Here is a 57,671-nt window from a genome sequence, read left to right on the forward strand (position 1 = left end):
CCCTGTTGCACCGGACCGCGCCCGGGGCCGGCTCCCGTGTCGAACTGGCGACGCTGATCGCCGCCAACCTGGCCGCGACACTGCTGCGGTTCCTGCTCTTCCGGGCGTGGGTGTTCCCCGCCCGCGTCACCCGCCGCCGTACGACAGGACCCACCGCCTCATGACCACCGCCCCGGCCCCCCCCTTGCCGATCCGCGCCCCCCGCGACGGCGGCGCGCCGGAAGTCCCCCTGCCCGGCCCGGACCTGCGGCAGCGTCTGCGGCGCGCCGCCGCGCACCACGGGCCGGTGCTGGCCACCTACGGGGTCCTGAAACTGGCCGGCTTCGCCGTCTTCATGTTCCTGCTGGACTCCGCGGGCGACTTCCGGAAGAAGAACCCGCGATTCGGCGGCGGTGAGCACGTCTGGGACGTGCTGGGCAGCTGGGACGGCTGGTGGTACCAGCAGGTTGCCCTGCACGGCTACGACCCCGCCCTGGAGCCGGTCCCCGGCGCCACCGGCCTGATCACCCTCCAGGGCAACTCGGCGGCGTTCTTCCCGCTGTACCCGGCGCTGATGCGTCTGGTGTCCGAGTGCACCGGCCTCGGCCCGTACGGCGCCGGCATCACCGTCTCGGTCCTGGCGTCCTTCGTGGCGGCGCTCGGCGTCTACGCCGTCACCGACCGCTCGCCGGCCGCAGACCCGGGCTGGCAGCCGTCGGGCTGTGGGCGGTGTGGCCCGGCTCCGGCGCGGAGTGGTCGGTGTACTCCGAGTCCGTCTACACCGCCCTGGCCGCCTGGGCCTGTTACGCCGTCATGACCCGCCGCTGGCTGACCGCCGGGGTGCTGACCTTCACGGCCGGGCTCTGCCGCCCCACCGCCGCCACGCTGATCGCCGCCCTGGCGGTCGCCGCGCTGCTCGCCCTGTACCGCCGCCAGGACGGCGTCGCACGCCCGCTGCTGGCGGTGGCGATCTCACCCCTGGGGCTGGCCGGCTACCTCGCCTGGGTCGGCTACCGCATGGGCGACTGGAACGGCTACTCCGAGCTGCAGGACGGCGTCTGGGCCCACACGTTCGACTACGGCAAGCACACCTTCAACGTGCTGTCGGGCGTGGCGGTGGGCCGCTTCGACTACCTCTTCGCCATGCCCTACGAGGACATCATCGGGGTCGGCGTGGCGCTGACGGTGCCGGTGCTGACCGTCCTGCTGCTCCAGCTGCGCCCACCGGCCGTGCTGGTCGTCTACACGGTGCTGTCCTACCTGTTGGTGATGGGCACCCAGCAGTACTTCGGCAACGTCTCGCGCTACCTGCTCCCCCTCTTCCCGCTCTTCGTCCCGGTCGCCGTCGGTCTGCGCCGTCTGACCCTGCCCTCGCTGGTCACGGTGCTGGGCACGGCCGCGCTGGCCTCGGGATCGTACGCGGGGTACGTCCTGTTCGAGCTCGGCGTGCCGTAGCCGCACGCCAGTGGCGCGAGGACGGCGGGCCCCCGGTGAGGCCGGGCGCGGCTCCCTGTCACGGCCGGGCGCGGCTGCCCCACGGCCGGTCGCGCGGGACCGGCCGTGGGGCGTGTCGTACGAGCCAGGCACAGGCCAGGCCGATGGCGGCGCCGGTGGCGACGTCACTGGGGTAGTGGGCACCGCTCTGCACCCGCTCCACGGCCAGCAGGGCGGCCGGCACCGCGCACAGGGCACCCGCCGCCGGCCAGGTGGGGGCGACGGCGGCGGTGAAGGCGACCGCGGCCGCGGTGTGCCCGGAGGGGAAGGAGGAGGAGTCGGGGCGGTCGTCGACCTCGTCGTGCGGGACCCATTCCCTCGGGGGCCGAGGCCGGTCGGCCAGTCGCTTGCCCACCCCGTTCGACGCGACCTGGGCCAGGACGAGGGCCGCGAGGCCGCCGACGGCTGCCCCGCGGCCGCGCGTCCCTCCCCGCCACGCCATCGCGGCGGCGGCGCCCCACCACAGCTTCGTGCTCTCCGCGGTCTCCTCGACCGCCGACAACGCCCGGCCGAGTCCGGGCGGGATGCGGGAGGCCGCCCGTTGCGTCACTTCCCGGTCCACTGTGCCGAGCCACGTCGGCAACCACCTCACGATGTGCATGACGTGCGGGTATCCCCACAGGGCGGTCGCAAGCGGCCCTGGCCCCGGCTTCAGCGCATCAGCCGTGCCGACAGCTCGTCGCGGATGTCCGACGCCAGGACGCCCGTCTCGCCCCAGCCGACGACCAGCTGGGCCACGTGACGCAGTTTGACGTTGGTGCACATGGAGGTCTCGCGGAGCACGTCCCAGGCCTCGGCGGGCGACATCCCGCCCACGGCGACGACCACGCCGATGGCCTGGTCGATGACCGCATGGGAGTCCACGGCCTGCTCGAGCTGGGCGACCTTGGCTTCCAGCTGCGTGATCCTGCGGTGAGGGGTGTCCGGCTCCTGGACCGCGCCAGGAAGCCGCCAGTGGGTACCGGTGTCCACGTCGCCTCCGCGGTAGAGGGGGTCGTTGTGCGGTACACGTTCCCTGTGTCGCGTCAGGTAAGCCGCCGTGACGCGGAGGGTGCGGAAGGTGCCGCGGCCTGCAGGACGAGGAGGGCGACGTCGTCGGTGCGCCGGGTGGTGGAGCCGACCCGCGCCAGCAGTTCGTCGATGAGCCGGTCCAGGTCCCCGTCGTCCACGCGGGCGAGGTGGTGCGCGAGGTCGGCCATCGACTCGTCCAGGTCGACACCGGGCCTCTCGATCAGGCCGTCGGTGTAGAAGACGAGCATCGTGCCAGGGGTGAAGGGGATCTCGGTCACGGGGAAGTCGGCGCCGGAGTCGACGCCCAGGAGCGGTCCGGGCGGGAGGTCCATGGGCCGGGTGTCCCCGTCGGGCAGCCGCAGAAGTGGGGGCGGGTGGCCGGCGCCGGCCAGTGTCGCGCATCGGCGGGCGAAGTCGAGGTGGGCGTACAGGCAGCTGGTGAACAGGTCGGTGCCGAGGTCGACGAGGAGCCCGTTGATGCGGGCGAGGACCTGGCCGGGGGGCGTGCCGAGCGTCGCGTGGGCGTGCACACCGGTGCGCACCTGGCCCATCAGAGCGGCGGCGGCGACGTTGTGGCCCTGGACGTCGCCGATGACGGCCGCGGCGGCGGTGTCGTCGAGCCGGATCAGGTCGTAGAAGTCCCCGCCGATGTCCATGCCGCGGGTGGCGGGCAGATAGCGGGCGGCGACCCGCAGGCCGGGCACAGTGGGCAGGGTGCGCGGCAGCAGCGCCTGCTGCAGGCCGTGGGCGAGCTCGTGTTTGGTGTCGTACAGCCGGGCCCGGTCGAGCGCCTGGGCGATGAGCCCGGCGAGGGAGGTCATCACGGCGCGTTCCTCGGCGGGGAACACGTGCGGGGCCTGGTAGGTCAGGACGCAGCAGCCCACGGGCCGGCCGGAGATGATCAGCGGCAGGAAGGCCCAGGCCCTCTTGCCGCTGACCTGGGGGGCCTCGGGGTAGATCCGTCTCAACTCCTCCGGGTCGGCGAAGAACGCGGGGATGCCGCTGCTGAGGGCCCGCCCGGCCGGGGTGAACGTGGTGTCGAGGGGCAGACCGTTCAGCCGCTCGATGGTGTGGGGGGCGTAGCCGCGGTGCCCGACGATCCGCAGGCGGCCCGCGTCGGCGGTGGACAGCACCAGGCCCTGCGCGCCGAAGGCGGGCATGATCTGGTCGGCGACCAGGTCGATGACGTCCTGGACGCCGACCACCTCGGTCAGCGCGGCGGCCAGGTGCATGAGCTGGTAGAGCTGCCCGGCGCGCACGGGTGTGACCGTGCGCGTGGACTGGCGGGGCGCCGGGGAGGGCAGCACCTGCGCGCCGCTGGACACGATACGGACGCTGATGCCGCTGGCGTCCGGGTAGAGGTGGAAGTCCAGCCACTGGTCCGGCGGTCGGCACGCGGTGAACGACACGGGCTCCCGGCTGATCACCGCGGCGCGGTACCGGTCCTCGTAGGTCGGGTCGTCGAGCCAGCGCAAGGACTGCCACGGCAGCGTGCCCAGCAGCCGGTCGGCGTCGAGGCCCAGCAGGTCGCAGGCGCCTTGGCTGACGTAGGTGATGCGCCCCTCCAAGTTCAGTGCGCAACTGCCGCCGGGCAGGCGCTCGACGAAGTCGATGACGGTCATCGCCGCAGGCGCGGGCGCGTGACCTGGTCCGGCGGGCAGGACACGGGGCCGCTTGCCGGCGACGGGGACCCGGCCCGCCTCGACGGCTTCCTCCAACAGCCGGGCCAGACGCCGGCAGCTGGACACGATGTGGCCCCGTTCCCGCTGGGTCATGTACGGGGGACGGGTGGCCGGCCACATCAGCAGCAGCGCCCCCCACCGCCGGTTGCCGACGACCGGCGCGGCGACCATCGCCAGCGGGTACGGGAGCGCCATCGCGGTGCGCGGATAGGAGTGAGCCACCTCTTCCTGGCTGCCGAGCCAGACCACGCGCTCCTCACGGACCGCTTCGGCCACCGGCGCCGGAGCGGAGACGGGGACCCTCGCCCAAGGCTCGGCGAGTTCGGCCGGCGCCCCGCTCAGGGCGTCCAGGCGCAGCAGCCGCTGGTCCGGGTCGAGCAGGTACAGGGCGCCGATGGAGGCTCCGGTCCGGCGCACCGTCTCCGCGAACGCGGCGTCCAGCCCGTCGGGGACGGGGGCCGGGTCACCGGTGCTGGTCACGAGGCACCTCCAGCGTCGCACGGGCGACTTGAGGACGGCCGCGGCCGCGTCCCGTTCCCCTCGGGGCATCCGTGCCCGACGGGCGCACCGGACCTCGCCCACCTGGCCCATATGGGACGTTACGCCTCCGTCGAGCGGTCAGCACGCTGTCGGATGCGGTGGGCATCTCGGCACCGCCCGTCAGGGCGGCGGCGTCCACCGTCCGGCGTCGGGGGCGAGCCGGGGTTCGGTCACCGACCGGGCCCCGGGGTCGGCCGACCGGCACGCTGGGGTCCGGTCGGCGTGCCGCGATGTCGGCGCGCCTCGGCGGTGGGCGGGCGCCGGGGCCGCGTGCAAGGCCGGATCCCAGGGCTGGTGCCGGAGCCGGATGCCAGGGCCGGTGCCGGGACCCGATGCCGGTGCCCGATGCCAGGGCCCGCGCGCGAGCCCATGCCCGGCCCGGATGCCGGACCCCCGACGCCAGGGCCGGATGCCGCGTCACGCGGCGCGTGACGCGGCACCGGCCGGCCGGGGCAACGGCGGCTTCGGCGTTGTCAACGCAGGCACCAGCTCCGCCAGCGTGGCTCTGTCAACCGCGGCCACCGGCACGGTCATCGGCGGCGTCGGTCCGGCGAAGACCGCTCCCCGCACGCTCGCGGGGAGCGGGAGGACTCCCTGCGCTCACCGCTTCCGCCGACGGCATGACAGCCACACAAGGGCCGCGCCCGCGGCCGCGGCCAGCAGCAGGGCGCGGTTGTCCCGCGCGGCGTGCGCCCCCTGGACGGCTTTGGCCCGGGCCTGCTCGGTTGCCTGAGCCGCCTTCTCCTTCACCGGCTCGGGCAGCCGCTCCGGCACCTGGTGCGCGAGGTCGGCCGCCTTCGCCTTCAGCTCCCCGGCTTTGGCGGTGGCCTGCTGCCTGACTTCGGCGGCCTTCTCCTGGGCGCGTGCCTTGACATCGGTCCTGGCCGCCAGTGCTTCGGCGGTCTGCCCGAGTTCCTGACGGGTCTGCTCGACCTGCTCGCGCAGTTCCTCGGGGCTCGCGACGGTCTGCTTGTCGTGGGGCGGCTGGGTCATCGTCGTGCACGCTCCTTGATCTCGGCCGCGTCGGCCTTGACACTGTCGATCGTCTGCTCGGGCGCCGGCGGCGCGCCCTCACTGAACTGCTTCTTGCCGCCCAGGGCCATGACCGCCGTGATCACACCGAGCACTCCGGTGACGATCAGGGCCGCGGCCCACACCGGCAGCGGCACCGCGAGGGCGGCGATGGCGGTGGCCATGAGAGCCTGGAGGGTCAGGAAGCCGACGACGCCCGCGCCTCCGAACAGCCCACCGCCCTTGCCGTACCGCTTGCCCTTCTCCTTCATCTCCGCCTGGGCCAGCCTCAGTTCGCCGCGCACCAGCTCCGTCAGTTGCTGCGAAGCGCGTTGCACCAGTTCACTGACCGGTTCCGCGCCGGCATCGCGCGTCTCGCGGCCGGGTCCGGCGGAGTGCGGCTGTGCACTCGACACGATGATCACCTCCCACGTCCTGCCGTGATTCGGGTCCGTCCCAGCCGGGCGGCGTTCGTGTCCGTCCACCCGGTCAGGGGCGCGAGTACCCCGAACACGGATGTCAGGCCATGTCAGCGGTGACGCGCCTTTCAGGCCTCGGCGAAACCGCCGGTCCGCGGCGCGTGTGTGCCGTGCGCGGGGCGGCGGGGCCGACGAGCGTCACCGCTAGGGTGGTCTGTCGTGGACGTGGTATCGGAACAGGAGTTGGTCGCCGTTCCGGCGGGTCGGGTGACCCTGTCGGACCGGCGTACGCGGCGCAGTTGGCCGGTCCAGGTGGCGCCGTTCCGGATGTCGGCGTTCCCGGTCACTCAGGCGTGGTACGCCGAGGTCACCGGGCAACGGCCGAGTACCGCCCGGGGCGACGGGCTGCCCGTCGAGTGCGTGTCGTGGTGGGACGCGGTCCGCTTCTGCGACGCGCTGTCGGTGTGCGAGGGTCTGACGCCTGCTTACCGCCTGCGGCTCGACGCCGGGACGGCCGAATGGGACACCCGCGCCGACGGGTACCGGCTGCCGACCGAGGCCGAGTGGGAGCACGCCTGCCGCGCGGGCACCACCGGCCCGCGCTACGGCCCGCTCGACGAGGTCGCCTGGTACCGGGGCAACTCGGGCGACCGGGTGCACCCCGTGGGCGGCAAGGAGCCCAACGCGTGGGGCCTGTACGACATGCTGGGCAACGTGTGGGACTGGTGCTGGGACGTGTACGACGCGGAGGTGTACGGCACCTACCGGGTGCTCCGCGGCGGTGGGTGGTCCGACGAGCACTGGAGCTGCCGCGCCTCGGTGCGGCGCCGCAGCCACCCGACCTTCCGCATCGACGACGTGGGGTTCCGTGTGGTGCGGTCCGCGCCGACGTCCCCGGCGTGACCGGCAGCGGCCGGCCGCGGGGCGCAGACAGCCCGGTGGCCCGTGCCGCCCGCCGCTGCCGGCGGGACGGGCACGGGCCACCGGGCTGTCTGCGCCGGCTGGCTACTCGGCGGGGTCGACGTCGAAGATCTCGGCCATGTCGTCGAGGACCAGGTCGGCGCCCTGCAGGGAGACGGACGTCATCCAGATCTCGTCCTTCACCTCGTGGACGTCGCCGTTCTCGACGGCGGTCAGGCGCTTCCACAGCGGGTTGGCGAGGAACTTCTTCCTGCGCTCCTCACCGCCGGAGAAGGAACTGTAGAAGATGACGTCGGCGTCGGCCTGGGCGATCTGCTCCTCGCTGATCTCCAGGTTGAACTGCTCGGGGTCCTGCTGGTTCTTCGGCCGGGCCAGGCCCATGTCCTGCAGGATGATGCCGCTGAAGGTCTTGGGCAGGTAGATGCGCGTGGGGCCGTCGATGAAGCGGACGATGGAGACGGTCGGGTCGCCCTTCTTGGCGTTGATCGCGTCACCGACCTTCTTCGCCCGCGTCTCGTAGGCGGCGATCTTGGCCTTGGCCTTGTCCTCCTCACCCAGCGCCTTGGCGAGCAGGGTGATGTTGTCCTTCCAGGTCGGGCCGGTGGTCTCGACGAAGACGGTGGGGGCGATCCGGGTGAGCTGGTCGTAGAGGTCGTCGTGGCGGACCGTGGCGGAGACGATCAGGTCGGGCTGGAGGGCGGCGATCGCCTCCAGGTTGGGGCTCTCCAGTGGGCCGACGTCCTTGGTGTCCTTGACCGCGTCGCCGAGGTAGGGCGGGAAGCCGGTCTGGTCACGGTAGGAGCCGATGCCGCCCACCAGCGAGCCGTCGAGTGCGATGACCGCCTCGACGAGGCTGTTGTCCAGGGCCACGATCCGCTTCGGCTTGGCCTCGATCTCGGTGGTGCCCTTGTGGTGCTCGACGGTGCGGGGGAAACCGGTCGACGTGCCGGTGGCCGCCGAGCTGCCGGACGCGGGGTCCGAACCGTCCGAGCCGCCACAGGCGGTCAGGCCCGCGGCCAGGACAGCGGTGAGAAGGAGCGCGCCGATCCGGCCACGGCGCGCACGAGTTCGGGTGAACATGGAACTCCCAGAGCGGATGGGTTAGGCAAGGCTTACCTGCATAAACGTCGGTGAGCATATCGGTGTGCCGTACAGCCACACCACAGGGGGTGGCCGAAACCTTTTCTTAGGGATCCCTTACCTTGTCGAGGTGTCTGTGACGCCTTCCGCGAAGAGCGCGGACCCTCTCGCCCCTCCCGGCCCGCCGCCCCGGCACCCGGCCGCGCGGTTCGCGCTACCGGCCGTGCTGTTCGCCGCGCTGCTCGCGCTGGGCTGTGCCTCCCTGGCCGTCGGCACCAAAGCGGTGCCGCTGTCCGACGTACTGGCCGCGCTCGGCGGCGGCACCGACGGTGACGCCGTCGTCGTACGGGAGTTGCGCATGCCACGCACCCTGCTCGGGCTGCTGGTGGGACTGGCGCTGGGCGCGGCCGGGGCGGTCGCGCAGGAGATCACGCGCAATCCGCTGGGCGATCCAGGACTCATCGGCGTCAGCGCCGGAGGCGCGTTCGCGGTCGCCGCGAGCATCGGGCTGCTGGGACTGAGCAGTTCCTACCAGTACGTGTGGTTCGCCTTCCTGGGCGGCGGGCTGGCCGGTCTGCTCGCCTACGTCGTCGGCGGCACCGGTCACGGCGGCGCCACACCCGCCAAACTCGCCCTGGCCGGGGCCGCGGTGACCGTGCTGCTGGACTCGTTCACCAACGCCCTGGTGCTGCTGGACCTGCGCACCCTGGACCAGTACCGCTACTGGGCGGTGGGCTCCCTCGCCGGACGCGACGCCGAACTCGCCGTCCAGATGCTGCCGTTCATCGCCGCCGGGCTGCTGCTCGCGCTCGCCCTGACCGGCCGGCTCAACGCCCTCGCCCTCGGCGACGACCTCGCCACCACCCTGGGCACCCGCGTCCGCGGCACCCGGGCCCTGGGCGCTGTCGCGGTGATCGTGCTGACCGGCGCCGCGGTCGCCGCGGCCGGACCGGTCACCTTCGTCGGCCTGGTCGTCCCTCATGTCGTGCGGGCCTTCACCGGACCCGACGCCCGGTGGCTGGTGCCGTGTTCCGCGCTCGGCGGGGCCGTGCTGATGCTGGCCGCCGACGTGATCGGCCGGGTGGTGGCCCGGCCCGGCGAGTTGGAGGCCGGCGTCGTGACCGCCCTGGTCGGCGCTCCCTTCCTCGCGGCCCTGGTCAAGCGCGGCAAGCTGAAGGAGCACACCCGGTGAGGCCACTGCACCTGGAGGCCGGGCCCGTCGGCGCGCGGCTGCGGCCCCGCGTCGCCCTGACCGTCCTCGGTCTCGCGGTCACCGCGTTCGCCGCGCTGATCGCCTCGGTGTCGCTCGGCACCTTCTCCCTCCCCGTCGCCGACGTGCTGGGCTCCGTGCTGGGCACCGGCTCCGGTGAAGCCGACCTGATCGTGCGTCAACTGCGGCTGCCGCGCGCCCTCACCGCCCTGCTCGTCGGTACCGCGTTCGGCATCGCCGGCGCCGTCTACCAGGCCGTCACCCGCAACCCGCTGGCCAGCCCGGATCTGATCGGCATATCCGCCGGGGCCGGAGCCGGAGCCGTCGGCGCCATCCTGGTCGGCGGGGTCACCGCCGCGGGCGCCGGCACCTTCGGCGGGGTCCCGTTCGGGGCCCTGGCCGGAGCCCTCGCCACGGCCACCGTGATCTACCTGCTGGCCTGGCGGGGCGGCACCATCACCGGCTACCGGTTCGTCCTCGTCGGCATCGCCGCCAACGGCGCCCTGGCCGCGCTGACCCGCTGGATGCTCGCCCGCGCCGACATCGACCAGGCCGCCCGGGCGATGGTCTGGCTCACCGGCAGCCTCAACGGCCGCTCCTACGCCCACGTCCAGTGGGTGGGTCTCGCGCTGCTGCTGCTCGTCCCGGCCACCCTCGCCCTGGCCCGCGCCTACCAGCTCCTGCAGTTCGACGACGACACCGCCCTCGGCCTCGGCATCCGCATCGGCCGGTCCCGCATCGCGCTCCTGCTGCTCGCCACCTGCCTGGCCGCGCTCGCCACCGCCGCCGCCGGACCGGTCGCCTTCGTCGCGCTGGGCGCGCCGCAGATCGCCCGCCGCCTCGCCGGCACGGCCGGCGTACCGCTCGTCCTGAGCGGCCTGACCGGCGCCGCGCTGCTCCTGCTCGCCGACCTCGCCGCCCGCCTGGTCTTCTCCCCGACCGAGCTCCCGGTCGGCATCGTCACCGGCGCCGTGGGCGCCCCGTACCTGTTGCTGCTGCTCGCCCGCGCCAACCGGGCCGGAAAGGGAGGCTGACATGACCGCCGCGCCCCACACCCCGTCCACCACCGGGATCGCCCTGACCGGCGAAGGACTGCGTCTGGCCTATGGCGAGCGCGTCGTCGCCGACGGACTGGACCTGGACATCCCCGCGGGGAAGGTCACCGCCCTGGTCGGACCGAACGCCTGCGGCAAGTCCACCGCCCTGCGCGCCCTGGCCCGGCTGCTCAAGCCCGCCGCCGGAGCCGTCCACCTCGACGGGCGGGACATCGCCGGCCTCCCGCCCCGCGAACTGGCCCGCCGACTGGCCCTGTTGCCGCAGTCGCCCTCCGCGCCGGACGGCATCACCGTGCGCGATCTGGTCGCCCGTGGCCGCACGCCGCACCAGCGCTGGTGGCGGCAGTGGTCCGCCGCCGACGAGGCCCTCGTCGACCGCGCGCTGGCCGCGACCGGCACCGCGTCACTGGCCGACCGCTCCCTCGACGAACTCTCCGGCGGCCAGCGTCAGCGCGTGTGGATCGCCATGACCCTCGCTCAGGACAGCCCCGTGCTCCTGCTCGACGAGCCGACCACCTACCTCGATCTCGCCCATCAGGTCGATGTCCTGGAACTCGTCGCCCACCTCAACCGGACGGCGGGCCGCACGGTGGTGATGGTGCTGCACGAGCTGAACCTCGCCTGCCGCTACGCCGACCACCTCATCGCCCTGCGCGAGGGTGCCGTCGCCGCGGCCGGGCCGCCCGCCCGGATCGTCACCCCGGAGCTGGTGCGTGAGGTGTTCGGCCTGCGCGCCGCCGTCATCGCCTGCCCCGTCGCGGGCACCCCTCTCGTCATCCCCGAAGGCGGCCTCCGCGACGGCGGCGACCGCCTCTCCCAGGGGTGAGGGCGAGCGCCCTCGGCCCGGGGATCCCGACCGTGCCGTACGAGTGCGGACCGCTGTGACGCGTGCTTTGAAACGTGCCGTTCACGACAGGCGGGACTCCGGGAAACAAGCGCTTCCTAACGTGTCCCGCCATGAACTCAGCGCTGTACTCACAGGGGCGGACGAGCGCCGGGCAGCGAGCGGCACCGGCGTTGCCGGCCGGCCCCTTGTGACGTCGGCCGCTGCCGCGTGTGGCCCGTTCTCCGCGCGGCATCCCGGCTCCCCCGTCCCGCCGACGACGCCGACCGGGGAGTTTCATCCCGTACAGCACCCGCACCCAGCGGCACCACAGCACACCGGGAGGCGTGGCATGAGCACGACCGAGTCACGGCTGACAACGACCGACCCCGCGAAGCCCGGCAGGGACCAGGCCGTCAGAGAGACCCTGGAGGACTACACCCTGCGGTTCGCGCCGCGCAGTTACCGCCGCTGGAGCCCGATGGTCGTGGCCACCACCGCACTCGGCGGCATCGCCTACATGGCCGACTTCTCCATCGGCGCCGGCATCGGTCTCGCCCACGGCACGGGCAACGCACTCGTGGCCATCGCCGTCGCCGCGGTCGTCATCTTCGTCACCGGCTTCCCGCTCGCCTACTACGCCGCCCGCTACAACATCGACCTGGACCTGATCACCCGCGGCTCCGGCTTCGGCTACTACGGCTCGGTGCTCACCAGCGTCATCTTCGCGAGCTTCACCTTCATCTTCTTCGCCCTCGAAGGCTCGATCATGGCCCAGGGCCTCAGACTCGGCCTCGGGCTGCCTCTCTGGCTGGGCTACGCCGTCTCCACACTGATGGTCATCCCGCTGGTGATCTACGGCATGAAGGCACTGAGCAAGCTCCAGGTGTGGACCACGCCGATCTGGTTGCTGCTCATGGTCGCCCCGCTGGTCTACCTGGTGGCCACCGACCCGGGCACCGTGGACCGCTTCCTGGCGTACGCCGGCACCGGGGGCGACGGCGGCGTCAACACCGCCTCCGTCCTGCTCGGGGCGGGCGTGTGCCTCTCCCTCATCGCGCAGATCGGCGAGCAGATCGACTACCTGCGCTTCATGCCGCCCAGGACCGGGGCGAACAAGCGCGGTTGGTGGACCGCCGTGATCATGGCCGGACCCGGCTGGGTGGTGCTCGGCGCGCTGAAGCAGGCCATCGGCGTCTTCCTCGCCGTCTACATCCTCACCAGGGTCGGACCGGCCACCGCCACCGAGCCGATCCAGCAGTTCAAGGGCGCCTTCGACGCGATGATGCCGTCCTGGCTGGTGCTGCCGCTGGCCGTCGCCCTGGTCGTGATCAGCCAGATCAAGATCAACGTGACGAACGCGTACTCCGGTTCGCTGGCGTGGACCAACTCCTTCACCCGCGTGACCGGGCGTTATCCCGGCCGTATGGTCTTCGTCCTGGTCAACCTCGGTATCGCGCTGACGCTGATGGAGGCCGACATGTTCAGCTTCCTCAACGGCATCCTGGGTTTCTACTCGAACTGCGCGATCGCGTGGGTGGTCACCGTCGCCACCGACATCATGATCAACAAGTACCTGCTGAAACTCTCCCCGCACGCCCCCGAGTTCCGTCGCGGCATGCTCCACGCCGTCAACCCCGTGGGCGTGGTGGCCTTCGTCGCCGCCTCCGGCCTGTCCATCGCCATGTACTTCCACGTCCTCGGCGACACCCTCCAGCCGTACTCGCCCGTCGCCGCGGCCGTGCTCGCCTTCGTCCTCACCCCGCTCATGGCGATCGTCACCAGGGGCCGGTACTACCTGCGCCGCACCGACGACGGCATCGCCGAGCCGCTGTTCGACGCCGACGGCAATCCGAGCGCCGTCACCTACGACTGCCATGTCTGCCACCAGTCCTACGAGCGCCCGGACGTGACGGCCTGCCGAACGCACGACGCGGTGGTGTGCTCGCTGTGCCTGAGCACGGACAAGGTGGGCGACCACATCCTGCCGGCGGGCGCGTAGCTCCCACGCGGAGCGGCGGCGCGCGACCTCGATCCCACGAGGGAGCTGGGCGGGTGCACCCCGATCCCACCAGGAGCGGCGGCGCGCGCACCCCGAGGCACCAGGGAGCGGGGTGCGAGTGCGCGCCTCGCTCCCTGACCGCCTTCGCGCGCGGGTCCGCCCGCGATGGGCACACTGGTGTCGGCGACCGCAGTCCCCGACCCTGGAGTCCCCCGCATGAACGCATCGTCCGCCGCCGTGGCAGGCGCGGCCGTCTTCACATGGCTCGGCATGGTGCTGGCGATCTCCTTCCTGGAGGCGCCGTTGAAGTTCCGCGCCCCCGGCGTCACCGTCCGGCTGGGTCTCGGCATCGGCCGGGTGGTCTTCCGGGCGCTCAACACCGCCGAGACGGTCCTGGCCGTGACCGTCGTGGCGGCGGTCGCGACAGGGTCCCCGACAGGTGGGGTTGTGGTGTTCACCGCCCTCGTCGTGGCGCTGCTGGCCGTCCAGTTGGTGGCGGTGCGCCCGGTCCTCAACCGGCGCAGCGACCGGGTCCTCGCGGGAGAGGAACTCCCCCGCTCCCGCGCCCACCACGTCTACATCGCGCTGGAACTCCTCAAGACGGCACTGCTGATCGCCCTGGGCACGGCGACCCTGGCCGCCGCCGTTTGAGCTCGGTACGGCAACTCCTGTGCCTGGCAGTGGAGTTGGTCGCCACGTCGACTTCCGCGTACCACACCCCAAGACAGTCAGAACTTAGGTTAGGCTAAGTTAAACAGCGTCTTGGCTGTGTGGACCCAGCGGTGCGTCGTCAGGGGAGGGATCACCCGTGGGCTTATCACCCGTCGACTCCTACCCCATGCCGGACCGCACCGCCCTCCCCCGCTCGTACGTCTCCTGGAGGATCATTCCGGTCCGCGCCGCGCTGCTGGTCCACGACATGCAGAACCACTTCGTCGGGGCGTTCCCGAAGGGACGCTCCCCGGTGGTGGAACTCCTCGACAACATCGCGGCACTGCGGGAACTGGCCGGTGCACTGGGCATGCCGGTCGTCTTCAGCGCCGAGCCGCCCGGACAGCGGCCGGCTCAGCGCGGGCTGGTCGCGGACGTGTGGGGGCCTGGCATCGGCGACGAGCCGGACGCCGCCGCGATCGTGGCACCTCTCACGCCACGCCCCGGCGAGCATCTGCTGGCCAACGTGCGCCACAACGCCTTCCTGCGCAGCCACCTCGGCAGGCTGCTGCGTTCGGCCGGCCGGGACCAGCTGATCATCTGCGGGGTGTACGCGCACCTCGGCGTGCTGCTGACGGCGGCCGACGCCTTCATGAACGACATCCAGCCGTTCGTCGTCGCCGACGCGGTGGCCGACTTCTCCGCCGAGGAGCACTCCCTGGCGCTGCGGTGGGCGGCGCGCAGCGGCGTGGTCTGCACGACGGACGGTCTGCTGCGCGAGCTCTTACGGCACAGGGAGCCGAGGAACCGGACACCGGGAGCGGGCCCGACGGCCGCCCCGCACCGAGACAGCGCGGACAACACATGAGTGGGGTGGGAACAGGCATGGGAACGGTCGTCGCACAGCGCGCGGAAGCGGATCCGGGCGCCCAGGAGCCGCTCCGGCCGCAGGAGCTGCCGGGCAGCGTGGTCGTGGTCAAGTTCGGTGGCCACGCCATGGTGGACGGCGCTCTGACGCGGACGTTCGCCCGGGACGTCGTGGAGCTGTGGCGGGCGGGGCTGCGTCCGGTGGTCGTGCACGGCGGCGGGCCGCAGATCAGCGCGATGCTCGACCGGCTCGGGCTCGAGACCCGGTTCACGGCGGGCCTGCGGGTGACCACGCCGGAGACCATGGACGTGGTGCGCATGGTCCTGACCGGCCGGGTGCAGCGGGAACTGGTCGGGCACATCAACGCGCACGGGCCGCTCGCCGTGGGGATGACCGGAGAGGACGCGCACACGATGACCGCCGTGCGGCGGCCCGCCTGGGTCGACGGTCGCCGGGTGGACATCGGGCTCGTCGGGGACGTCGTCGAGGTGAACCCGGGCATGGTGGGCACGCTTCTGGCGCAGGGGCACATTCCCGTCGTCTCCCCCGTCGCACGCGGTGAGGACGGGCAGGTCTACAACGTCAACGCCGATCTGGCGGCGTCGGCACTGGCCGTGGCGCTCGGCGCGGAGCGGCTGGTCGTGCTCACCGACGTGGAGGGGCTGTACGCCGACTGGCCGCACAGCACCGAGGTGATCGAGCGGCTGACGACCGGGGAACTGCAGGCCCTGCTGCCGGGGTTGGCGAGCGGGATGCTGCCGAAGATGGAGGGGTGCCTGCGGGCCGTCCGCGGCGGTGTACGCGGGGCGCACGTGCTCGACGGCCGCGTTCCGCACGCGTTGCTACGCGGCGTCCTCAGCGAGAACAGCCCCGGCACCACGGTGGTTGCGGACGACGGCGCGGACGGTGAGGAGGGCGCCGGGTGATCCCGCCGGCACGGCGCGACAGCCCTCGGCTTTCCGGGACGTGAGCAACGGTGCGTGGATCCCTCGCCTCCTCCGGCGGTTCACAGGCTCCGCGCGAGGACCTGCGCGTTGCGCCGGGGGTCCAGGGACTTAGCCCAAGCCGCGGGCGCCAGACCCGCGCTCGTCGGCGTGAACCCGTGCCGGAGGAAGAGGCCGCCCCCTCCTGTCGTCGCCGTGAACAGCGCGCCCAGCGACTGGGCGCGGGCCTGGGCCAGCGCGGCACGCAGGAGCAGGTCCCCCACTCCGTGGCCCTGCCGGTGCCGGGCCACGCAGAAGTTGTACAGCACACCGGCGGGGCCGCGGTCGTGCTCGGGGCCGGCCGGGTGCACGCGCAGGCCCAGGCACCCTTCGAGGGTGCCGTCGGGGGCCTCCCGCACGAGGAAGTCGGCCGCGTGGTCGGCGTAGAGCGAGACGGGCCGCCGGCGCAGCGCCTCGGAGCGCACGAACGGCCGGGACAGGGCGGCGAGTGCGGCCGCCTCCTCACGGCGGGCGGTGCGCACGGCGGGTGTCGCCGCGAGAAGCGCCTGCGGCGGGGCGGGGCGGCGCATGGCAGCCGTGTTCAAAGCTTCCTTCCTCGGAGGTCGGTCCTCCTGAGTCCTCGGCCACGGGTCCGGCGCGCGGCACCCGGGGGTGCCGCTCCACCGCCGGCTTACGGCACCGGCTTCTCGCTCCGGCGGCCGTCGACGTACGTCGCCACCACCTCGATGTCACCGATGCGGGAGGTGTCGACGCGCCGGGGGTCGTCGCCGAGCACGACCAGGTCGGCGCGCTTGCCCGGGGTGAGGCTGCCCGCGCTGTCCTCCCAGTGGCAGGCGAAGGCGCCGGCCACGGTGTACGCCCGCAGGGCCTCGTCGACGGTGATGCCCTCGTCGGGGCCGATCACCTGACCCGAGGCGGAGGCGCGCTCGACCATGAACTGGACGGCGCGCAGCGGCGATCCGTCGGTGACGGGCCGGTCGGAACTGCCGACGAGCGTGATGCCGTGGTCCAGGAAGCCCTTGCCCCGGTACATCCACGGCGCCCGCGTCTCACCCATGATGGCCGCGTAGTCGTCGCCGAAGTAGCGCAGGAAGTTGGGCTGGACGACCGCGCTGACCCCGAGCCGTGCGAAGCGGGCCAGCTGGTCGGGCCGGATCAGCCCGGCGTGCTCGATGCGGTGCCGTGCGCCGGGACGCGGCCGGAGCCGCTGGGCCCGCTCCAGGCCGTCCAGGGCGACGTCGGCCGCGCGGTCACCGATCGCGTGGACGGCGAGCTGCCATCCGGCCAGATGGCCGTCCACGATCACGTCGGTGAGCGCCCGCGGGTCGTCCTGCAACTGCCCGGCGTGGTCCAGCCCCTCGTACGGGCTGCTCAGGGCGGCGGTCCGGGCCATCATGCCGCCGTCGGTGTAGATCTTCAGCGCGCCCACGGAGAGCCAGTCGTCGCCGAAGCCGGTGCGCAGGCCGAGGTCGAGGGCCCTGGGGATGCCGTCGGCGTCGTGCGCGGCGACGGGGCTCAGCCGGTCCGCGGACACCATCAGCTGCACGCGCAGCGGCAACAGTCCCTTGTCACGGGCGAGTTGGTAGGCGCCGAGCTCGACGGGGCTGTGGCCGAAGAGCGTTCCGCCGATGCCGGCCTCGGCGCAGGCGGTGACGCCCTCGGCCAGGCAGGTCCGGGCCGCGCGCCCGATCGCCTGGGCCAGTTCCTCCTGCGAGTACGGCAGACGGAGCGCGCGGGCGGCGCCCATGGCGCCCTCGGCGAGGAAGCCGTCGTCGTGCGGGACGTCGGCGGGGAGCAGGTTTAGGACGGCGGTGTTGACGACGCAGCCGTGGCCGGAGTCGTGCAGCACGTACACCTTGCGCCCGTCGCTGACCCTGTCGAGTTCGGCGGCGGTCAGGTGGCGGCCCAGGGCCCGCTGGTCGTATCCGGCGATGCTGACCCAGGCGCCAGGCTCCCGGTCCCGGACGGCCTGCGCGATGACGGCGAGGACGTCGTCGATGCGGGTGCGTCCCGCGATGCTCGGCGTGTTCTGCTTGAAGCCGGTCCAGGCCAGGTGCACATGGGCGTCGATGAACCCGGGCAGTACGGTGGCGCCCTGCAGGTCGATCACCTCCCGGGCGGGCAGGCCGGTCACGGCCTCGTCCAGCCCCACGATCCGGCCCTGCCAGATGCCCAGGTCGTGGGCGACGGGGTGGCCCGGGTCCATGGTGAGGAAGCGGGCGTTGGTCAGCCTGGTGCAGAGCATCAGCGGTGTCCCCCGGTGGTGTCGGCCATGACGGTGGCGGGCGGGTCGGCCGGGTCCTGGAGGGCGGGCCGCTTGGGGGCGGCGGGCACCATCAGCGGCGTGCCGGTCTCCGGGTCGTCGATGATCCGGCAGGGCAGGCCGAAGACGTCCTCGATGAGGTCGGCGGTCATGACGGCGGCCGGGGCGCCTTCGGCGGCGATCGTGCCGCCCGGGCGCATCACGACGAGGTGAGTGGCGTACCGGCAGGCCTGGTTGAGGTCGTGCAGGACCGCGACGACGGTGTGTCCCTTGCGGGCGTGCAGGTCGGCGCACAGGTCCAGCACCTCGACCTGGTGCGCGATGTCCAGGAAGGTGGTGGGTTCGTCGAGCAGCAGGATGGAGGTCTGCTGGGCGAGCACCATGGCGAGCCACACCCGCTGGCGCTGGCCGCCGGAGAGGTCGTCGACGGGCCGGTCGGCGAGTTCCAGCACACCGGTCTGGCGCATCGCCTCGATCACGGCGGTCTCGTCCTCCGCGGACCACTGCTTGAGCAGCCGCTGGTGCGGGTAGCGCCCGCGGGCCACCAGGTCGCCGACCGTGATGCCGCCCGGCGCCGTCGACGACTGGGGCAGCAGGCCGAGCCGGCGCGCGACCTCGCGGGAGCGGTACGAGGCGATGGCGGCGCCGTCGAGGTACACCTGCCCGGCCCGGGGTTTGAGCATCCGTGCCAGTGCCTTGAGCAGGGTCGACTTGCCGCAGGCGTTCGGCCCGATGATCACGGTGAAGGAGTGGTCGGGGATGTCGACGCCGAGGGCGGTGGCCACGGTCCGCTGCTCGTAGGACAGCGTCAGGTTCTCGGCGCGCAGCCTGGGGACGGGCGGGTTCTTCTCGGTCATGCGCGGCTCTTTCGCGACTCGGTGACGAGCAGCCAGATGAGGTACAGCCCGCCGACGGTGCCGGTCGCCGTGCCCACCGGGAGGAGGGCGGGGGCGAAGAGGCGCTGCACGGCGAGATCGCTCAGGGTCAGCAGGACGGCCCCCATCAGCGCGGACGACAGCAGCGCCGGGCCCGACGAACGGGTCAGTCTGCGGGCGAGCTGGGGGGCGGCCAGGGCGATGAACAGGATGGGGCCGGTCACGGCGGTGGCGAACGCGGCGAGGGCGACGCTGATGACGAGCAGCACGGCGCGGGTGCGTCGCACGTCGACGCCGAGTGCCGTGGCGGTGTCGTCGCCCATCTCCACCATGGAGAGCCGGCGGGCGAGGACGAAGGCGAGCGGGAGCAGGACCGCGACGGCGAGTCCGACGGCGGAGGCGTGCACCCACAGCCGGTTGCCCAGGCTGCCCAGCAGCCACGACTGGGACTCCAGGGCCTCCTGCCAGCTCGCCCGGGTGATGAGGTAGGAGTTGACGGCGAGCAGCAGGGCGCTGACGCCGATGCCGATGACGACCAGCCGGAATCCGTGCAGCCCGCGCCCCACCATGAGCAGGTACACGGCGGCGGCGGTGGCGAGGCCGCCGGCCAGCGCTCCGAGCGCGATCTGGGTCATGCTGCCGTGCAGGACGACGATGACCACGAGCGCGCCGGTGGCCGACCCGTTGGTGAAGCCGATGATGTCGGGGCTGCCCAGCGAGTTGCCGGTCAGGCTCTGCAGGATCGCACCGCTGACGGCGAGGGCGGCGCCGACGCACAGCGCGGTCACCAGCCGGGGCATGCGCAGGGTGTTGACGATGAAGTCGGCGGCCTGGGAGCCCCTGCCGGTCAGCGCCTGGAGGACCTCGCCGGCGGACAGGGCGAAGTCGCCGGTGGTCAGGGTGACACCCATGACCATGGTGAGGGCGACGAGCAGGACCGCCGTGACGGCCAGCGCGCGGCCGTGCAGCCGTACGGAGAGCCCTCCGGAGCGGGTGCGCAGGACCAGGCCCGTGACCACGCGGGGTGTCGTGACGTCCGGGCCGGTGTCGGTGGCGGAGGTCCCTGCCTCCCGTACGGCACTCACAGCATGACCAGCTTTCGGCGGCGGCACAGCGCGATGAACAGGGGGGCGCCGAGGAACGCGGTGACGATGCCGACCTGGATCTCGCCCGGCGCGCCGAGGATCCGGCCCAGGACGTCGGCTCCGATCAGCAGGGTCGGCGCGAGCAGCATCGAGTAGGCCAGCACCCATCGTTGGTCGGCGCCGACCACGAACCGGGCGACGTGCGGGACGACCAGGCCGACGAAGCCGATGGGGCCCGCCGCGGCGGTGGCCGCGCCGCACAGCAGCATGACGGCGACGGCGCCCAGGACGCGGGTCCGGCCGACGTTGACGCCGAGCGCGCGGCCCAACTGCTCGCCCATGGCGAGGGCGTTGAGCGAGGGCGCCAGCCCCAGGGCGAGGAGGAGTCCCACCACCACGAAGGGCAGGACGATGAGGACGATGTCCGTGGTGCGGCCCGCCAGGGCGCCCACGGTCCAGAAGCGGAACTGGTCGAAGGCCCGGGGCTTGAGCAGCAGGACGGCCGAGTTGAAGGCGGCCAGCACGGCCGTGACGGCCGCTCCCGCGACCACGAGCCGGTCGGGCGTGGCCACTTTCCGTCCCGAGGAGCCGAGGACGTAGACGACAGCGGAGGCGACGGCCGCGCCCGCGAAGGCGAACCACACGTAGCCGAGTGCGGTGCCCACCCCGAGGAAGCCCATGGCCAGGACCACGCCGGTGGAGGCGCCCAGGCTCACGCCGAGCAGCCCCGGGTCGGCGAGCGGATTGCGTGTCAGTGCCTGCATGAGGGCGCCGGACAGGCCGAGCGCCATGCCCACGAGGAGCCCGAGGAGCGTGCGGGGAATGCGGTGCTCGTGGACGATGACCGAGGTCTGCGACCCGTCGGGACGCCACAGCACGTCCCAGGTGGAGCTGAAGGCGATGCCCCGGGTGCCGACCCAGACACCGAGCAGTCCGACCACGACCAGGGCCGCCAGGGTCAGCAGCAGCCCCAGCCCTCGCAGAGCGGCCACGGTCCGGCGCGTCCGGGGCACGACCGTGGCCGGCTCCCTCGTCCCCGGCGCCGCCGCCTGACGTTCGACCGACAAAGACAACCCCCTGGCCCCTGGCGGCAGTTCGCGCGTACGGAGAAGATGTGAGGCACGGTCGACAGCCCGTGACTTAGGTGAGGCTAACCGCACACGGATACCGGGTCAACGCACGGGCGGCGCACGGCGCCCGACCGGGAACCATCGGGGGGCACTTAGAGTAGCCTCACCTAACCATCTGCCGTCTCCGCGGAGGTACCGCATGCTCGATGGAGGACCGACGGGGGGCCATGTCCTCCGAGGAGTGATCAGGGGCCAGCGCCGCCGCATCGTCACGGCCTCGTTCCTCGGCATGGGGCACCAGGGCTGTGAGGCCCTGGTGCCCGTCGTCATCGGCGTGATCATCGACGAGGCGGTGTCGACCGGTTCCTCCGCCGCGCTCCTGCGCTGGCTGCTGGTCCTCGCCGTCGTCTTCCTCGTCCTGTCGACCTGTTACCGCACGGCCGCAAGGATCACCGACGGGGCCGGCGAACACGCCGCGCACCGCGTCCGGCTCGACCTGGGCGCCAAGGTGCTCGACCCCCGCGGCGGAGCCGACCGTGGCCGCCTGCCCGGCGCGCTGACCGCCGTGGCCACCGGGGACGCCGCCCGGGTCGGCGCCGTCGCGGCAGCCGTGCCGTACGCCATGTCGGCGCTCGCCGGACTCGCCATCAGCGCCGTGGCGCTGCTCCGTGTGTCCGTACCGCTGGGCCTGCTCGTCCTGCTCGGCGTGCCGCCCCTGCTGTGGATCGGGCACCGGATCAGCCGGCCGCTGGAGCAGCGCAGCGAGGTCGAGCAGGAGCGCGCCGCCCACGCCTCCGGGGTCGCCGCCGACCTCGTCGCCGGTCTGCGCGTGCTGAAGGGCATGGGGGCCGAGCGGGCCGCCGTGTCCCGCTACCGGCTGACCAGCCGGGAATCGCTGGACGCCGCGCTGCGGGCCGCCCGCAGCAGGGCCTGGCACGACGGCGCGATCCTCGCGCTGACCGGCATCTTCATCGCGGTCATCGGACTGGTGGGCGCGCATCTGGCGATGCGTGGCTCGATCAGCGTGGGCGACCTCGTCGCCGCCGTCGGCCTTGCCCAGTACCTGCTCGGCCCGTTCCAACTGCTCACCTACGTCAACGGCGAGTTCGCGCAGGGCCGGGCGTCCGCGGGCCGCATCGCCGAGGTCCTCGCCTCGCCGCCCGCCGTGACCGCCGGAGCCGCCCGCCTTCCGCACCCGTTCGCGGGACGGCTCCGGCTGCGCGGCGTCACCCACGGCGCGCTGCGCCGGGTCGACCTCGACGTCGCCCCCGGCAGCCTGGTCGGGATCGTCACGAAGGACCCGGCCGCGGCCAACGACCTGCTGCTCTGCCTGGGCCGTGAGCTCGACCCCGACGAAGGCTCCGTCGAACTCGACGGTGTCCCCCTATCCGAACTCGACCCCGAGGACGCCCGCCGGGCCGTCCTGGTCGCCCACCACGACGCCACCCTGTTCGAGAGCAGCCTGCTGGAGAACGTCAGGGCCGGAGCCGACCGCCCCGCCGAGGACGTCGCCCGCGCCCTCGCCGCGGCCACGGCCGACGAGGTCGCGCAGGCGCTGCCGGACGGCGTGGACACGGTGCTAGCCGAGCGCGGCCGGTCGCTGTCCGGCGGTCAGCGCCAGCGGGTCGCGCTCGCCCGGGCGCTGGCGGCCGATCCTCCCGTGCTGGTCGTCCACGACCCGACGACCGCCGTCGACTCGGTCACCGAGGCGCGCATCGCCGCGCGGCTCAGGGAACTCAGGCGCGGCCGTACGACCGTCCTCGTCACCACCAGCCCCGCCCTGCTCGCCGGAACCGACCGTGTGGTGGTCCTGGAAGCGGGCACGGTGAGCACCGAGGGCTCGCACCCCGACCTGATCGCCGCCGACGAGTCCTACCGCGCGGCGGTGCTGGCATGAGCGCCCCCGCCACCGACGAGAACCACGAGGCAAGCACGATGAGCGAACGCGGCACGGGCGAGCGCGCACTCCTGCCCACCGCCACCGGAGCCCAGACCCTCGCCGCCCTGGCGACACTGCTGCGCGGTCACCGGCTGCCGGCGGCGGCGTCGGTCACCGTGCTGGTCGTCGGCACGGGCATCGGCCTGCTGACCGCGCCCCTGCTGGGACGCATCGTCGACCTGGTCGTGGAACGGCGGGGACCGGACGCCCTGACCGTGCCGATGGTGCTGCTGCTCGCCGTGGCCGTGGCCCGGGGCGTCGCCACCGCGATCGGCACCTCCCTGGTCGCGCGCCTCGGCGAGACGGTCCTCGCGAACCTGCGCGAACGGTTCGTGGCACGGGCGCTGCGCCTGCCGCTCGAACGGGTGGAGCAGGCCGGCTCGGGCGACCTCACCTCCCGGGTGACCGGCGATGTGACCATCATCGCCAAGGCGGTGCGCCAGGCCCTGCCCGAGTTCGCCGGCGCCCTGCTCACCATCGCCCTCACCCTCGTCGGACTCGCGGTGCTGGACTGGCGTTTCCTGCTCGCCGTGCTGCTGGCCGTGCCGGTCCACGTCCTGACCGTCCGCTGGTACATCCCGCGCGCCAACAAGGTGTACGCCCAGCACCGGATCGCCGCCGGGGCGTTGCAGCACCAGCTCCTCGACAGTGTGGGGGGCGTGCGCACCGTACGCGCCTTCCGCCTCAACCGCACCCACGCGGAGCTGCTGGAGCAGCGGTCCCAGGCCGCCCGCGACCTGGCACTGCGGGGCTTCCGGCTGATCTCGGGCTTCTTCTCCCGGCTGAACGCCGCCGAGTTCATCGGCCTGACGGCGGTCCTGGTGACGGGTTTCCTGCTGGTGGACGGCGGTTCGGTGAGCATCGGCACGGCGACCGCGGCCGCACTGTACTTCCACAGTCTCTTCAACCCGGTCAACGCGGCGCTGTTCCTCATCGACGAGGCGCAGTCGGCGGGCGCGAGCCTCGCCCGTCTGGTGGGTGTCTCCGGCCTGCCCGCCGAGCCGGAGTCCGAGCCCGAGGGCCGGGCCGTACCGGTGGACGGCTCGATCAAGGTGTCCGCGCTCAGCCACGCGTACGTCGACGGCCACCCGGTCCTGTGCGACGTCGACCTGGAGGTCCGCAGCGGGGAACGGGTGGCCCTGGTCGGGGCCAGCGGGGCCGGCAAGACCACCCTGGCCAAGCTCGTCGCGGGCGTCCACCGACCGCGCGGCGGGTCGATATCCCTGGGCGGGGTCGACACCAGGGAACTGGGTCCGGCGGGCGTCCGGCGCACGGTGATGCTGATCAGCCAGGAGGTGCACGTGTTCGCCGGGCCGCTCGCCGAGGACCTGCGCCTGGCCCGCCCGGAGGCCACGGACGAGGAACTGCGCGCGGCTCTGGACCAGGTGGGCGCACGGGAGTGGGTCGAGGCACTGCCCGACGGTCCCGCCACCGTGGTGGGCGAGGGCGGGCACCAGCTCACGGTGACCCAGGCCCAGCACCTGGCCCTGGCCCGTCTCGTCCTCGCCGACCCGCCGGTCGCCCTGCTGGACGAGGCCACCGCCGACGCCGGCAGCGCGGGCGCCCGCGTCCTGGAGACAGCCGCCGTGCGGGCGCTGGAGGGCCGTACGGGTCTGATGGTGGCGCACCGGCTCCCCCAGGCCGCCACCGCGGACCGGGTCGTCGTCCTCGATCAGGGCCGCGTCGTGGAGACCGGCACGCATGACGAACTCGTCGCGGCGGGCGGCCACTACGCCGCGCTGTGGGCGGCCTGGTCGGACAGCCGCCGGGGATAGCGGGCGCACGGGCAGGTGCGGGAACGCCGTCGCCCGCGGAGCGTGACCTCCGCGCGCGACGGCGCTGTGCGGGGGGCTCCGCAGGCGACGGTGCTGTCGGGGCGTCAGCCCTGCTGGGCGATGAGGCTCGCGGGCCGCAGGTCGGTCCAGTTCGTCTCCACGTACGCCAGGCACGCCTCGCGCGTGTCCTCGCCGAAGACGGTCCGCCATCCGGCCGGCACCTCGGCGAAGGACGGCCACAGCGAGTGCTGGTTCTCGTCGTTGACCAGGACCAGGAAGCGGCCCTGCGGGTCCTCGAACGGGTTGGTGGTCATGCGTCGTCACTCCTTGTGGACAGGGCGGTGAACAGCTCCGAGAGCGGCTGCTCGGGGTCGGCTGCCACGGTGCGCAGCAGCCAGAGAAGTTCGTCGGCGAGCCGCCGTGCCGTGGCGGGGTCGATCAGGCCGGTGGCGTGGATCAGTTCGCAGTGCACAGGTCCCGTGCCGCGCGGCTCGTAGAAACTCAGGGTCAGCTCCGCGCGCGCCGAGCCGGTCGGCACGGCGTGGAACGAGCCGATGCCGCCCTCCAGTTGCCCGAGGTCCGCCTGCTCGTGGTGGATCACCATCACCTGCGGGCCCTCCGGCGGCAGCCCGGCCGCCCGGACGACCTCGTCGAACGGGACGTCCTGCCGGTCGAGGGCGCTCAGCGTGGTCTCCCGCACCCGGGTCAGCAGCCGCGCGAACGTCGGGTCGCCCGCCGTGTCGGTACGCAGCACGACCGTGTTGAGGAAACACCCCACCAGGCCGGCCAGTTGCTCGTCGGTGCGGCCGGCGACCATCGTGCCGATGGGCAGGTCGGTGCCCGCGCCGTGGGCGGTGAGCAGGGCCGCCAGCGCCGAGTGCAGCACCATGAACATGCTGGTGCCGGTCGTCCGGGCCAGGTCGTCCACGGCGGCGTGCAGCCGTTCGTCCAGGACGAAGTCCACCTGCCCGCCGCCGGGGGCGCCGGGGCGCGGACCGTCCGTCGGGAGGGCCAGCCGCCGCGGCGCGCCCTTCAGCGTCTGCCGCCAGTAGGCGAGTTGACGCCCGCCACGGCTGCCGGGGTCGGCGAGGTCGCCGAGGACGTCGCGGGCCCAGTGGGTGTAGTCCGTGTACGTGACCGGCAGCGGCTCCCACTCGGGTGCGCGGCCCTCCGCCCGGGCCGCGTAGGCCGTGGTGAGGTCGCGGAACAGGGGCACCACCGACCATTCGTCCACCGCCAGGTAGTGCGTGGTCAGCAGCAGCGCACCACCGCCGTCCGGGGCGGTGAGCAGATGGGCCCGCACCGGGGGTTCCACGGTCAGGTCCGGGGACCGGCCCGCCAGTTCCGCCAGGCGCGCGTCCACGTCGGCGCACTCCTCCAGGATCAGGGCCGGGGGCTCTGCCGGGCGCGGGAGCACGGCACCGTCCCGCTCGTGGAACGCCGTACGCAGCGGTTCGTGACGCCCCGCCACATCGGCGAGCGCGGCCGCCAGCGCGTCGGCGTCCAGCCCGTCCGGCGAGCGCAGCACCAGCGCGTGGTCGAATCCGGGGGTACGGCGGTACGCCTCCCACTGCCGGCGCTGGACCGGTGCGACCCGCGGCGGCTCCTCCCGGTCGCCGGCGGGCCGCAGCGCCGGGCGGGCCGCTGCCGCGCTCTCCAGCTTGGCCGCGATCCCGGCGACGGTCAGCGCGTCGAAGACGTCCCGGATGCTCAGCTCCACCCCGAACTCGGCGCGGATGCGGCCCAGCAGCCGCATCGAGGCCATGGAGTGGCCGCCGAGCGCGAAGAAGTTGTCGTGCACGCCGACGCCGTCCAGCTTGAGGATCTCGCCGAACAGCGCGGCGAGCCGCGCCTGGGTCTCGGTGGCCGGGCGGGCGTCGCCGGTCATGGCCGACCAGTCCGGCGCGGGCAGCGCCTTGCGGTCCAGCTTGCCGTTGGGCGTCAGCGGCAGCGGCCCGTCCAGCGGCACCACCAGGGACGGAACCATGTACTCGGGCAGCAGCCCGGCCACATGGGCCCGCACGCTGTGCGGATCCAGCTCCCCCGCCTCGGGCACCACGTAGCCGACCAGGCGGACGATGTCGCCGTCGCGGTCGGGCAGCACGGTCGCCTGGGCCACCGCAGGGTGTCTGGCCAGTGCCGCCTCGATCTCGCCCAGCTCGATCCGGAAGCCCCGGACCTTCACCTGGGTGTCGACCCGGCCGAGGAAGTCGAGGTTGCCGTCCCGGCGCCAGCGGGCGCGGTCGCCGGTGCGGTACATACGGCTGCCGGGCGGGCCGTACGGATCGGCGACGAACCGCTGCGACGTCAGCCCCGCCTTGCCGAGGTAACCGCGCGCCAGGCCACGGCCGGAGACGTACAGCTCTCCCGCCACACCCGGCGGCACCGGGCGCAGACGCTCGTCCAGGACGTAGCAGCGGGTGTTGGGGTCGGGCCGGCCGATGGGCACCCGGCCCGCGGGCCGGCCGCCGTGCTCCCGCGAGGGCCACAGCGTGGAGTTGACGGTCGCCTCGGTGAGCCCGTACGCGCAGATCAGGTGGGCCGTGGTGCCGAAGCGTTCGAACAGGTCCGGCGGCACCGTCTCGGTGCCGACGAGGACGGTGGAGCCCTCGGGCAGGGCGCAGCCGGGCGGCAGCGCCGACACCAGGGACGGCGGCAGGATCATGTGGGTGATCCGGTGGTCCGCGAGGAAGTCGGTGAGCGCCGGTCCGGCGACCCGGACCTCGTCGGTGACGAGGACGAGCCGCCCGCCGTGGCACAGGGCCATCGACAGTTCGAACGCGAACACGTCGAAGCCGATCGACGCGAACTGCAGCACGTGGCTGTCGGGCCGCAGGCCCATCCGGTCGACGGCGGTGGCGACCAGGCTGGAGATGCCCTCGTGCGGTACGACGACGCCCTTGGGGCGGCCGGTCGAACCGGAGGTGTAGATGACGTAGGCGGCCTGGTCCAGGCCGGCCGGTCCGTCGCCCGCAGCGGTCTCGGGCAGGGCGTCCAGTGCGGCGGCGGTGTCCGGCGCGTCGAGCAGCACGACGGGCACCCCGGGCACGTCGGGGATCTTCCCCGCGACCGGCTCGGTGCCGACCACCAGGGCCGCCCGCGAGTCCTCGATCATGTACCGGAGGCGGTCGGCCGGGTGGACCAGGTCCAGCGGCAGGAACGCGGCGCCGAGCTTCAGCGCGGCGAGCACGGTGGCGACCATGTCGACCGAGCGGGGCACGGCCACGCCCACCACGCTCTCCGCGCCCACGCCCTGCGCGGCCAGCAGCCGGGCGATGCGGTTGGCGCGCACGTCGAGCCGGGCGTACGTCACCGGACGGGACCGGTCGACGACGGCGACGGCGTCGGGCTGTTCGGCGACCTGCCGGGCGAACAGGGCCGGCAGCGACGCCTCGTCGACCTGGCGGGCGGTCGAGTTGAAGCCCTCCATCACCAGTCGCCGTTCGTCGGCGGTGAGGATCTCCGCCCGTGAGAGGGGCCGTTCGGGCGCTGCGACGAGGGCCGTCACCAGTGCGCGGAGCCGGTCGCCGAGCCGCTCGGCGGTCTCCCGGTCGAACAGTTCGGTGGCGAACTCCAGACGGCAGCTCAGGGAGCCCGTGTCGTGGCCGGAGGCCAGGTGCTCGGTGAAGCTGAACACCAGGTCGAACTTGGCGGAGCGGACGCGGAACGGCACGAACTCGGTGCGCAGTCCGGGCAGTTCCAGCTCGTCGCCGGTGCGGGCGTGGTAGCCGACCATCACCTGGAACAGCGGGTTGCGGGACAGCGACCGCGTGGGGTTGAGCTTCTCCACCACCGACTCGAACGGCACGTCGGCGTGGGAGAACGCGGCCAGGTCGGTCTCCCGGACCCGGGCGAGGAGTTCCGTGAAGCTCGGGTCGCCTTGGAGATCGGTGCGCAGCACCAGCGTGTTGACGAAGAAGCCGACCAGGTCGTCCAGCGCCTCGTCACCGCGCCCGGCGATGGGCGAGCCGAGGGGGATGTCGGTGCCGGCGCCCATGCGGTGCAGCAGGGCGGCGACGGCCGCGTGCACGACCATGAACATGCTGGCGCCGGTCTCCCGGGCGAGCCGCCTCAGCCCCTCGTGGACGTCGGCGTCGAACGCGATGTCCAGTTCGGCGCCGGAGAACGCCGGCCGTGCCGGGCGCGGCCGGTCCGTGGGCAGCTCCAGCTCCTCGGGCGCTCCGTCGAGCGTCGTACGCCAGTACTCCAGCTGCCGGGCGGCGAGGCTGCCCGGGTCGGCGGGGTCGCCGAGCAGCCGCTGCTGCCACATGGCGTAGTCGGCGTACTGGACGGGCAGCGGCTCCCAGTCGGGCGCCTTGCCGGCGTCCAGGCGCGAGGCGTAGGCCGTGGCCAGGTCGCGCAGGAACGGCCGGTCCGACCACTCGTCGGTGGTGATGTGGTGCAGCAGCAGGATGACGACGTGGTCGTCCGGTGCCAGCTCGGCGACGGTGGCGCGCAAGGGCAGTTCGGTGGCGAGGTCGAAGGGCCGGTTGACGGCCGCGTCGATGATGCCCGGCACCTCGTCCTCACTGGCGCGCAGGTGTTCCACCACCGGCCGCGCCTGCTCGGCGGGCAGCACCCGCTGGAAGGCCTGGCCGTCGCGTTCGGCGAAGACCGTGCGCAGCGCCTCGTGGCGGGCGGTGACATCGGCCAGGGCCAGGCGCCAGGCGTCCACGTCGAGAGCGCCGCGCAGCCGCATGACCAGCGGGAAGTTGTACGCGGCCGAGGTGCACTCGATCTGCTGGATGACCCACAGCCGCTGCTGGGCGTGGGACAGCGGCAGTTCGGCGGGCCGCTCGGCGGCCGTCAGCGACGGGCGGGCGGCGGCGCCGGGGAGAGCCACACGCTCGACCAGTTCGGCGACGGTGGGCGCCTCGAACAGGTCCCGGATCGCCAGCTCGGCGTCCAGGGCGGTGCGGGCGCGACCGACCAGCCGGGTGGCGAGCAGCGAGTGGCCACCGAGAGCGAAGAAGTCGCTGTCGATGCCGACGCTGCCCCGGGGCAGGCCGAGCACCTCGGCGAAGAGCGCGCACAGCGTCTCCTCCTGTGGGGTGCGCGGGGCGCGGCTGGGGCCCGTCCCGCCGAAGTCGGGGGCGGGCAGGGCCTTGACGTCCAGCTTGCCGTTGACGGTGAGCGGCAGGGTGTCCACGGCGACGAGCGCGGAGGGGACCATGTAGTCGGGCAGAGCGGCCTTGAGGTGGTCGCGCAGGGCCGGCACGAGCCGCTCGTCGGCACCGTCCTCGGGCACGTAGTAGCCGACGAGGCGCTTGGTTCCGGCGTTCTCCGCCACGACGACCGCCGCGTGCGCGACGTCCGGGTGGGTGGACAGGGCCGTGGATATCTCGCCCAGCTCGATGCGGTAGCCGCGGATCTTCACCTGGTCGTCGGTGCGGCCGAGGAAGTCCAGCAGGCCGTCGGGCCGCTGCCGTACGAGGTCGCCCGTGCGGTACATGCGCTCGCCGGGCTCGCCGAACGGGTCGGCGACGAACCGCTCCGCGCTCAGGCCGGGCCGGTCGTGGTAGCCGCGGGCCAGGCCGGTGCCGGCGATGTACAACTCGCCGGGGCAGCCCGGCGGCACCGGCCGCAGCATGGTGTCCAGCACGTAGGCGCGGGTGTTGCGGATGGGCAGGCCGACGGTGGGGGTCGCGCTGTCGGTGGTGGAGCCGCCGAGCGTGTTGATCGTGTACTCGGTGGGCCCGTACAGGTTGTAGCCGTAGGTGCCGTCGGTGTGGCGGAGCCTGCTCCACACGGTGTCGGAGACGGCCTCGCCGCCGAGCAGGACCAGGGCGGGCCGGTGTCTCCCGGCTGCCTCGTCCTGGTCGAGCAGGCCCTCCTCGATGAGGAGCTGGGCGTACGTGGGCGTCACGTTGACCACGTCGACGCGGTGCCGGTCGCAGTAGGCGACCAGGGCCTCGGCGTCGCGGCGCAGTTCCTCGTCACAGACGTGGACCTCGTGTCCCTCGACAAGCCAGAGCAGCTCCTCCCAGGACATGTCGAAGGCGAAGGACACGGTGTGCGCGATGCGCAGCCGCCGCCCGCCGGCGGAGGCGATGGCCGGGTCGAAGATCTCCTTCTGGTGGTTGAGCTGCATGTTGGTCAGGCCCCGGTACGGGGTGACGACGCCCTTGGGCCGGCCGGTCGAGCCGGAGGTGTAGATGACGTACGCGGGGTACTCCAGGCGGTCGGGCACGTAGTGGGCGAACGCGGGTCGCTCGGCGTCCGTGACCTCCCCGCCGGGCAGGGCGGCGAGCTCGGCGGCCACGGCCGCGTCGTCCAGGAGGAGTTCGGGCGCCACGGGGCCGGTCCCGCCGCGCAGGGTCGGGGCGACGGCGGTCGAGGACACCAGGCACAGCGGCCCGGTGTCCTCGACCATCAGCCGCAGCCGGTCGGCGGGATGGTCGAGGTCCAGCGGCAGGTAGGCGGCGCCGGTCCGCAGCACGGCGAACAGGGCGGCCACCATCTCGATGGACCGGGGCAACGCGAGCGCCACGACCTTCTCGGGTCCGGCGCCCCGGGCGAGCAGCAGCCGGGCGAGCCGGTTGATGTGGGCGTCCAACTCGGCGTAGGTGAGGGCGCGTTCGCCGAAGACGAGGGCCACGGCGTCGGGGGTGCGGGCGACCTGCGCGGTGAGCATGTCGGCGATGGTCTCGTTCGGTACCGGTTCCCGGCTGCCCGCCCACTCGGCGCTCAAGGACTCCCGCTCAGCGGGCAGCAGCAGGTCCAGGGCGCCGACGCGGGTGGTCAGGTCGCCGATGAGCCGCTCCACGAGGGCGCCGAAGCGGTCCAGCGTGGCCTGCGCCCGGTCGTCGTCGACCAGGTCGGGGCGGTACTCCAGTTTGACCTGGACGGTCTCGGCCGGGTTGACGATGAGCGTCATCGGGTAGTGGGTGGCGTCCACGCTGCCCACGCCCGTGATGCCGTGCCGCTCGGTGAGCCTGCGGAAGGCGCCCTCGTCGGCGAAGTTCTGCAGGACGTACAGCGTGTCGAAGAGGGTGGGGTGCCCGCCCGCGCGCTGGAGTTCGGCGAGGCCCAGGTACTCGTGGTCCATCAGGGCCACCCGCTCCGACTGGACGCGGCGCAGCAGGTCGCCGACGGGCTCGGCCGGGTCGAGGGTGACGCGCTGGGGCACGGTGTTGAGGAACATGCCGATCGTCGTGTCGACGCCCGGCACGTCCGCGGGGCGCCCGGCGACGGTGGCGCCGAACACCACGTCGTCACGGCCGACCGTGGCGGACAGCACGAGCGCCCACGCGGCGGAGAGCACCGCGTTGATCGTCAGGCCGTGCTCGCGGGCGCACGCGCGGAGCCGGTCGCTCAGGGCGCGGCCGAGGGCGAGGGTGCGGCGGCGCGGGATGGTGGGTTCGTCGCCGCGCTCGCGGGCGACGAGGGTGGGCCCGTCGAGCCGGCCGAGGGCCCGTTGCCAGGTCTGCCGTGCGGCGTCGAAGTCCTGGCCGGCGAGCCAGCCCAGGTAGTCGCGGTAGCTGCCGGGGGCGGGCAGGGCGCTGTCGTCGCCGGCCGTCGCGTACAGCTCCAGCAGCTCGTCGAGGAAGAGGGACTGGGACCAGCCGTCCCAGGCGACCAGGTGGTGGCTGAGCATCAGCCGGTCGGTGGTGTCGGTGAGCCGGATCAGGGTGAGCCGGAACAGCGGAGGGGTGGCCAGGTCGAACCGCTGCCGCCGGTCGGCGTCGGAGAGGGCGGTGAGGCGTGCCTGCCGCTCGGCCTCCGTCAGGCCGGTCAGGTCGACCTCGGTGAGCGGTACGGGCAGGTCGCAGGCCCGGCAGACGAACTGGACGGGCTGGGGCAGGCCGTCGCTGGTGATGCCGGCGCACAGGCTCGGGTGGCGGCGCAGCAGGGTCGTACAGGCGGCCCGGAGCCGGTCGGCGTCGAGCCGGTGGCCGAAGTCGAAGGTGTCCTGGGCGGTGTAGACGTCGAGGGCCGAGGTGTCGTAGCTGGCGTGGAAGTGGATGCCCTCCTGGAGCGGCGACAGCGGCCAGATGTCGGCCACCGGCGCCGGGCCGGCCTGCGCGACCAGGTCGATCTCGGCCTGGGTGAGCCGCACCAGCGGCAGGTCCGAGGGGGTGAGGGACGGCAGGGCGCCGGGCGTGCCGGTGCGGGCGACGAGTTCGCGCAGGGCGTCGGCCCAGGCACGGCCGAGGGCGTGGACGTCCTCGGCGGTGAGCACGTCGCCGTCCGGCCAGGTCCAGGTGGCGCGCAGCTCCGGGCCCCGCGGGGTGTCCGCGCAGACGGCGTTGACCTGGAGCGGGTACGGCATGGCGAGGTCGGCGTCGGGTTCGACGCGCAGCGCGTCGGACTCGACGGCGGGAGCCCAGTCGCGGGTCTGCTCGGCGGGCAGCCGGCCGAAGTAGTTGAACAGCACCTGGGCGCTGGAGAGTCGGGTGAAGACTGGGGCGAGCTGCGGGTTGAGGTAGCGCAGCATGCCGTAGCCGGCGCCGGAGTCCGGCGCGGACCGCACGGACTCCTTGACCTGCCGGAGCGCGTCCAGCGGATCGTCGGCGGCGGGCAGCCGGACGGGATGCAGGCTGGTGAACCAGCCGATGGTGCGCGACACGTCGGCGTCGGTGCCGTCACGGCCGTGCCGCTCCAGGTCGACCAGCAGATCGCCGTCCGGGGGCGTTCCGCTCTCCGCGCGCCGGCGTGTGACGGCCAGCCGCAGCGCCGCGAGCAGGACCTCGGTGACGTCGGCGCCGACCGCGGCGGGCACGGTGGTGAGCAGCGCCCGGGTCTCCTCGGCGGGCAGGGTGACGAGGTGCTCCCGCGCAGCTCCGGCCGTGCCGGTGCGGGCCGCACCGGGCACCAGGTCGGCGCCGGGCGCCAACGTCGCGGCCCAGTGGGGGAGTTCGGCCTGCCGCTGCGGTGAGCCGGCCTGCTCGGCGACGTCCCGGGCGAACCGGCGCAGGGAGGTGGGCACCGGCTCCAGGGCGGGCCGCTCACCCCGCGCGACGGCGTCCCAGGCGGCGGCGAGGTCGCCGAGGAGGACCCGCCAGGACACGCCGTCGATCACCAGGTGGTGGACGGCCAGCAGCAGACGGCCGGGCCGCTCCGTGCCGGCGTCGAACCACACCGCCTGGACCATGGCGCCGCTGTCGGGGTCGAGGCGGCCCGCCGCCGCGTCGGACTCCTCGCCGATCACGGCCCGGAGCGCGGCGTCGTCGAGATCCCGGACGTCGACGCGGCGCAGCAGGGCGGCGGCGTCGACCGAGCCCGGGGCGGTCGTCCGCGCGGACCACAGCGCCGGGACGGCCGGACCGAGGTCCATACGGGTGAGGACGAGGCGCAGTCCGTCGTGGTGGTCGAGGACCGCCTGGAGGACCCGCGTCAGCTTCCCGGTGTCCGCGTCGGCGGGCGCCTGGAGCAGCATCGACAGGTTGAAGCGGCCGATCGTGCCGCCGTCCTCGCGGAGCTGGTGGACGATCGGCAGCAGCGGCACGTCGCCGACCCCGTCGGAGTCCGCGACCACGGCCGGGGCCGTGTCCCGCGTGCCGCCGAGGGCGGCCGCCAGGGCGGCCGGGGTGCGGTGCTCGAAGACGTCGCGGGGGCTGACGGCGAGGCCCGCCCTGCGGGCGCGGCCGGAGACCGCCATGGACAGGATGCTGTCGCCGCCCAGGGCGAAGAAGTCCTCGTCGGCGTCGACCTCGTCGAGGCCGAGGACGTCGGCGAAGACGGCGCAGAGCCGCCGTTCGTGGCCCTCGCGTGCCGTGGGGCTCGTTCCGTTCGTGCCGCTGTGCCGCCTGCGGAGCTCGGGGGCGGGCAGGGCCGTGTGGTCGATCTTCCCGCCCGGGGTCAGCGGCAGGGCCTTCAGCGGTACGAAGTGGCTGGGCACCATCGGTGCGGGCAGCGCGCCGCTCATCTCGCGGCACACGGCCTCCACGTCCAGGTCGCCCGTACCGGCGGCCGGGACCAGATAGGCCACCAGCTGCTTGACTCCCCGCTCGTCGTCGCGGGCCACGACCACGACGTCGCCGACGGCCGGCTGCTCGCGCAGCCGAGCCTCGATCTCACCGAGTTCCACCCGGTTACCCCTGATCTTGACCTGGTGGTCGGTGCGCCCGAGGTAGGTGAGCACACCGTCTCCACTGAACTGGACCATGTCTCCGGTGCGGTACATCCGCTCGCCCGGATGGCCGAACGGATCGGCAACGAATCGTTCCGCCGTCAGCGCGGTGCGTCCGTGGTAGCCGCGGGCCAGCTGCGCGCCCGCGATGTAGAGCTCGCCCGGCTCGCCCGCCGCGACCGGGCGGAGGTGGCGGTCGAGGACGTACAGGCGCGTGTTCCACACCGGCCGCCCGATGGGCACCGTGCCGGTCTCCCGGGGGGCGGCGCCCGCTTCCCAGCTGGTGACCTGGATGACGGCCTCGGTGGGGCCGTAGACGTTGACCAGCGGGACACCGGTGCACTCCTGCCAGCGGCGGGCCAGCGGCACGGGCAGCGCCTCGCCGCCGCTGAAGGCGCGGCGCAGGGTCGCCCACCACTCCCCCGCGTCGTCCTCCGCCAGGAGGGCGCCGTAGAGGGAGGGCACGAGGTCGATGCCCGTGACCCGTTCGCGGCGGATCAGGTCGATGAGGTACGCGGGGTCCCGGTGCCCGTCCGGGCGGGCGACCACGACGGTGCCACCGGTGAGCAGCGGGGTGAACAGCTCCAGCACGGACGGGTCGAAGCTTGTGGAGTACTGGTGCAGGACGCGCTCGTCCGGCCCGTACCCGAACTGCTCGGCGGTCCAGGTGAGTTGGCCGACCACCGCGCGGTGGGTCACGACCACGCCCTTGGGCCGGCCGGTGGAGCCCGAGGTGTACATCACGTACGCGGCGCTGTCGGGATGGACCGGCACGGCCACGGGGGCGTCCGGGGCAGCGGTCTCCTCGGGTCCGAGCACGACGGGGGCGACGCCGTCGAGGACGGGCAGCCGGGCCAGGGACTCCTCGGTGACGACCACCGTCCGCGCGCCGGAGTCGGCGAGCATGTACCGCACCCGGTCCGCCGGGTAGTCGACGTCCACCGGCAGGTAGGCCGCGCCCGCCTTGAGCACGCCGAGCAGCGCGACCGGCGTCTCGGCGGAACGGGGCACGGCGACGGCGACCACGGACTCGGGCGTCACCCCGCGCGCGAGCAGTCGGTGCGCCAACGCCTCGGCGCGAGCGTCCAGTTCGGCGTACGTCGTCCGCCCGGCCTCGTGGACCAGAGCGGTGGCGTCCGGCATCCGGCGGGCCTGCCGGGCGAAGGCGCCGTGCACGGTGTCGTCGGCCGGTGTGCGGTCCGCGCCGGTCAGCAGGTCGCGGGCGGCGCGCTCCTCGTGGGCCGGGAGCGTGCCGAGGCGCGCCACCGGACGCAGCGGATCGGCGGTGAACTCGCCGAGCACGGCCCGCAGCCGGTCGGCGAACCGGCGGGCCGCGGCGGCGTCGAGGCGGGCGGAGTCGTGGTCGAGGCGCAGCCGGAGCCGCTCGCCGGGCAGGACGGTGAGGGCCAGCGGGTAGTGGACGGCGTCACGGACCGTGGAGCCGGTGACGCGGATCTGTCCCGCCGGGTCGCACGGCTCGCCCGCGTCGGGCAGGTTCTCCACGACGACCAGCGCCTCGAACAGCTCACCGTGTCCCACGGCCCGCTGGATGTCGGCGAGCCCCACGTGCTGGTGGTCCAGCAGTTCGGCCTGCTCGTCCTGGAACCGTGCGAGGACGTCCACGAGCGACTGCTCCGGACGCCACCGCAGCCGCGCCGGGAGCGTGTTGATCAGCAGGCCGACCAGGGTCTCGACGCCCTCCACGGCGGCCTGGCGGCCCGATACGGTGGTGCCGAAGACCACGTCGCGCGAGCCGGCCACATCGCCGAGCAGCAGCCCGAAGCCGCCCTGGACGACGCTGGCGAGGGTCAGCCCGAGCTGCCGGGCCCGCTCCCCGAGCGCGGCGGTGTCCGCCGCGGACAGCTCCACGGTCACCGTGTCCGTGCCGTGCCCGCCCTCGTCCGTCCCGCGTACGGGGAGCCGGGCGGGTCCGTCGAAACCGGCGAGGGCGTCGCGCCACGCATCCAGCGCGCCCTGCCGGTCCCGGGCGGCGAGCCAGGCCGCGTACGCCCGGTACGTCTGATCCTGCTCGGGCCGTTCGGCCGCGGCGCCGGGCCGGTAGCCGTCGAGCAGTTCGCGCAGCAGCAGCGCGACCGACCAGCCGTCCACCACGATGTGATGCAGCGTCAGCACCAGCTGGGACCGTTCGGCGGCGTGGCGGATGAGCGCGGCCCGCAGCAGGGGCGGCGCGGCGAGGTCGAATCCGGCCGCCCGCTCCCGCGCCGCCACGTCCTCGGCGGCGCGGGACCGCTGACCGCCGTCCAGGCCGGACAGGTCGGCGTACCGCCACGGCAGCTCGGCCCGCTCCCCGATCAGCTGCACGATCCTGCCGTCCGCCAGCTGGTGGAAGGCGGCGCGCAGCAGCGGGTGACGGTCGAGAAGGCCCTGGACGGAGGCCCGCAGGGCCTCGGGGTCGACATCACCGGAGAGTTCGACGATGTCCTGGACGGTGTAGCCGTCGGCGCCGTCCTCGTCGACGGAGGCGTGGAAGCAGAAGCCCTCCTGGAGCGGCGTGGCCGGCACGGCGTCGACGAGGCCGGGGAGGGCCGCGAGGCATTCGGCGCGCTCCGTCTCACCGAGGGCGACGAGCCCGTACGGAGCGGGCAGCAGGGCACCGTCGGAGGGCCGCGCGTCTGCGGCGAGGCGGGCCAGCGCGGCGACCGTGCGGTGCCGGAACACATCGCGCGGGTCGATCGCCAGCCCGGCCTCGCGGGCGCGGTTGACGAGCTGGATGGCGACGATGCTGTCGCCGCCCAGTTCGAAGAAGCTGTCGTGGACGCCCACCGACGGCAGGCCGAGCACGTCGGCGAACAGATCGGCCAGCGCGGCCTCGGCGGCTGTGGCGGGCAGGTCGTCGCCGCCGAGGGCCGTCCACCGGGGGGCGGGCAGGGCGCGGCGGTCGAGCTTGCCGTTCGGCGTCAGCGGCAGAGGGCCGTCGAGGCGTACGAGGGCCGACGGGACCATGTGGTCGGGCAGGGCATCCGCGATCCGGGTACGGGCCTGTGCCACGGCGGTGTCGGCGTCCGCGCCGGCCTCGGCCACGAGGTAGGCGACGAGCCGCTTCACGCCCCGGTGGTCCTCGCGGGCCAGGACGGCGGCCTGGGCGATGCCGGGGCAGGCCATGAAGGCGCTCTCGACCTCGCCGGGTTCGACGCGGTGGCCGCGGATCTTGATCTGGCCGTCCGCGCGGCCGAGGAACTCCAGGTTGCCGTCGGCGCCCCAGCGCACCCGGTCTCCGGTCCGGTACATGCGGGCGCCGGGCTCGTCGGCGAACGGGTCGGCGACGAAGCGTTCCGAGGTGAGCCCCGGCCTGCCCAGGTAGCCGCGCGCGAGGCCCCGCCCGGCGACGTACAGCTCGCCCTCGGCGCCCACCGGCACCGGGCGGAGCGCCGAGTCGAGCACGTAGGCGCGGGTGTTGGGGTCCGGGCGGCCGATCGGCGCGGGACCCGGCCGGTCCGGGTCGGCGAGCCACAGCGTGGAGTTGACGGTGGCCTCGGTGAGTCCGTACGCGACGACGACCTGAAGCCGTCCGGACCAGCGGGCGATGAGCTCGCCGGGTACGGCCTCGGTGCCGACGATCAGCACGGCGCCGTCGGGCAGTTCGCACTCCTGCGGCAGCGCGGAGACGAGCGACGGCGGCAGGATCATGTGGGTGGCGCGGTGGCGTGCGATGTAGTCGGTGAGGGCGGGCCCGGCGACGCGGCGCTCGGTGGGGACGAGGATGATCCGGCCGCCGACGCACAGCGACATGATCAGGTCCCAGACCGTCACGTCGAAGCCGACGGACGCGAACTGCACGACACGGCTTCCGGCGGTGATGCCGATCCGGTCGGTGGCGGTGGCGACCAGGCTGCCGACGCCGTCGTGCGAGACGACGACACCCTTGGGGCGGCCGGTGGAGCCCGAGGTGTAGATGACGTACGCGGCCTGGTCGAGGGCGACGGGGAAGCCGGGGTCGGAGCCGTCCAGGGCGGCGCACTCTGCGGTCACGGCCGGTGCGTCCAGCACCAGTCGCTCGGCGCCGGGCACGGCCGGCAGCTCGGCGGACAGCTCACGCGTCGTCACCACCGTGCGGGCGCCGGCGTCCTCCAGCATGTAGGCGATGCGGTCCTTGGGGTGGTCCGCGTCCAGCGGCAGGTAGGCGGCCCCCGCCTTCATCACGGCCAGCAGGCAGATGACGAGCTCCGGCGAGCGCGGCAGCGCCACCGCCACGACGTCCTCGCCGCCCACGCCCCGGGCGGCGAGCAGCCGGGCGAGACGGTTCGCGGCGGCGTTGAGCTCCGCGTACGACAGCTCCCGGTCCTCGTGCACGAGGGCGACGGCGTCCGGTGTGCGGCGCGCCTGCTCCTCGAAGGCGGCGGGCCAGGACAGCCCGGGCACCTCGCGGGGTGCCACGCCGAAGTCGCCCAGCAGTCGGGCGCGTTCCTCTCCGGAGGTCAGCTCGATGTGCGCGAGGGGGCGGGTCAGGTCGTCGGTGAGGGCCTGGAGGAGCCGCAGGAAGCGCTGCTCGTGCTCCGTCAGTGTCCGCTCGTCGCACACGGCGGCGTCCGCGTCGAGGTGGATGCGCAGGCCGTGTCCGGCCTGGATGTCGCCGATGGTGACGGCCAGGTCGCTGACGGGGCCGAGCCACAGCGGGACGAGGTCGGCGTCGAGGTCGCCGAAGCGGAGCCCCGCGTCGCGCGTCAGGACGTTGACCGTGGGCCCGACGAGTTCCCGCACGCCGTCGACGAGTCCGAGGTCCCTGGCGAGGTCCTCGGCGCGGTAGCGGCTGTGGGTGACGGTCTCGGAGATCGCCGTACGGACCGCGGCCACGAGGTCGGCGCCGGTCATGTCGGGGCGGACGCTCAGGCGCAGGGGGAGGATGTTGGAGACCATGCCGGGGATGTCCCGGGTCCCTGGGTCGCGCCGGGTGGTGACGGGCAGGCCGAGGACGAGGTCCTGTTCGCCGGTGGCGCGGTGCAGGTAGGCGGCCACGGCGGCCACCAGCAGGCGGGAGAGGCTGACGCCGGCGTCCGCGGCGGTGGTGCGCAGCCGGATGACGGCGGGTGCGGGCAGTTCCGTCGTGCGGCGGACGCGCCGGGTCATGGGCGCGGGGGCGCGCTCGACGAGCCGGACGGGCTCGGGACGGCCGGCCATGCGCTCCAGCCAGTACGCGCGGTCCCTCGTGTAGTGCTCCGACGCGCGGTAGGCGGTGTCCGCCTCGACCAGCCGGGTCAGCGACCAGTCGGGGGCGGGGGCCTGGTCACCGGACGTGTAGAGGTCGCCGGCGCGGCGGGTGATCCGGGCGATGCCGACGCCGTCGATGACGATGTGGTGGTAGCGCTGGTACCACCAGACGTGGTCGTCGGAGAGCCGCAGCAGGGCCTGCGCGAACAGCGGGCCGGCGGCGAGGTCGGCGGGGCGGTCGCGTTCGGCCTCCATCCAGCGGCCGGCGGCGTCCCTCGGGTCCGCCTCGCCGCTGACGTCGACGAGCGGTACGTCGACGGGGAGACGGGTGGGCGCCTGGCGCGGTGCGCCGTCCCCGGCGACGATCCGGACGTGCAGGCACTCGGCTTCCTCGGCGGCCCGCCGGACCGCGGCCGTCAGACGGTCCAGGTCGATGTCGCCGCGCAGTCGCAGGACGAACGAGACGTTGTAGGCCGAGCCGTCGGGCTCGATCTGCTGGGCGAGCCAGATGCCGGACTGCCCGCCGGTGACGGGTGTCCCGCAAGCGGATGTCCTGTTCGACTCGGCGTCAAACATCGTTCAGTGGGCCTTTCCCTGGTGAAGCGTCAGCGAGGGATCGTGCAAGTGCGGGCCTGGGCCCGCCCGGTGGGGACGGCCACCGGGCGGGCGGGTCGGCCGGAGGGGCGCCGGCGGGCGGCACCCGGCCCGGCCTACTTGATGGCCTCGAGCTTCGGGACGACCTGGTCGATGGCGTACGGGATCGACAGCACCGTGTTGAAGGAGAGCGCGGCGCCGATGTCCGGGCTGTCGTACGGCAGGAACAGGTCCCGCTTCTCCTGGTGGACCTTCGTCTTCTTGTACAGCGAGTCGGCCTTGAGGGCCTTCTCCGTCTCGGGGGTGCCCAGCCACACGGTCCGGTCGGCCTCCATCACGTCGAGGCGCTCGACGCTGAGGTCGGCGACGTTCTGCTTGCCGAGGGCCTTGCGGTACTTCTCGGAGGTGGTGAAGCCCATTTCCTTCAGGAAGACGACCTTGGGGTCGTTGGGCGAGAACGCGGCGAACTTGCCCGGCTCGTAGGGCTCGCCGACGGTGACGGTCTTGCCCTTCCACTCCGGGTGCTCGTCGCGGACGGCCTTGAAATGGGCGTCGACGTCGTCGATCAGCTTCTCGGTCTGCTCCGTCTTGCCCAGCGCCTTGCCGATCTGCCGGGTCATGTCCTGCCAGGGCGCCTGGTAGTCGTCGTGGCCCTTGGGCTGGGCGACGACCTTGGTGAACTGGGAGAGGGTGTCGTACTGCTCCTTCTTCATGCCCGAGTACTGGGCGATGACCAGGTCGGGCTTGAGCGCGGCGATCTTCTCGATGTTGTACTCGTCGCGCTCACCGACGATCTCGGGCGGCGTGGAGCCCCACTTGTCCTTGGCCCACGGCCACTTGCCGTACGGCTTCTCCTTGAACCAGTCCACCGCGCCGACCGGCTTGGTCCCGAGGGCCAGCACGGCGTCCTGGTCGGACAGGCCGAGGGTGACGACCCTCTTGGGCTCCTTGTCGATCGTGGTGCTGCCGTACTTGTGCTCGACGGTCACCGGAAAGGCGGCGGAGTCCGCGCTCGCCCCGGCCGAGGACTCGGACCCGGTCTTCTCGGAGCCGCCCCCACAGGCGGTCAGGGTGACAGCGGCGACGGCGGCGACGGCCGCGCGGGGGAGGTGTCTGACGAGCCGCGTCAGCGCGGGGCGTGTACCAGTGGACACGGTTGTTCCTTTCACGGGGATTCACGGTGCGTGCCACGACCGCCGTCACGACGGCGCGACCGGCGGGCAGGGCTGTGGGGGGTGTCCGAGCGAGCGGGAGTCTGAGGAGGGACCGCGCCCTAGTGGGCGGCGCTGCCGATTCCGTCGGCGACCGGGCGTGCCTCGTACAGCGTGGGCTTCAGGCCCCGGTCGAGGATCGAGTCGAGGATCTCGCCGACCCTGATGGCGGTGTTGGACAGCAGGGACGACGTGATGCCGTGGGTGTGCTCGGTGCCGCCCTGCAGGTAGATACCGCAGCGCAGGGCGGGGTCGGTCGCCACCCGGTAGTCGCGCTCGACGCGGGCGCGGCCCTCGTCGTCGCGCAGGCACCGGTCCGCGACGTCGCCCAGCAGGCCGAAGGGGTCGGCGGGCGTGTAGCCGGTGGCGAAGACCACGACGTCGGCGTCGAGCGGGGTCTGTTCGCCGGTGACGAGGGACTTGACGGTGGCACGGACCTTGTCCGGGGTCTCCACGACCTCGGTGAGCCGGGAGACGTTGAGGAAGCGCAGCCGCTCCGTGCCGAGGACCTTCTCCTGGTACACCTGCCGGTACAGGTCGTCGATCAGGTCGATGTCCACCACGGAGTAGTTGGTGTTGCCGTGGTAGTCCATCAGTCTGCGCTTGACGTCGTCGGGCGCGGTGAAGTACTCGTCGACCGCTTCGGGGTCGAAGATCCGGTTGGCGAAGCTGCTGTCGTCGGCGGGGCTGTAGCCGTAGCGGGAGAAGACGGCGCAGACCTCGGCCTCGGGGAAACGGCGGTGCAGGTAGGCGACGTTCTCGGCGGCGCTCTGTCCGGCGCCGACCACGATGAAGCGGGAGGGGTCGGTGCCCTCCAGGCCGTCGACCTTGGCCAGCAGGTCGGAGTTGTGCCAGACGCGGTCGCCGCGCTCCACGCCCTCGGGCATACGGGGCCGCAGCCCGGTGCCGATGACGAGGTTGCGGGCCCGGTGGACGACGAGTTCGGACCCGGACCGCGCGGTCACGTCCAGGTACTCGACGATCCCGTCGCGCACGACGGGCGTGACGGCGACGACCTCGTGGCCGTAGGAGACCATGTCGTCGACCTTGGCCGCGGCCCACTCGAAGTAGTCGTGGAACTCCACCCGCAGCGGGAACAGGTTCTTGTGGTTGACGAAGTCGATCAGCCGGCCCCTGCTCTGCAGGTAGCACAGGAAGCTGAACTCGCTCGTCGGGTTCCGGAGCGTCACCAAGTCCTTGAGGAAGGAGACTTGCATCGTCGCGTCGTCGATCAGCATGCCGCGGTGCCAGCCGAACTTCGGCTGCTGCTCGAAGAAGTGAGCTGTGACCGCCTCCTGCCTGCCGACGCGTGCGTTGTGCTCGCTGAGCGCGATCGCCATGGCCACATTGGACGGTCCGAAGCCGATACCTATGAGGTCGTGGATCAGTGGTGCGTCGTCATCAGGAAGAGCCTGTGACATGTCACTCCCATCCGTGCGGGGCAGCCGCCTGTCAGGCGTGTGTAGCCGTGTGCAGTACGAGACGAGGGCGCACCGAGAGAACGGCGAACCCGCAAAACTTAGGTGAGCCTAAGCTCATCCCGTGAAGCTGTCGACGGGCAAAACGGACAACAACGGGGCGCGGGCTGCATGAACGCAGCACGGAATGCGCCCCGTTGCACTCTTAGGTAAGGCTTGCTTTACTGGCGCCGCCTATCCCTGCCCTGAGGAGGAACCCCATGCGGGTCGTCATGTTCGGCTATCAGACCTGGGGGCACCGCACCCTGCAAGCCCTCCTGGACTCCGAGCACGACGTGGTGACGGTCGTGACGCACCCCAAGAGCGAGCACGTCTACGAGAAGATCTGGAGCGACTCCGTCGCCGATCTCGCCGAGGAACACGGCGTCCCCGTCATCATCCGCAACCGCCCCGACGACGAGGAGCTGTTCCAGCGGCTCAAGGAGGCCGACCCGGACATCATCGTGGCCAACAACTGGCGGACCTGGATCCCGCCGCGCATCTTCGACCTGCCCCGCCACGGCACGCTGAACGTCCACGACTCGCTGCTGCCGAAGTACGCCGGTTTCTCCCCGCTGATCTGGGCCCTCATCAACGGCGAACCCGAAGTCGGCGTCACCGCCCACATGATGGACGACGAGCTCGACGCCGGCGACATCGTCCTGCAGCGGGCGGTCCCCGTGGAGCCGACCGACACCGCCACCGACCTGTTCCACAAGACCGTCGCCCTCATCGCACCGGTCACCACGGGCGCCCTCGACCTGATCGCCTCGGGCAAGGCGGAGTTCACCAAGCAGGACCGGTCCCAGGCCAGTTTCTTCCACAAGCGGTCCATCGAGGACAGCCGCATCGACTGGACCTGGCCCGCCGAGGACCTGGAGCGCCTGGTCCGCGCCCAGTCCGCTCCGTATCCGAGCGCCTTCACCTTCCACAAGGGCAAGCGACTTGAGGTCCTCTCCGCCGTCGTGTCCGAGGGCCGTTACGGCGGCACCCCCGGCCGCATCTTCTACCGCGAGGGCGAGGGCGTGGTGATCGTCGCCGGCGCCGACGCGCGCACGGGCCGCAACCACGGCCTGGCCATCACCCGCGTACGGACCGAGGACGGCAGGGAGTTGCCCGCGACCGAGTACTTCACTTCGATGGGCGGCTATCTGACCAGCCGTCCGTGACGACGGGGCCCGGGCCCGACGGACGAGCCTCGGCCGCCGACGGCCGCCGTGGCCGCCACGGGCCCGAGCCCGGCGACCGGCCACTGACCACGCGCTCCGCCCGGAGTGCGGCGCCCAGGACACGGTGACGCGTTCCCCCTGAAGCCCGGGGCGCAGACAGAGCGAGAGGGAGACGGGGAGAGCTTGGAGCAGCCGGTCGTCACAGGGACGGCGCGAAACCCGTCCGGCGCCGGACGCGCCCCGCGAGCGGCCGTCGCCCCGCCACCCGCGCCGACCACGCCGCCCAGCGTGCTGGAGCTCAAGGCCTGCCTGATGTACGCGCTGGGCGAGGCCGCCCGCCGAAGACTCTCCGAGGCGCTGACCGCCCGGGGCATGCGGCTGCGGCACCTGACCACCCTCGCCCTGCTCGCCGGCCTCGGCCCGCAGCCCAAGACCGTCCTGGCGGCCCGGCTGGACCTGGAAGTGAGCGCTGGCCAAGATCGTCAAGGACCTGCCAAAGCCGGGCACGTCGTCTGCGCCCCCGACACCGAGGACCACCGACGCGTCTATGTGCGCCTCACCCCGGACGGAAGGTCGGCCCTCGACCACCCCGCCGCCGACGTCACGGCGGCGGACGAGGACCTCCTGGCCCCGCTGAGCGGGCCGGAACGCGACCAGCCGGCTTCCCTGCTGCCTCGCCTGCACGCGGATCTCGGAGCATCCTGACGCCTGAGCCCTGGGGGACGTATCTCCCCCCTCGGCAGGGTGCCGGGCTGCGGTCGACCGCGGAAGGGCCATCGGTCCGCCGGGCCGGCACGCCGCCGGGGCGCGCCCGGAACGCCCCCCGGCACGTGACCTTCGGCGACGCAAGGTCGATACTGCCGAGGTCAGCGCCCGTGCCGGGAAGCCACCACGACACACGACACCTGACGACGCATCATCCGAGTCGGCGGCGAGTCGGCGGCGGGACCGCCGGAGCCCGCCTCCGACCGCCACGCGCCGCCGGGATCGACGAATGGCCCAACCCGGTCCGACCTGAAAAAATTGTCGCCAGAGGTCCGTCCGCCCGTCGCACCAGGAGGTACCCATGAAGATGCTCATCAACGTCCCGGAGACCGTGGTCGCGGACGCCCTGCGCGGTCTGGCGGCCGCCCATCCCGAGCTGGCCGTGGACGTGGAGAACCGGGTGATCGTACGGCGGGACGCGCCTGTGGCCGGAAACGTGGGCCTGGTGTCCGGCGGAGGCTCCGGGCACGAGCCGCTGCACGGCGGATTCGTGGGCCCCGGCATGCTCTCGGCGGCCTGTCCCGGCGAGGTGTTCACCTCCCCGGTACCGGATCAGATGGCCCGGGCGGCGGCCGCCGTGGACAGCGGGGCCGGGGTGCTGTTCATCGTCAAGAACTACACCGGCGACGTGCTCAACTTCGACATGGCCGCCGAGCTGGCCGAGGACGAGGGCATCCAGGTCGCCAAGGTGCTGGTCAACGACGACGTGGCGGTGACCGACAGCCTCTACACGGCCGGGCGGCGCGGCACGGGTGCCACCCTGTTCGTGGAGAAGATCGCGGGCGCGGCGGCGGAGGCGGGCCAGCCGCTGGAGCGTGTGGAGTCGATCGCGCGGCAGGTCAACGAGAACTCCCGCAGTTTCGGCGTGGCACTGAGTGCCTGCACCACGCCCGCCAAGGGCACGCCCACCTTCGACTTGCCGCCCGGCGAGCTGGAGTTGGGCATCGGCATCCACGGTGAGCCCGGCCGGGAGCGACGGGCGATGATGACCTCCGCCGAGATCGCCGAGGCCGCCGTCGACGCGATCCTGGCGGACTTCACGCCCCGCAATCCGGTCCTGGTGCTGGTCAACGGCATGGGCGGGACTCCGCTGCTGGAGCTGTACGGCTTCAACGCGGAGGTGCAGCGCATTCTCGGCGAACGCGGTGTCCCCGTCGCCCGGGTCCTCGTCGGCAACTACGTCACCTCGCTGGACATGGCGGGTGCCTCCGTCACCCTGTGCCAGGTCGACGAGGAGCTGCTGCGGCTGTGGGACGCGCCGGTGAAGACGCCGGGCCTGCGCTGGGGCATGTGACGGACAGGGGGTGATCGATCGCTGCTTGCTCACGACGTACCTACCACGCAAGGAGATCCAGTGCTCGACGCCGAGTTCTTCCGCCGTTGGATGACGGCGACCGCCGCGTCCGTGGACCGCGAGGCGGAACGGCTCACCGCCCTCGACTCGCCCATCGGGGACGCCGACCACGGCAGCAACCTCCAGCGCGGGTTCACCGCCGTGATGGCCGCGCTGGAGAAGGACGCGCCCGCCACCCCCGGCGCGGTCCTGACACTCGCCGGCCGCCAGCTGATCTCGACCGTCGGCGGCGCGTCGGGACCGCTGTACGGGACGCTGCTGCGCCGGACCGGCAAGGCCCTCGGGGATGCCGTGGAGGTGAGTGAGGAGCAGCTGGCCGAGGCACTGCGGACCGGGGTCGATGCGGTCATGACACTGGGTGGTGCGGCGCCGGGCGACAAGACCATGATCGACGCACTGGTTCCCGCCGTGGACGCGCTCGGCGACTCCTTCGCCGCGGCCCGCAGCGCGGCCGAGCAGGGCGCCGAGGCGACGATCCCGTTGCAGGCCCGCAAGGGCAGGGCGAGCTACCTGGGCGAGCGCAGCATCGGGCACCAGGACCCCGGTGCCACCTCCGCCGCCCTGCTCATCGCCGGACTGGCGGAGGCCGCCGATGAATGACGAGCGGCTGGTCGGAATCGTGCTGGTGTCGCACAGCGCGGAGGTGGCCAGGTCGGTGGCCGAGCTGGCGAAGGGCCTCGCGGGCGGCGCCACGGCGGTGCCCGTCGCCCCGGCGGGCGGCACCGAGAGCGGTGAGCTGGGTACGAGCGCCGAGCTGATCTCGGCCGCGGCCGCGTCGGTCGACCGCGGGGCCGGGGTCGCCGTCCTGACCGACCTGGGCAGTGCGGTGCTCACCGTCAAGGCGCTGCTGGCCGAGGGCGACGAACTCCCGGAGGGCACACGCCTGGTGGACGCGCCCTTCGTGGAGGGCGCCGTGGCGGCGGTCGTCACGGCGGCGACCGGCGCCGACCTCGCGGCGGTGCAGGCGGCGGCGGCAGACGCGTACACGTACCGGAAGGTGTGACGAGGTCTCAGGGGAGCCCGCGGGATCCCGGTCTTCGCCGTTGGCGGCGGGGTGTCAGGGACCGGGCGCCGGGGCGGGACCCGGGAACCGTCGGACGAGCTGACAGCCGGGTGGGCGTCAGCTCGTCTGCCGTCGTCGCCACCCTGCCGCCATCCCCGCTGTCGTCCTCGCGGTCGCCGTCGCCGTCACGGGGACGGTTCGTGGGTGGCTCAGCGGCTCCCGACGAACTGCCGTGCCAGCCGCTCCCCCGTCGTCACCGCCGCGGCTCGGTCCTCGATGGGTGTCACCCGGGACTCCTTGAAGACGATGTACGTGACACCGGACCCGGTGCCGCCGCCGACCGGGTCGGGGCTGATGCCAAGGGCCTCGGCGGTGGCGTACGACGCCTCTCCGATGATGTCCTCCGGGCCGGTGTCGCCGACCACCGCGTACTGCACCCGGTCCTGGTGGACGACGGCCGCGACCGACCCGCCCCGGACGCCGTGGGCCCGGTAGTCCCAGACGCGGCTGGGGGCGGGCACCACGACGTACGGAAGGCGCTCGGCGTCGAGCGGGCGGCCGTCCGACTGCGTGTAGGACGTGGTGGCCGAGTAGGACGGATCGGTGGCGCTGTTGCAGTGGACGCCGGGACGGCCGTCGCAGTCGATGTCCATGTCCGCCTTCCAGAAGACGGCCTCGCGGGTGCCGCAGACCGGGATGGTCGCGGGGGTGCCGGCGTCGCGGCGGTAGTGGCCGTGGGAGACGGGGGTGCAGTCGCGCACCCTGGCCAGCAGGTCGGCGGCGCGCACGGTACTCCCACGCCACGCCACGGACTGGCCGTGCGGCCGGGACCCGGGCAGACCGGCCCGGAATGCCGTCGGAACCGGCAGGTCGGCGGCGCGCACGGAGCCCCCGCGCCACGCCAGGGATTCGGCGCCCAGCCGGAACCCGGGCAGGTCGGCGCGGAATGCCGTCGGAACCGGCAGGTCGGCGGCGCGCACGGAGCCCCCGCGCCAGGCCACGGGTTCGGCGCCCAGCCGGAACTCGGGCGGGTCGGCGGGGAACGCCGTCGGGGCGAGCAGGGCGGCGCCGACCGCGGCCAGCGCCAGCGACGGGACATGCACGATGACCAGGCCTCTCCACGGGACATTGACGGACGATCAGCCCATCTGTTCCCGAAGCGGCCGGACGGCCACCGCCGAACGCCGGACGGTACACGGCCGGCCCCACACCCCCGAACAGCGGCCGGGGGCCCGGAACCGCGCGGGCTCCGGCCCCCGGCCACCGCGCCGGCGCGGGATCTGCGACGACAGCGGTCCGCGCCACAGGCGTGAACTCCCCAGCTTTCCTGAGAAGTTCAGCCGTGAGGAACTTCAGCATACGTAACCCCGGCGGCGGCCCGGCAACGACGGCCCTCTTGATGGGAGAGCACCGACGGCCCCATATTGGTCCGGACCATTCGGTGTGCCATCCGGGGAGGGTGACCCGTGCGAGGCGTTCCCTGTTCCGTCCGCCGGTCCGTCGCAATCTGCGCGGTGCTCGCCCTGGTCGCCTCGTGCGCCTGGGAACAGGCGGGTGACGGCGGCCGGGCGCCCGGGGCGCCGACCGGCGTGACCGCCGAGGCCGGCAGCGCCACGAGTGTGCACGTCATGTGGAACACGGTCGTCGCGGACACCGGCATCAGCCGCTACGAGGTGTATCGCGGCACCACGAAGGTCAAGGATGTACCCGGTTCGCAGCACATGGTGGATGTCACCAGACTCCGGCCGTCCACCGTGTATGTCTTCACTGTGCGGGCCCGGGACACCGAGGGACGGCTCGGGCCGCGCAGCCGGGAGGTCAGGGCGAGGACCCCCGCGGCCGGCGCGTCGGACCGGTCGGCGCCGACCCCGCCGTCGGCGCCCCGGGGCCGGGCGGTCGGGAGCCGGGCCGTCCAGCTGTCGTGGACCGCCTCGAAGGACGACCGGGGTGTGGTGTCGTACGACATCCACCAGGGCGGGGCGAAGATCCACAGTGTGGGCGGTGGTCAGACGGCGACCGTGGTGACGGGGCTGCGGGCCGGTACCCGGTACTCCTTCACCGTGCGGGCCCGGGACGCGGCCGGCAACGTCTCGCCCGCCGGTGCCGCCGTCCGCCTCACCACACCCGGCAGCGACGACGGACGGGCCTGGGCACCCACTGGGTTCCGGGCGACGAGCCGCCGTTCCGACGGGGCGTACTACGTCGACCTCAGCTGGGTCCCGCCCCGGGTGGACGGCGTGATCACGGAGTACGAGGTCCACCTGGACGGGCGTCCGGCCACGTCGCTGGTGTACGGCGGGGACGCGCCGCGTGACCGGGCGACGTACAGCTTCTACGTGGGCCGGGACGCCGGGGTCGGCCACCGGGTGCGGCTGCGGGCCCGGCTGCCCGACGGGACCTGGGGCGGTTTCTCGGCGGAGCGGACGGTGACGACGGGTTCGGCGGCGCGGGACTGACGGGCTCGGCGGCAAAGGACTGACGACGGGCTCGACGGCAAAGGGCCGGGCTGAACGGCACCGGGTGCGGGCGTCGGCGCGCGGGCCCGGGGAGGGGCCCGGACGAGGGAATCCGCGGGGAGTCCGTCACCTGCCCGGCGGCGGCCGGCGTGCGTGAGGGCCGCCGGGGACCTTGGCTGACCCTGAGGCAGCACGGGCGTTCCCCCACCCCAGGCGGCGCAAGGGATGTACCGCCAACCGTGCCGCCGGAGGGCAGTCCACATGCGCAACTCATCGCCACTTCTCCGCTCCGGCCTGACCATGGCGGCCGCCGCGCTTCCGCTCGCCCTGACCACCGGTCCGGCCACCGCCGCTCCGGGGATCTCCGTGAGCACCACCGGCTCGACGGTGTCGGTCACCACCAGTGCCTGCACGCAGATCAACGGCAGCTGGGGCACCGCCTCGCTGCTGACCAGCACCCAGGCGAACTTCTCCCAGGGACGTCAGGTGGCACTGTCGGGGACGACCGCCATTCAGTCCGCCGCCTGGTCGAACGTCAGCCCGGGCACGTACACCGTCGTCGTCGTGTGCTCCGACGGCAGCACCGCGGGCACCCAGTCCGTCATCGTCTCCCCTCCCAGAACCCCGACGGCGTCGCCGTCCCGGGGCGTCATGGGCGGGCTCGGCGGCGCCACGAAGGACTACGGCACCGTCACGCTGGTGGCGGGCGGCGCGCTGGTCGGGACGGGTCTCGTCGCCACGGCCTGGTACCTGCGCCGGCGCAACAAGCCGTACCGGCTCTGAGCCCCGCCGCTCCCGGGGCGGCGGATCCGGTGGCCATCAGCCCGGTTCGTGGTCCGGCAGTTCGGCGAACTCCGCGAGCGCGTGCCTGAGCCACTGCGTCCAGAACGTCTCCAGGTCGATGCCGGCCCGCAGCACCAGGTGCTGGAGCCGGTCCTGGGCGTCGGTGGTGCCCGCCGGGAAGTCGCGCCTCTCGATCTCGCGGTACTCCGCCAACTGCCGTTCGTGCAACTCGAGATGGCGCCGCAGATCGGCCTCCAGACCCGCCGTGCCGACCACGGCCGCCGCCCGCAGCCGCAGCAGCAGCGCGTCGCGGTGCGGCTTGGGGTCCTGCGACGCGGCGGTCCACCGGGCCAGTTCGGCGCGGCCCGCGGGCAGCACCTCGTAACGCTTCTTCTGCCCGCGCGCCGCCTGTTCGGCCGGCAGGGCCCGGATCAGGCCCTCGGCCTCCAGCTTGCCCAGCTCGCGATAGATCTGCTGGTGCGTCGCCGACCAGAAGTAGCCGATGGACTTGTCGAACCGGCGAGTCAGCTCCAGCCCCGACGACGGCTTCTCGAGCAGGGCGGTGAGGATCGCGTGCGGGAGTGACATGCGGCAATCCTAGGGAGACGCCCTGCGGCCCGTACGGACGCTACAGCGCGGCCGCCAGCTCCGTGCCCTGCTTGACGGCGCGCTTGGCGTCCAGTTCGGCGGCCACGTCGGCACCGCCGATGAGGTGGGCGGTGCGCCCGGCGGCGACCAGTGCCTCGTACAGGTCCCGGCGCGGCTCCTGACCGGTGCACAGCACGATCGTGTCGACCTCCAGCACGGTGCTCTCGCCGTCGATCGTGACGTGCAGTCCCGCGTCGTCGATGCGGTCGTAGCGCACGCCGGGGACCATGGTCACGCCGCGGTGCTTGAGCTCGGTGCGGTGGATCCAGCCGGTGGTCCTGCCCAGACCCGCGCCGACCTTGGTGGTCTTGCGCTGGAGCAGGTGCACGGTGCGCGGCGGTGCGGGCCGCTCGGGGGCGGCGAGGCCGCCCGGGGCGCGGTAGGCGGTGTCGACGCCCCAGAGGCGGAAGTACGTCGCCGGGTCCTCGTGCGCCTTGTCGCCGCCGTCGGTGAGGTACTCGGCGACGTCGAAACCGATACCGCCCGCGCCGAGGACCGCGACCCGGTCGCCGACGGGGGCGCCGTCACGGAGCACGTCGAGGTAGCCGAGGACGCTCGGGTGGTCGACGCCGGGGACGTCGGGGACGCGCGGGGTGACTCCGGTGGCGACGACGACCTCGTCGTACTCGGCGAGGTCACCGGCGGACACCCATGTGTTCAGGCGGACCTCGACGCCCTGCTCGTCGAGCCGGGTGCGGAAGTAGCGCAGCGTCTCGTCGAACTCCTGCTTGCCGGGGACCTTGCGGGCGACGTTGAGCTGCCCGCCGATCTCACGCGCGGCGTCGAAGAGGGTGACCTCGTGGCCGCGTTCGGCGGCGGAGACCGCGCAGGCCAGGCCCGCCGGGCCGGCGCCCACCACGGCGACGCGCTTGCGCAGCCGGGTCGGGGACAGCACGAGCTCCGTCTCGTGGCAGGCGCGCGGGTTGACCAGGCAGGACGTGATCTGCCCGCTGAACGTGTGGTCGAGGCACGCCTGGTTGCAGCCGATGCAGGTGTTGATCGCCTCCGGTCGGCCGGCCGCGGCCTTGGCGACGAAGTCGGGGTCGGCGAGCATCGGGCGGGCCATCGACACCATGTCGGCGTAGCCCTCGGCGAGCAACTGCTCGGCGAGGTCGGGGGTGTTGATGCGGTTGGTGGTGACGAGCGGGATCGCCACCTCGCCCATCAGCCGCTTGGTCACCCAGGTGTAGGCGCCGCGCGGCACGGAGGTGGCGATGGTGGGGATGCGGGCCTCGTGCCAGCCGATGCCGGTGTTGATGATCGTCGCGCCGGCGGCCTCGACGGCCCGGGCGAGGGTGATCACCTCGCCCAGGGTGGAGCCGCCGGGCACGAGGTCCAGCATGGACAGCCGGTAGATGACGATGAAGTCCTCGCCGACCGCCTCGCGCACCCGCCGGACGATCTCGACGGGGAAGCGCATGCGGTTCTCGTACGAGCCGCCCCAGCGGTCGGTGCGGTGGTTGGTCGGGGCGGCGATGAACTCGTTGACGAGGTAGCCCTCGGAGCCCATGATCTCCACGCCGTCGTACCCGGCCTGCCGCGCGAGCCGGGCCGCGCGGACGTAGTCGTCGACGGTCCGTTCCACCTCGGCGTCGGTGAGCTCGCGGGGCGGGAAGGGGCTGATCGGGGCCTGCACCGGGCTGGGGGCGACGAGGTCGCGGTGGTAGGCGTAGCGGCCGAAGTGCAGGATCTGCATCGCGATGCGGCCGCCCGCGCCGTGCACGGCCTCGGTGATGACCCGGTGCTGTTCGGCCTCGTGGTCGGTGGTGAGCTTGGCACCGCCCTCGTACGGCCGTCCCTCCTCGTTGGGCGCGATGCCGCCGGTGACGATGAGCCCCACTCCCCCGCGGGCGCGGGCGGCGTAGAACTCGGCCATGCGCGCGAAGCCGCCCTCGGCCTCCTCCAGGCCCACGTGCATGGAGCCCATGAGGACCCGGTTGGGCAGGGTGGTGAAGCCCAGGTCGAGCGGGCTCAGCAGGTGCGGGTAACGGGTCATCGGGCCCTCCGTGCGCGGTGTCGTGTCAGTAGTTGTAGAGGACGCCGACTTGTTTATGCAACTAGTTGCACTAGCGTGACGGAGGGCACAGTGGGCCCGTGACCAGTGGCCTTCCGGCCGGGCGAGCGCGCGCCGCCGCCCGCGCGGTGCCCCTCTCCGGCAGGCTGGTCCAGATGCACGCCGTGCACCCGGAGGCGGTGCTCGGCCAGCCGGCGCATGGCACGGGTAGCGGGGCGTGGCCTGTGGACTCGGCCGGGGTGAGACGCGGGGCGCCCGTGCAGAGCGCGGCGACCGCGAGGTGCAGAACACCGGTCACCGGTCGTGGGCGTGGCAACCCGCCGGGTGTCGAACACGGCTACCGGTCGCGGACCCCGTGCAACGACAGATCCCCCCTGCCGGCCCCCGCCGGTGGGGCGGCCCGTCGGCGGGGTGACGGGCTCAGCGGCTCTCCAGGCGCACCCGCAGCTCCTCCTCCTGGTCGCCGGGCACCATGCTCAGGTCGTGGACGGTGAACAGGGAGTCCAGGGTCCTGCGGAACCGCTCGATCGCCCAGTAGCCGCCGTGCGCGTCGGCGACGACAGGGGACGAGAGCCGGGCCGGCCGGGCGCCCTCGTGCGGGTCGGCGACGTCGAACGTGCCGAGCCACACCGTCGGACGCGTCTCGTGCAGGTCCTCCGGAACATCATCGGAGCACCGGTCGGACGAGAAGCAGGCACACAGCGTGTCGAACACGATCCGGGCGTCGTGCTTGCTGCATCCGCTGATCTCCACCGAGACGGACTCCGGGTGCGGTCGCTCGCTGTCCATGGTGTCGCTCCTCTCCTGGCCGCGCTGCCGTGCCCCGCCCCAACCCCAGCAAAGCACCACCTTCCGGGGAGCACTACCGGCGAGAGCCGTGCCGTCCTCGTGATTTTGCGGGGCGACCGCCGCCTTGTTGGGAGATGGTGGAAGGAGACGGCAGAGGCGTCGGAGAATCGGCCCTCACGCGGTAGAACAAGGGGAGTCGGCACCGTGACGGCGTGCCGCGAGAAACGGTGAGGCGGACGTGGGATGAGTGCAGCCGGGTCTCCCGTGGCCGAGGGCGACCAGCCGCCGCGCGGGCCGATGGGCCCGAGCGGACTGCTCGACGTGCTGCGCGTGGCCTCGGTGGTGCTGGACGCCGAGGGGCGGATCGTGCTGTGGAGCCCGCAGGCCGAGGAGCTGTTCGGGTACACGGCGCAGGACGCCCTCGGCGAGTACGCCGCGCGGATCATGGTCCACGAGCAGCATCTCGACCTGGTGGTCAAGCTGTTCGCCGACGTCATGGACACCGGCCATAACTGGGCCGGGGCCTTCCCCATCCGGCGCAAGGACGGCAGCACACGGCTGGTGGAGTTCCGCAACATGCGGCTGCAGGACGACCAGGGGGACGTGTACGCGCTGGGCCTGTGCGCCGACCAGTCGACGGTGCGCCGGCTGGAACGGGAGGTGGCCCTGTCGACGCGGATGATCGAGCAGTCCCCGATCGGACTGGCCTTCGTGGACACCGATCTGCGCTACGTCTCGGTCAACCGGGCACTGGAGCGGCTCAACGGCATCCCCGCCGAGGAGCAGATCGGCCGGACGGTGCGGGAGCTGCTGCCGGAGGTCGACGCCGACGCGATCGAGGCCGTCATGCGCGAGGTGCTGCGCACCGGCCGTCCCCTCGTCGACCAGCGCCTCGTGGGCCGCACTCCGGCCGACCCGGACCAGGACCACGCCTGGTCGGTCTCCCTCTACCGGCTGGAGGACCCGCTGGGCAACGTGCTGGGCCTGGCCGGTATGGCGGTGGACGTCACCGAGCAGTACCGGGCGGGCCTGGAGGCGGAGGCCGCACGGCGGCGCCTGTCCCTCATCGCCGACGCCTCCGCCCGTATCGGTACGACGCTGGAGCTGGACCGCACCGCGCACGAGCTGGCCGACGTCGCCGTGCCGGAGCTCGCCGACGTCGCGGCCGTCGACCTGCTGGACGCGGTGGTGCAGGGCCGCCGCAGCGCTCTCGGTCCGGCGCAGCCCGCGGTGATCCGTGCCCTGGCCGTGCAGGCGGAGGGCTCGCCGGAAGCCCTCCGGGCCGCCGACCCGCCCGGTCACGTGGCCCGGTACGCCCCCGACCGCCTGGTCACCGAGTGCGTGCGCACCGGGCATCCGGTGATGGTGCCGCAGGTCAAGGACGAGGACCTGCCGCGCATCGCCCGCTCCCCCGAGGCGGCGGAGCTGCTGGGCCGGGCGGGTGTGCACTCGTATCTGGCCGTGCCGCTGATCGCGCGCGGCGAGGTGCTGGGCGCCCTGGACCTCAAGCGGATCAGCAACCCGCTGCCGTTCGGCGAGGACGACCTGCTGCTCGCGCGGGAGCTGGCCGCGCGCGCTGCCGTGCAGATCGACAACGCCCGCTGGTACCAGAACGCCCGCGACACCGCGCTCACCCTCCAGCGGAGTCTGCTGCCCAGCCACCCGCCGATGACGGGCGGCCTGGAGGTCGCCTCCCGTTACCAGCCCGCGGGCGCCACCAGTGAGGTCGGCGGCGACTGGTTCGACGTGATCCCGCTGGACGGCGGCAAGACGGCGCTCGTCGTCGGGGACGTGATGGGCAGCGGCATCACCGCGGCGACGACCATGGGACGGCTGCGTACGGCGACCAACACGCTGGCCTCCCTCGGCCTCGACCCGGCCGTGCTGCTGGAGCACCTCGACAAGATCACCGCAGGGCTGGACCAGGCCATCGCGACCTGTCTGTACGCCGTCCACGACCCTCATCTGCGGCAGGTCAGCATCGCCAACGCCGGGCACCTCCCGCCGGTCCGGGTCCGTGCCGACCGGCCCCCGGAGCTGCTCGACCTGCCCACCGGGGTGCCGCTGGGCGTGGGCGGGATCCCCTTCTCCACCACCACGGTCGACCTGGACCCGGGCGACCGGCTGGTGCTGTACACCGACGGCCTCGTGGAGACGCGCCGCGATCCGCTCGACGAACGGCTCGACCGGCTGCTGGCCCTGCTCGACGGCCCGGACCGCCCGCTGGAGGAGGTCTGCGACCTGCTCCTGCGCACCCTGCACGAGCCCGACAACTCCGATGACGTGGCGCTGCTGATCGCCCGGGCGACGACACCGGAGTGACGGCGGCGGACACCGACGGCCCCGGGTCGTTCACAGGAACCGATTACGGGCTCCTTATCGCCCGCGTCCCACAATCACGGCACAGGCACAGGCACGGACCAGACCGGGTGCCGTGGTCGAGGGGAGTGAGCCGTGACGCACGATCCGGAGCGGGAACACACCGCGGGCGGTGAGCGGCCCGGCCGTCCCGAAGTGCTTTCTTCGGGACCGGCAGGGGCGGAGCGGGAGCGGCACGCGCCGGGGGCTGCGGCGCCGCGCGGGCCGTGGCGGCGGTCCGTGCGGGCCCGGGCGGTGACGGCCGCGGCCACGGTCGTCGCGCTCGGCCTCGGCGGCACGGTCGCCTACGCGGCGACCTCGGGCAGCTCGGAGAGCGGCGCCGCGCCGTCGGCGTCCCCGTCGGCTACGGCCTCGCCGGACGGGTCCGGTGGACGGCACGGCCACGGCGGACGGCACGGCCACGGCATGGGGTTCGGCCACGGCATGGGGTTCGGCCTGGGCGGCGTGCACGGCGAGGCGACCGTCAAGGACCGCGACACCGGCGAGTGGGTCGTCAGGACCTGGCAGCGGGGCACCGTCGAGCGGGTCGGGGGCGACCAGGTCACCGTCCGCAGCGAGGACGGTGCCCGGTGGACGTGGACGGTCGGCTCCGGCACCGAGGTGCACCACGACGGCACGTCCGGCACGGGCGCCGGCGCGCTGCGGAAGGGCGAGAAGATCATCCTGGTCGGCATCCGTTCCGGCGACGGAACCCGGACCGCGGAGCGCGTGGTGGCGGGCACCGGGAAGCAGTGGGAGACGGGCAAGGAGCGGCAGAAGGGCAAGGACCGGGATCGCGGGTTCCCCGGGCACGGGCCGCGAGACCGGCGGCTGCCCTCACCGTCGACATCGGACGGCCCGACGAACGGGGGCACGGCGGCCTGACGCGCGCCCGCGCACGGCGGTCGACGCCCCGGTCACGCCGGGGAAGCGCACCGACGGGCTCACCGTGACGGCGGAGGAGCTCTGCCCGACTCGACGGCGACACCCGCAACCCGCACGACCAGCGGTCCCCGTGCGCGTCGGTGATCGACCGGATCGCGTCACGCCCCTGACGGAGAGATGGTCCCGCGCCGTCAGGTCGCTCGGGGTACCGGTCGTGGTGCCCGAGCGACCTCGACGCGAGGGGACGGTC

General features: G+C 73.3%; 40 protein-coding genes and 1 pseudogene (2 of these 41 only partly in view). 21 read left to right on the top strand and 20 right to left on the bottom strand.

Going from position 1 to position 57,671, the window contains the following annotated elements; genetic code table 11:
• Both ACFPZJ_RS04975 and ACFPZJ_RS04980 read left to right on the top strand, forming a co-directional pair.
• Positions 1–164: the end of a bifunctional glycosyltransferase family 2/GtrA family protein gene (locus ACFPZJ_RS04975; protein WP_381017729.1), read on the top strand. It extends 1,006 nt beyond the left edge of the window; only the last 164 of its 1,170 coding nucleotides appear in the window; the start codon falls outside the window, past its left edge; it ends in the stop codon at positions 162–164.
• Positions 161–1,434, top strand: a pseudogene (locus ACFPZJ_RS04980) (hypothetical protein). The gene ACFPZJ_RS04975 and the pseudogene ACFPZJ_RS04980 overlap by 4 nt, the downstream one beginning before the upstream one ends.
• Positions 1,435–1,492: 58 nt before the next feature.
• Here ACFPZJ_RS04980 and ACFPZJ_RS04985 read toward each other — a convergent pair.
• The 5 genes from ACFPZJ_RS04985 to ACFPZJ_RS05005 form a co-directional block, all read right to left on the bottom strand.
• Entirely contained in the window at positions 1,493–2,023 is a 531-nt protein-coding gene (locus ACFPZJ_RS04985) for a phosphatase PAP2 family protein (RefSeq protein ID WP_381017731.1), read from the bottom strand.
• Positions 2,024–2,124: 101 nt separating this feature from the next.
• Positions 2,125–2,445 (bottom strand): ANTAR domain-containing protein, encoded by a 321-nt coding sequence (locus tag ACFPZJ_RS04990; protein ID WP_381017734.1) that lies wholly within the window; start codon positions 2,443–2,445, stop codon positions 2,125–2,127.
• Between the two features lie 53 nt (positions 2,446–2,498).
• Entirely contained in the window at positions 2,499–4,646 is a 2,148-nt protein-coding gene (locus ACFPZJ_RS04995) for a SpoIIE family protein phosphatase (protein WP_381017736.1), read from the bottom strand.
• A 660-nt stretch (positions 4,647–5,306) separates the two neighbouring features.
• Positions 5,307–5,699 (bottom strand): DUF3618 domain-containing protein, encoded by a 393-nt coding sequence (locus tag ACFPZJ_RS05000; RefSeq protein WP_381017738.1) that lies wholly within the window; start codon positions 5,697–5,699, stop codon positions 5,307–5,309.
• Positions 5,696–6,133, bottom strand: a complete 438-nt coding sequence (locus ACFPZJ_RS05005) for a phage holin family protein (protein ID WP_381017741.1) — start codon at positions 6,131–6,133, stop codon at positions 5,696–5,698. The genes ACFPZJ_RS05000 and ACFPZJ_RS05005 overlap by 4 nt, the downstream gene beginning before the upstream one ends.
• Before the next feature lie 222 nt (positions 6,134–6,355).
• On the opposite strand from ACFPZJ_RS05005, the gene ACFPZJ_RS05010 reads away from it, so the two are divergent.
• Positions 6,356–7,039 (top strand): formylglycine-generating enzyme family protein, encoded by a 684-nt coding sequence (locus ACFPZJ_RS05010; protein ID WP_381017744.1) that lies wholly within the window; start codon positions 6,356–6,358, stop codon positions 7,037–7,039.
• Positions 7,040–7,141: 102 nt separating this feature from the next.
• On the opposite strand, the gene ACFPZJ_RS05015 is transcribed toward ACFPZJ_RS05010, so the two are convergent.
• Positions 7,142–8,137, bottom strand: a complete 996-nt coding sequence (locus ACFPZJ_RS05015; protein ID WP_381017747.1) for an ABC transporter substrate-binding protein — start codon at positions 8,135–8,137, stop codon at positions 7,142–7,144.
• A 130-nt stretch (positions 8,138–8,267) separates the two neighbouring features.
• Here ACFPZJ_RS05015 and ACFPZJ_RS05020 point away from each other — a divergent pair, with 130 nt between their 5' ends.
• The 7 genes from ACFPZJ_RS05020 to argB all read left to right on the top strand — a co-directional run bounded on the left by ACFPZJ_RS05020 (position 8,268) and on the right by argB (position 15,672).
• Complete coding sequence (locus ACFPZJ_RS05020; RefSeq protein ID WP_381017750.1) at positions 8,268–9,329, top strand: FecCD family ABC transporter permease; 1,062 nt, start codon at positions 8,268–8,270, stop codon at positions 9,327–9,329.
• The gene (locus ACFPZJ_RS05025) at positions 9,326–10,381 is read left to right on the top strand and encodes a FecCD family ABC transporter permease (RefSeq protein WP_381017753.1); all 1,056 of its coding nucleotides are present in this window, start codon (positions 9,326–9,328) and stop codon (positions 10,379–10,381) included. Before ACFPZJ_RS05020 ends, ACFPZJ_RS05025 begins: the two co-directional genes overlap by 4 nt.
• Before the next feature lies 1 nt (position 10,382).
• Positions 10,383–11,228 (top strand): ABC transporter ATP-binding protein, encoded by an 846-nt coding sequence (locus ACFPZJ_RS05030; RefSeq protein ID WP_381017755.1) that lies wholly within the window; start codon positions 10,383–10,385, stop codon positions 11,226–11,228.
• Between the two features lie 349 nt (positions 11,229–11,577).
• Positions 11,578–13,227 carry a purine-cytosine permease family protein gene (locus tag ACFPZJ_RS05035; protein WP_381017758.1) on the top strand — a complete coding sequence of 550 codons (1,650 nt, stop codon included), beginning with the start codon at positions 11,578–11,580 and terminating at the stop codon, positions 13,225–13,227.
• A 216-nt stretch (positions 13,228–13,443) separates the two neighbouring features.
• A complete protein-coding gene (locus ACFPZJ_RS05040) occupies positions 13,444–13,878 on the top strand; it encodes a hypothetical protein (protein ID WP_381017761.1) in 435 nt (144 codons plus the stop codon).
• A 157-nt stretch (positions 13,879–14,035) separates the two neighbouring features.
• Positions 14,036–14,746, top strand: a complete 711-nt coding sequence (locus ACFPZJ_RS05045) for an isochorismatase family protein (protein ID WP_381017764.1) — start codon at positions 14,036–14,038, stop codon at positions 14,744–14,746.
• Positions 14,747–14,763: 17 nt separating this feature from the next.
• Positions 14,764–15,672: an acetylglutamate kinase gene (gene argB / locus ACFPZJ_RS05050; RefSeq protein WP_381017767.1), complete on the top strand. Its 909-nt coding sequence runs from the start codon at positions 14,764–14,766 to the stop codon at positions 15,670–15,672.
• Between the two features lie 80 nt (positions 15,673–15,752).
• Here argB and ACFPZJ_RS05055 read toward each other — a convergent pair whose 3' ends face one another.
• From ACFPZJ_RS05055 to ACFPZJ_RS05075, 5 genes are all read right to left on the bottom strand, one after another.
• Complete coding sequence (locus tag ACFPZJ_RS05055) at positions 15,753–16,259, bottom strand: GNAT family N-acetyltransferase (protein ID WP_381018965.1); 507 nt, start codon at positions 16,257–16,259, stop codon at positions 15,753–15,755.
• A 101-nt stretch (positions 16,260–16,360) separates the two neighbouring features.
• Complete coding sequence (locus ACFPZJ_RS05060; RefSeq protein ID WP_381017770.1) at positions 16,361–17,935, bottom strand: amidohydrolase; 1,575 nt, start codon at positions 17,933–17,935, stop codon at positions 16,361–16,363.
• The gene (locus tag ACFPZJ_RS05065) at positions 17,935–18,810 is read right to left on the bottom strand and encodes an ABC transporter ATP-binding protein (RefSeq protein WP_381017772.1); all 876 of its coding nucleotides are present in this window, start codon (positions 18,808–18,810) and stop codon (positions 17,935–17,937) included. The genes ACFPZJ_RS05060 and ACFPZJ_RS05065 overlap by 1 nt, the downstream gene beginning before the upstream one ends.
• Entirely contained in the window at positions 18,807–19,913 is a 1,107-nt protein-coding gene (locus tag ACFPZJ_RS05070) for a FecCD family ABC transporter permease (RefSeq protein WP_381017775.1), read from the bottom strand. The genes ACFPZJ_RS05065 and ACFPZJ_RS05070 overlap by 4 nt, the downstream gene beginning before the upstream one ends.
• Positions 19,910–20,980, bottom strand: coding sequence for a FecCD family ABC transporter permease (locus ACFPZJ_RS05075; protein ID WP_381017778.1), 1,071 nt, complete (start codon positions 20,978–20,980; stop codon positions 19,910–19,912). Before ACFPZJ_RS05075 ends, ACFPZJ_RS05070 begins: the two co-directional genes overlap by 4 nt.
• Before the next feature lie 202 nt (positions 20,981–21,182).
• Here ACFPZJ_RS05075 and ACFPZJ_RS05080 point away from each other — a divergent pair, with 202 nt between their 5' ends.
• Together ACFPZJ_RS05080 and ACFPZJ_RS05085 are read left to right on the top strand one after the other, a co-directional pair.
• A complete protein-coding gene (locus tag ACFPZJ_RS05080) occupies positions 21,183–22,880 on the top strand; it encodes an ABC transporter ATP-binding protein (RefSeq protein ID WP_381017781.1) in 1,698 nt (565 codons plus the stop codon).
• A complete protein-coding gene (locus ACFPZJ_RS05085; protein ID WP_381017784.1) occupies positions 22,877–24,697 on the top strand; it encodes an ABC transporter ATP-binding protein in 1,821 nt (606 codons plus the stop codon). Before ACFPZJ_RS05080 ends, ACFPZJ_RS05085 begins: the two co-directional genes overlap by 4 nt.
• Positions 24,698–24,801: 104 nt before the next feature.
• Here the strand turns inward: ACFPZJ_RS05085 and ACFPZJ_RS05090 are convergent, their stop codons facing one another.
• From ACFPZJ_RS05090 to ACFPZJ_RS05105, 4 genes are all read right to left on the bottom strand, one after another.
• Positions 24,802–25,011 (bottom strand): MbtH family protein, encoded by a 210-nt coding sequence (locus ACFPZJ_RS05090; protein ID WP_381017787.1) that lies wholly within the window; start codon positions 25,009–25,011, stop codon positions 24,802–24,804.
• The gene (locus tag ACFPZJ_RS05095; RefSeq protein WP_381017789.1) at positions 25,008–40,511 is read right to left on the bottom strand and encodes an amino acid adenylation domain-containing protein; all 15,504 of its coding nucleotides are present in this window, start codon (positions 40,509–40,511) and stop codon (positions 25,008–25,010) included. The genes ACFPZJ_RS05090 and ACFPZJ_RS05095 overlap by 4 nt, the downstream gene beginning before the upstream one ends.
• A gap of 134 nt (positions 40,512–40,645) precedes the next feature.
• Entirely contained in the window at positions 40,646–41,683 is a 1,038-nt protein-coding gene (locus tag ACFPZJ_RS05100; protein WP_381017792.1) for an iron-siderophore ABC transporter substrate-binding protein, read from the bottom strand.
• Positions 41,684–41,802: 119 nt separating this feature from the next.
• Positions 41,803–43,161 (bottom strand): lysine N(6)-hydroxylase/L-ornithine N(5)-oxygenase family protein, encoded by a 1,359-nt coding sequence (locus tag ACFPZJ_RS05105; protein ID WP_381017795.1) that lies wholly within the window; start codon positions 43,159–43,161, stop codon positions 41,803–41,805.
• 257 nt (positions 43,162–43,418) lie between these two features.
• On the opposite strand from ACFPZJ_RS05105, the gene ACFPZJ_RS05110 reads away from it, so the two are divergent.
• The 5 genes from ACFPZJ_RS05110 (at position 43,419) to ACFPZJ_RS05130 (ending at position 47,488) form a co-directional block, all read left to right on the top strand.
• Positions 43,419–44,366: a methionyl-tRNA formyltransferase gene (locus ACFPZJ_RS05110; RefSeq protein WP_381017797.1), complete on the top strand. Its 948-nt coding sequence runs from the start codon at positions 43,419–43,421 to the stop codon at positions 44,364–44,366.
• Positions 44,367–44,654: 288 nt separating this feature from the next.
• The gene (locus ACFPZJ_RS05115) at positions 44,655–45,071 is read left to right on the top strand and encodes a transcriptional regulator (RefSeq protein WP_381017800.1); all 417 of its coding nucleotides are present in this window, start codon (positions 44,655–44,657) and stop codon (positions 45,069–45,071) included.
• Between the two features lie 361 nt (positions 45,072–45,432).
• On the top strand, positions 45,433–46,425 hold the full coding sequence (gene dhaK / locus ACFPZJ_RS05120; RefSeq protein ID WP_381017801.1) for a dihydroxyacetone kinase subunit DhaK: 993 nt from the start codon (positions 45,433–45,435) through the stop codon (positions 46,423–46,425).
• Positions 46,426–46,485: 60 nt separating this feature from the next.
• A complete protein-coding gene (gene dhaL, locus ACFPZJ_RS05125; protein WP_381017804.1) occupies positions 46,486–47,085 on the top strand; it encodes a dihydroxyacetone kinase subunit DhaL in 600 nt (199 codons plus the stop codon).
• Positions 47,078–47,488, top strand: coding sequence for a PTS-dependent dihydroxyacetone kinase phosphotransferase subunit DhaM (locus ACFPZJ_RS05130; RefSeq protein ID WP_381017806.1), 411 nt, complete (start codon positions 47,078–47,080; stop codon positions 47,486–47,488). Before dhaL ends, ACFPZJ_RS05130 begins: the two co-directional genes overlap by 8 nt.
• Positions 47,489–47,697: 209 nt before the next feature.
• Here the strand turns inward: ACFPZJ_RS05130 and ACFPZJ_RS05135 are convergent, their stop codons facing one another.
• Positions 47,698–48,591 (bottom strand): glycoside hydrolase family 75 protein, encoded by an 894-nt coding sequence (locus tag ACFPZJ_RS05135; RefSeq protein ID WP_381017810.1) that lies wholly within the window; start codon positions 48,589–48,591, stop codon positions 47,698–47,700.
• A 363-nt stretch (positions 48,592–48,954) separates the two neighbouring features.
• On the opposite strand from ACFPZJ_RS05135, the gene ACFPZJ_RS05140 reads away from it, so the two are divergent.
• Positions 48,955–49,944, top strand: a complete 990-nt coding sequence (locus tag ACFPZJ_RS05140; RefSeq protein WP_381017813.1) for a fibronectin type III domain-containing protein — start codon at positions 48,955–48,957, stop codon at positions 49,942–49,944.
• A 261-nt stretch (positions 49,945–50,205) separates the two neighbouring features.
• Positions 50,206–50,727, top strand: coding sequence for a hypothetical protein (locus tag ACFPZJ_RS05145; protein WP_381017816.1), 522 nt, complete (start codon positions 50,206–50,208; stop codon positions 50,725–50,727).
• 36 nt (positions 50,728–50,763) lie between these two features.
• Here ACFPZJ_RS05145 and ACFPZJ_RS05150 read toward each other — a convergent pair whose 3' ends face one another.
• The 3 genes from ACFPZJ_RS05150 to ACFPZJ_RS05160 all read right to left on the bottom strand — a co-directional run bounded on the left by ACFPZJ_RS05150 (position 50,764) and on the right by ACFPZJ_RS05160 (position 54,178).
• The gene (locus tag ACFPZJ_RS05150) at positions 50,764–51,315 is read right to left on the bottom strand and encodes a PadR family transcriptional regulator (protein WP_381017819.1); all 552 of its coding nucleotides are present in this window, start codon (positions 51,313–51,315) and stop codon (positions 50,764–50,766) included.
• A 40-nt stretch (positions 51,316–51,355) separates the two neighbouring features.
• Complete coding sequence (locus ACFPZJ_RS05155; RefSeq protein ID WP_381017821.1) at positions 51,356–53,371, bottom strand: FAD-dependent oxidoreductase; 2,016 nt, start codon at positions 53,369–53,371, stop codon at positions 51,356–51,358.
• Between the two features lie 438 nt (positions 53,372–53,809).
• A complete protein-coding gene (locus ACFPZJ_RS05160; RefSeq protein ID WP_381017824.1) occupies positions 53,810–54,178 on the bottom strand; it encodes a hypothetical protein in 369 nt (122 codons plus the stop codon).
• Positions 54,179–54,421: 243 nt separating this feature from the next.
• Here ACFPZJ_RS05160 and ACFPZJ_RS05165 point away from each other — a divergent pair, with 243 nt between their 5' ends.
• Complete coding sequence (locus ACFPZJ_RS05165; RefSeq protein WP_381017827.1) at positions 54,422–56,500, top strand: SpoIIE family protein phosphatase; 2,079 nt, start codon at positions 54,422–54,424, stop codon at positions 56,498–56,500.
• Between the two features lie 132 nt (positions 56,501–56,632).
• Positions 56,633–57,421: a hypothetical protein gene (locus tag ACFPZJ_RS05170; RefSeq protein ID WP_381017829.1), complete on the top strand. Its 789-nt coding sequence runs from the start codon at positions 56,633–56,635 to the stop codon at positions 57,419–57,421.
• 248 nt (positions 57,422–57,669) lie between these two features.
• Here ACFPZJ_RS05170 and ACFPZJ_RS05175 read toward each other — a convergent pair whose 3' ends face one another.
• A protein-coding gene (locus ACFPZJ_RS05175) for a hypothetical protein (protein WP_381017832.1) crosses the window boundary here: on the bottom strand, positions 57,670–57,671 show a 2-nt sliver of it. The gene runs 169 nt beyond the window's last position; a 2-nt sliver of its 171-nt coding sequence is all that appears in the window; its start codon lies off the right edge, out of view; its stop codon straddles the right edge of the window (only 2 of its three bases are visible, at positions 57,670–57,671).

Origin of the sequence: Streptomyces bullii (genome assembly GCF_042657145.1) — a bacterium.
GTDB classification, from domain to species: Bacteria; Actinomycetota; Actinomycetes; order Streptomycetales; family Streptomycetaceae; genus Streptomyces; species Streptomyces bullii.

Bases quoted from the DNA above. Each gene is read 5' to 3' on its own strand.
- argB (WP_381017767.1), top strand. From the start codon at position 14,764: ATGGGAACGGTCGTCGCACAGCGCGCGGAAGCGGATCCGGGCGCCCAG.
- ACFPZJ_RS05080 (WP_381017781.1), top strand. From the start codon at position 21,183: ATGCTCGATGGAGGACCGACGGGGGGCCATGTCCTCCGAGGAGTGATC.
- ACFPZJ_RS05105 (WP_381017795.1), bottom strand. From the start codon at position 43,161: ATGTCACAGGCTCTTCCTGATGACGACGCACCACTGATCCACGACCTC.
- ACFPZJ_RS05095 (WP_381017789.1), bottom strand. From the start codon at position 40,511: ATGTTTGACGCCGAGTCGAACAGGACATCCGCTTGCGGGACACCCGTC.
- ACFPZJ_RS05145 (WP_381017816.1), top strand. From the start codon at position 50,206: ATGCGCAACTCATCGCCACTTCTCCGCTCCGGCCTGACCATGGCGGCC.
- ACFPZJ_RS05090 (WP_381017787.1), bottom strand. From the start codon at position 25,011: ATGACCACCAACCCGTTCGAGGACCCGCAGGGCCGCTTCCTGGTCCTG.
- ACFPZJ_RS05165 (WP_381017827.1), top strand. From the start codon at position 54,422: ATGAGTGCAGCCGGGTCTCCCGTGGCCGAGGGCGACCAGCCGCCGCGC.
- ACFPZJ_RS05040 (WP_381017761.1), top strand. From the start codon at position 13,444: ATGAACGCATCGTCCGCCGCCGTGGCAGGCGCGGCCGTCTTCACATGG.
- ACFPZJ_RS05030 (WP_381017755.1), top strand. From the start codon at position 10,383: ATGACCGCCGCGCCCCACACCCCGTCCACCACCGGGATCGCCCTGACC.
- dhaK (WP_381017801.1), top strand. From the start codon at position 45,433: ATGAAGATGCTCATCAACGTCCCGGAGACCGTGGTCGCGGACGCCCTG.
- ACFPZJ_RS05000 (WP_381017738.1), bottom strand. From the start codon at position 5,699: ATGACCCAGCCGCCCCACGACAAGCAGACCGTCGCGAGCCCCGAGGAA.
- ACFPZJ_RS05065 (WP_381017772.1), bottom strand. From the start codon at position 18,810: ATGACCGAGAAGAACCCGCCCGTCCCCAGGCTGCGCGCCGAGAACCTG.
- ACFPZJ_RS05150 (WP_381017819.1), bottom strand. From the start codon at position 51,315: ATGTCACTCCCGCACGCGATCCTCACCGCCCTGCTCGAGAAGCCGTCG.
- ACFPZJ_RS05035 (WP_381017758.1), top strand. From the start codon at position 11,578: ATGAGCACGACCGAGTCACGGCTGACAACGACCGACCCCGCGAAGCCC.
- ACFPZJ_RS05160 (WP_381017824.1), bottom strand. From the start codon at position 54,178: ATGGACAGCGAGCGACCGCACCCGGAGTCCGTCTCGGTGGAGATCAGC.
- ACFPZJ_RS05015 (WP_381017747.1), bottom strand. From the start codon at position 8,137: ATGTTCACCCGAACTCGTGCGCGCCGTGGCCGGATCGGCGCGCTCCTT.
- ACFPZJ_RS05055 (WP_381018965.1), bottom strand. From the start codon at position 16,259: ATGCGCCGCCCCGCCCCGCCGCAGGCGCTTCTCGCGGCGACACCCGCC.
- ACFPZJ_RS05130 (WP_381017806.1), top strand. From the start codon at position 47,078: ATGAATGACGAGCGGCTGGTCGGAATCGTGCTGGTGTCGCACAGCGCG.
- ACFPZJ_RS05110 (WP_381017797.1), top strand. From the start codon at position 43,419: ATGCGGGTCGTCATGTTCGGCTATCAGACCTGGGGGCACCGCACCCTG.
- ACFPZJ_RS05085 (WP_381017784.1), top strand. From the start codon at position 22,877: ATGAGCGCCCCCGCCACCGACGAGAACCACGAGGCAAGCACGATGAGC.
- ACFPZJ_RS05060 (WP_381017770.1), bottom strand. From the start codon at position 17,935: ATGCTCTGCACCAGGCTGACCAACGCCCGCTTCCTCACCATGGACCCG.
- ACFPZJ_RS05155 (WP_381017821.1), bottom strand. From the start codon at position 53,371: ATGACCCGTTACCCGCACCTGCTGAGCCCGCTCGACCTGGGCTTCACC.